Genomic DNA, 55,967 nt, shown 5'->3' on the forward strand with positions numbered 1-55,967 from the left:
GCTGGTCAACGACACCCAGTTCCCGTTCGTGATCAACCTGCCGCAGCAGATCATGGAGCCGATCCTGGCCGAGGCGCTGCCGCAGCCCGTGCTCACCCAGCACCGGCTGACGTCGTTCGAGGTCCGCGACGACCGGGTGGTGCTGCAGCTGGAGACCCCGGACGGCCCGCGGGAGCTCGAGGCGTCGTACCTACTGGCCTGCGACGGCGGGCGGAGCAAGATCCGCGACGCGCTCGGAGTGAAGGTGGTGGGGGAGACCCTGCCCGAGCGGTACATGCTGATCGACGTGGCGGTGGACCTGGACGTCGACAACGCCCGCGACTACCCGTACCTGGCGTACTTCGCGGACAAGACCGAGTGGATGGTGCTGATCCGCCAGCCCGACAACTGGCGGTTCCTGTTCCCGCTGGCGGCGGGTGCGGAGGCGCCGGGCACCGAGGACCTGCTGGTGAAGGTGAAGCAGTTCATCGGCGAGGTGGACCGGATCGAGCTGCTCGGCACGGTCATCTACAACGTGCACCACCGGGTCGCCGAGCAGTGGACCAAGGACCGCAAGGTGTTCCTGATGGGTGACGCCGCCCACCTGATCACCCCGATGTGGGCACTCGGTCTGAACACTGGTGCCCTGGACGCGTCCAACCTGCCCTGGCGGCTGGCTTGGGTGCTGCGCGGCTGGGCCGACCCGTCGTTGCTGGACGGCTACGAGCAGGAGCAGCGGCCGGTGGCGATCGAGGGCTCCGGTGAGATGGCCGAGGCCGCCCGCAAGTACATGGCGCAGCAGCGGGGTGCGGTCACCGAGGACACAGGTGCCTGGGCGACGGCGTACAACCGCACGCTGCTCAGCGTCCGGCTCGACGTCGAGGGTGTGGGCGACTGGTCGATGGTGGCAACCAGTGCGGCGCCGCCGGCCGTGCGCGCGGGGGACCGGGCGCCGGACCTGGCGCTGCAGAGCCCTGCCGGCCGGACCACGATCCACGACCTGTGCCGGGACTCCTTCGTCGCGCTGTACTTCACCGACGTACGGCGGCGTCCGGAGATCCCGGCCAACGACTCACCGGCGCTGGCGCACTACGCCGTCTCGCGCTGGGACGCGCCGCACGACTCCGGCCTGCGGGACCGCTCGCTGTTCGACCCCGGCAGCATCACGACCAACCGGTACGGCGTACCGGCGAACAGCGTCGTACTGATCCGGCCCGACGGCCACATCGCCGCCGTGGCCCCGATGGCACCCGGCGTCGCCGAGGAGCTCTACACCCGGGTCACCGGACGGCCCGTCCCTCGGGAGGCGTCATGACGTTCGACGAGCCGCTGCGGGAGATCCTGCTGCAGACCGACGACCTGGACTGGGTGGAGAAGTCCCTGGACGGGCTGTCGCACAAGATGCTGTGGCGCGACCCGGAGACCGAGGCCTCGATCGCCCTGGTGCGGTTCGAGCAGGGGTCGGGGATCCCGTCGGAGCACAAGCACGCGTCGAACCAGTTCATGTTCTGCCTGTCCGGCCGGTACGTGTACCTGCCGACCGGGACGACGCTGACCAAGGGCAGCTTCTACTGGAACCCGAAGGGCGTCGTGCACGGCCCGACGCGGGCCGAGGAGACCTCTGTGCTGCTGGAGGTGTACGACGGCCCGCACTACCCGGAGCGGCCGTCCTTCTACGACAACGACGAGGACGCACGCTGACATGGCCGGCTGGGACGTCCACACGCACCTGATACCTCCCACTGTGCTGGCTGCTGCCCGCAGCGGCTCGTTCGGCTTGTCGATCGAGGGCAAGTCGCTGGTGATCGACGGTGAGCACCGGCTGCCGCTGGGCAAGCTCGCTGACCCGGCCGCGCTGCTGCAGTGGGTCAGCGAGCAGGACCTGGACGGTGCAGTCGTCTCGGTACCGCCTGCGCTGTTCCGATACGACCAGGGCGTGGAGTGGACCGCACTGCTCAACCAGGGGCTCCGCGAGCTGGCCGGACCGCAACTGCGGGTGCTGGCCCACGTCCCGCTCCTGCACGCCAGCGCCCCGGCCGTCGCTTCCGCGCTGGGGGAAGAGGGCGTGTTCGGCGGCTTCGCACTCGGTACGCCGGGGTTCGCCGGGCTGGACGCGGTCTGGAAGGTGCTGGACGAGCTGAACGCGTTCACACTGGTCCACCCGGGGCACAGCACGGACCGGCGGCTCGACGCGTTCTACCTGTCGAACCTGCTCGGAAACCCTTACGAGACAGGGCTCGCGGCCGCCGAGCTGGTCTTCACCGACGTACCGGCTCGGTTCCCGGGGATCAAGTTCTGCCTGTGCCACGGCGGGGGCGTGACGGCCGCGCTGGCCGGGCGCTGGCAGCGCGGGATCGACACCGACCGGCCGGGCATCGACGCGCCGTCGCTGTCGGTGGCCGAGGCGATGCAGCGGTTCGTGGCCGACGACCTGGTGCACGATCCCGCCGTACTGCCGCTGCTGGAGTCGACGTTCGGGGACGTGCTGGCCGGTAGCGACTGGCCGTTCCCGATGGGTAGCGACCGGGTGGATCCGCGCCGTGCGGCAGCGGCCGGCGAGCTCACCCGTCCGCTCGGTCAAGGGGGCCGGTCAGCGTGAGGCCGACTGTCCCTGAGCGGCAAGATGTGATCAGATATCAAATGCAGGTGGGGTTCACAGGCACGAGTGGGGTGGGTGGATGAGCGCGCGACAAGGCATCGTGCTGCGCTGCTACGGGCCTGGGGAGCAGCTGAAGGCCGAGGAGACCGAACTGGTCGCCGGGCCGGGGGAGACGCTGGTCGAGATGGACGTCGCCTCGGTGACGCAGCTCGATCGGACCGTGCTGGCGGGCAAGATCGCGCAGCAGATGCAGCCGCCGTTCGTCCCGGGGTCCGAGGGCGCCGGTGTGGTGGTCGACTCGGCCGTGTACCCGTCCGGGACGCGCGTGGTGATCCGCGGCGGTGGTGTCGGGGTGGCCCGGCCGGGCACGTGGGGCTCGATGGCCGTGGTGCCGGACTCGTCAGTGCACGCGCTGCCGATCGGACTCGACACGGCCGAGGCGCTGGCCCTGCTGGCTCCTGCGCTGACGGCGCACACCGCCGTACGGCGGGTGGCTGGTGTCGTGCACGGTGAGACCGTCGTGATCACCGGTGCGACCGGTCTGGTCGGTCGGCTGTGCGCCGCTGTCGCCCGGGCTGCCGGAGCCGGCAAGGTGATCGGTCTGGTCCGGTCGAACGAGTCCGTCGAGCTGCTGAGCCGGCTGGTCGACCAGGTGCACCGCGTGGACGAGCTCGGCCAGGTTGGCCGGGAGCTGCCCTGGTGCAACGCGGTCATCGACACGGTGGGTGGCCCGGTGACCAGTGGGGTGATGAGCCACATCACCCCGGGCGGCCGGATCGCCATCCTGGGCTACACGGCCGGGGAGTTCGCCACGGTCGACCTGCACCAGCTGATCGGGCGGGACCTGCGGGTGCTCCCGGTCAACATGCAGCGGACGACGATCGAGGCCGGAACGGTCGCCCAGGTGCTGGCCGACATCGCGCCCGCCCCGATCACTCCGGAGCTGGACATGGTCCCGGCGGCCCGTGTGGGCGACGCACTCGACCGCCTGGTGGGCGGTACGGCGGAGCGGCGAGTACTGCTCGACCTGACTCGGCTGCGCTGAGTAGTGGACGGGCGGCGGCTCCGGTGTCAGGCTGGACCGCTGGCCGTCCGGCCGGTGCGGTGCGTGGGGGCGCGGTGGGCAATCCGTCGTAGGAATCCCCGTGGAGCCTGTGGCACCGCTACGGTTACCTCCGAGATGTGTGTGTAGTGGACGAGAGAGGCAGCCCACACCCAATGACCCGACGACTCGAGCTCACGCCCGGGGGGCCCAGCGGCCGGCGTACTCTCGCCGAGGAGGCTGCTGCCGAGCTGCACGAGCTCATCCTGTCCGGCGAGCTGCCGAGCGGCACCGCGCTGCGGCTGGAGGAGCTGGCCAAGCGGCTGGACATGAGCCAGATGCCGATCCGGGAAGGACTGCGCCGGATGCAGGCGCTCGGCCTGGTCGAGATCGTGCCGCACAAGGGCGCCTGGGTCCGCGAGCTGTCGATGGAGGACCTGCGCGACACCCACGAGACCCGGCTGGCGCTGGAGACCCTGGCGGTCCGGGCCGCGGCGACCCGGTTCGCCGAGTCCGACGGCGTAATCGCCAAGGCCGCACTGGCCGAGCACGTGCGGCTGTCCAAGGTGGGCGACATCATCGCCTCCCGGCAGGCGCACACCGAGTTCCACTTCGCGATCTACCGGGCCGGCGGCTCCCGCTGGCTGCCGCGCGCGATCGAGCCGGTCTGGCAGAACAGCGAGCGCTACCGGTTCGGTTCGCGGCAGACCAAGGCGCGGATCGAGCAGACCCGCCGGGAGCACCAGGCGATCCTGGACGCCTGCCTGGCGCACGACGAGCAGGGCGCCGGCGAGGCGCTGCGCGAGCACCTGGAGGGTGCTTTCCGGCGGATCAGCGAGACGATGGCGCGGCGGTACACCAAGGAGTGAGCCGCTGGGGTCAGTCAGCCAGGCGGGCCGGGAAGCCGCCGGTGGCGATCGGGGACCAGCGGGTCGGGGTGATCCGGATCAGGCACTTGCCCTGCTTGCGCATCGCCTCGCGGTACTCGTCCCAGTCCGGGTGCTCGCCGGAGATCGCGCGGTAGTAGTCGACCAGCGGCTCGACGGCGTCCGGCAGCTCGATGACCTCACCGGTGCCGTCCACCTGGACCCAGGCGCCGTTCCAGTCGTCGGAGATCACCATGACGCTGGTCTGCGGGTTGCGCTGCACGTTGGTGCTCTTGACGCGCTCGGGGTAGGAGGAGATGACGATCCGGCCCTCGGCGTCGACACCGCCCGACACCGGCGAGGCCTGCGGCGTCCCGTCCTGGCGGGTGGTGATCAGCAGCATGTGGTGACGCGGGCGGACGAACTCCAGCAGCCCGTCGAGGTCGACCTTGGTGTTGGTGGCAATGGTTCGTGGCATGCCACTCACCCTAGCCCGGCCGCTGTCTCGTGCACGCTCAGCCAGCGTACGCCGTACCGGGCGGACTCGTCAGGGGTGAGTACGGCGGTGACGCGACGCGGTGCGCCGACCGAGTGGCGCTCCAGGAAGCGGCAGACGACCACCTGGTCGGTCCGGATCACCAGCTCGTACTGCTCGATGCCGATCGTCAGTCCGGGTACTGCGTTGCGCGCACCGGCCAGTGCGGTGGTCAGTGCCGGTAGGTCGAGTCGTACGCCGTCGGTGGTGACCAGACTGAAGTCCGGGCGGTGCATCTGCCGGAAGGTGTCGAGCAGACCGTCCTCCGCCTCGGTCCCCAGCCAGCGGGCGAGGTCCTGGTGGTGCTGGACGACCTCGTCCTCGATCTGCCTCATCGTGTTCTCGAAGAGCGGTGGTGGACTCGGAGCATGCTGGGGAGTTTAGGCTTTTCGATGAGGCGCGTCGGCACCGGCGTGTGGACAGCCCGATTGACATGAGTCGAACAGGTGTTCGAACATGGGGGTGTGACGGGGACAGCTGCAGCCGACGAGGCACCGCCGATTCCGGCCGAGGACACGACGGTCCAGGCCGGGCGGATCACCGCGCTCGACCAGGCTCGCCAGTTGCTCGCCCGGGCTCAGGCGCAGAAGGCCGCTCGGACTGCTGAGAAGGAGGCTTCGGCCCTCGCGCGACCGGCGACGGTTGCGGAGGCAGCTGGTCTGACGGCGCTCCCCACGCTCGACACCGCGCGTTCCCGGACGGTGGCTGCTCCTCGGACCACGGAGACGCGGGTCCAGCAGGCGCTCGACACGGCCAGTACGGAGCGGTCGCTGCCGACCCTGCCGGCGGTTTCCGAGCTGCTGTCCGGCGCCTTGCGCGGCGGCGCGGTGTACTCCGTGCGCGGCTCCAGCGCTTTGGTGATGGCGATGATGGCCGGGCCGTCCGCCGAGGGGGCCTGGTGCGGGGTGGTCGGGATGCCGTCGTTCGGTGCGGAGGCGGCGCGAGGGCTCGGGGTCGATCTCGAGCGGCTGGTGCTCGTTCCCGATCCTCAGCACGACTGGCTGAGCGTGGTTGCCGCGCTGGTCGACGCGCTGACCGTGGTGGTGGTGCGTCCGCCGGGCGAGGTCACTTCGGGCGAGGCCTCTCGGCTGTCGGCCCGGCTGCGGACTCGGGGCGCGATGCTGATCGCGGTCGGGTCCTGGCCTGGGAGTGAGGCCCGGCTGGAGGTCCAGGCCAACGCGTGGAGCGGATTGGGTGCCGGCGAAGGGCATCTCACCGCCCGTCAGGCGACCGTCGCGGTCACCGGCCGCGGTGCCGCCGTACGGCCTCAGCGGCATCAGCTGTGGTTGCCGGCGCTCGACGGGACGATTCGTCCGGTGGAGGAGAGCGCGGCTGACAAGAGCCGGCCGGTGGGCGACCGGACTGCTGGGTGGTTGCAGGAGGCAGTCGGCTGATGGCGGGTTCTCAGCAGCCGGTGCGGGGTGGGCAGGCCGCGAGTGGTGAGCAGAGTCCGGGCGGCCGCCTCGGCGACGGGCAGATTCCGAGCGGTGGCCGTGTCGATCGGCAGCTTCCGGGCGGTCGGCGGACCCGGGGTGGCGGCTCGACTCGGGGTGGTGGCTCGACTCGGCAGGTGGGGGTGCGGACGATGGTGGTGTGGGTGCCGGACTGGCCGGTGCTCGCGGCGGCTTCGGTGGAAGGCGTCTCACCGGACGCTCCGCTGGCCGTCCTGCTGAAGGGACGCGTGCTGGCCAGCTCAGCCACGGCCCGCGCCGAGGGAGTGCGCCGTGGGCTGCGGGCCCGGGACGCCCAGTCCCGTTGCCCGGAGCTGCTCGTGCTCAAGTACGACCCGGTCATCGACGCGCGGGCGTTCGATCCGGTGATCGCCTGCCTGGAGGCGTTGACGCCAGGCATCCAGGTGATCCGCCCAGGCATGTGCGCGCTGAAGGCCCGCGGCCCGAGCCGGTTCTACGGCAGCGAGCCGGCCGCCGCGGAGAAGCTGCTCGACCGGCTGGAGACGTACGACGTACCGGGTGGCCGGGTCGGAATCGCCGACGGCCCGTTCGCCGCGGAGCAGGCCGCGCGAGCCGCGTCGGCGCAGACCCGGGTGCAGGTCATCCCGTCCGGCGGGTCGGCTGAGTTCCTGGCGCCGCTCACGGTCGACACGCTGGAGCGACCGGAGCTCACCGACCTGCTGCGACGGCTCGGCCTGCGCTCGCTCGGCGCCTTCGCGCGACTCCCGGCGACCGAGGTGCTGACCCGGTTCGGGCCGGACGGCGCGTTCGCCCACCGGCTGGCCCGCGACGACGACCGCGCGGTAGTGGCCCGGCAGGTCCCGCCCGAGCTGACCCGGACCCTCGACTTCGAACCATCGGTGGACCGGGTCGACCAGGTCGCGTTCGCGGTCCGGGCGGTCGCGGACGAACTGATCGACCGGCTGACCGCGCTCGGTCTGGTCTGCACCACCCTCCGCGTCGAGGTCGGGACGGAGTCCGGCCGGGTGCACGAGCGGGAGTGGTTGCACCCCCGCTGGTTCGCTCCTGGTGACGTGGTCGACCGAGTCCGCTGGCAGCTCCAGGGCAGCGGTACGGCGACCAGCGAACTGACCTCCCCGGTGGTGCGGCTCCGCCTGATCCCCGAACGGGTCGACCCGGTCGGCGCCCACGTCGACACGCTGTGGGGCAGCGGCCCCGACGAACGCATCCACCGCGCGCTGTCCCGAGTCCAGAGCATGCTCGGCCACGGCGCCGTGGTCATCCCGGTCATCAGCGGCGGCCGCGGCTACGCCGACCGCCAAACCCTCATCCCCTGGGGCGATCCACCCACCCCCACCAGATCCCCCGAAAGCCCCTGGCCCGGCTCCCTCCCTGGCCCTGCGGAGCTCTCCACCACCGCGCCGGTGTCGGCTGAGCCCACGCCCGCTGTCGCGCCCGTCGCGGCCGCGGCGCCCGTGCCGATCGCGTCCGCGCCCGTCGCGTCCGCGCCCACGCTCGCTGTTCCCAAGCCCCGCTTGGCCTCCACCGTTGCTGTTCTCCACTCATCTCCAACTCCGACCCCCACGCCCCCTCCCGTACCCGACATGCCTGCAGCTGCCCCCAGGCGCAAGCCCTCCGACCTGGCCACCCATCGCCCTCTACCCACCACAACCCCACTCCCTCTGCCATCCACCTCCGGCTGGCCGGTGCCAGTGCCGACGCTGGTCTACCCCTCACCACGCCCCGCCGAAGTCCTGTCGGCCGACGGACGCCAAGTCACGGTCAGCGCCCGCGGCGCCCTCTCCGGCGCCCCCTCGGCCTTCCGCCTGCTCCCCGCCCCACAAGTTGCCGACAGCAACAAGCTGCACCCGATCACCGCCTGGGCCGGCCCCTGGCCCGTGGAGGAACGCTGGTGGGACTCCGACGCCGAGAACCGCCTCGCCCGCTTCCAACTGGTCACCGCCGACGGCCGCGCCTGGCTGGCCGCCGTGCAAAACACCCACTGGTGGATCGAGGCCAGCTATGACTGACCCCACCACCGGCACCGTTGCACCCGCCGCTGCCTCCGTCACGGGCCTCACCACTGCACCCGCCGACGGCCCCACCACGGACCGGCACCAGGTCGAAGGGCACCTGCTCTGCGCCCGGCGCCACCTCCTGGCCGCCCACCGGCAGCGCCACCGCCTCACCGCCCACCGCCACCTGCGCTACGCCCGCCGCCACCTCCTGGCGGCACACCCCGGCGCCCTGCAGTACGCCGACCTCCACGTCCCAGCCACTCCCGGTCCGACCCGAGCAACCAGACGCCACCTCACGCCGTACCGGATCTCCTGCCCTGCAAGGCATTCCCTGCCCGGCGCCCGGCACCTCCGCCTGCCCTGTCACCGCAGCCTGTCCGCTTGCCGGCGCCTCCAGCGAGCCCACCGCCAGCTCCGCCAGCTGCAGAGGGGAGCCACCCGTGGGCTGGAATAACCCGGCGGTCCCCTGGTCGGAGCTGGAGCGCAAGCTGTCCGGCCGGTCGCGCCCGCCCGAGCCCGTCGACGAGCTGCTGGAGGCCGACGGCGGCGACGGCCCGGCCTGGTCACGCCACCGCCCGCCGTACGACCCGGATCCCGCGCTGCGCCCACGCCGTCCCGATGGACCGGTCGTGCCGTACGCCGAGCTGCACTGTCACTCTTACTACAGCTTCCTCGACGGCGCCTCCGCCCCGGAGCAGCTGGTCGAGGAGTCCGTCCGCCTCGGCCTGCACGCGCTCGCGCTGACCGATCACGACGGGTTCTACGGCGTGGTCCGGATGGCCGAGGCCGCGGAGGAGTACACCGACCTCCGCACGGTGTTCGGCGCCGAACTGTCGCTCGACCTGACCAAACCGCAGAACGGCGCGGCCGACCCCGAAGGCAGCCACCTGCTGGTCCTGGCCGAACGCCAGGAGGGGTACCACCGGCTCGCCGGAGCGATCACCGAGGCCCAGCTCGCCGGCCAGGAGAAGGGCCGCCCGGTCTACGACCTGGAGGAGCTCGCCGACCACGGCAAGGACGACTGGCTGATCCTGACCGGCTGCCGCAAAGGCCTGGTACGGCGTGCGCTCGAGCTCGGCGGCCAGGCGTACGGCCCGGCGGCCGCGGCCCGCGAGCTCGACCGGCTGACCGCGCTGTTCGGCAAGGACCGGGTCGTCGTCGAGCTGATCGACCACGGCCTGCCGACCGACAGCAGCCGCAACGCCGTACTGGCTCGCCTCGCCGCCGAGCAAGGCCTCCCGGTCGTTGCCACGAACAACGTTCACTACGCCCAGCCGCGCGGCCACCGGCTGGCCGCCGCGGTCGCCGCGGTCCGGGCCCGCCGGTCGCTGGACGCGATGGACGGCTGGCTGCCTCCGGCCGGGACGGCGCACCTGCGGTCGGGGGAGGAGATGCTGGCCAGGTTCCACCGGTACGACGGCGCCGTCGCGCGCTCGGTCGAGCTGGCCGACCAGCTCGCGTTCAGCCTGCGCGCCGCCAAGCCGAACCTGCCGCTCCAGGAGGTCCCGCCGGGCTACGACGCGATGGGCTGGCTGTGGAAGCTGTGCCGCGACGGCGTGAAGAAACGGTACGCCGACAAGCCGAAGCTGCGGCCCGAGGCGGAGGCCCGGGTCGAGCGGGAGCTGCAGGTGATCCAGGACCTGGAGTTCCCCGGCTACTTCCTGATCGTGCGCGACATCGTGATGTACGCCAAGCGCCAGGGCATCCTCTACCAGGGCCGTGGCTCGGCGGCGAACTCCGTGGTCTGCTACGCGCTCGAGATCACCGCGATCGACCCGGTGAAGTTCAACCTGCCGTTCGAGCGGTTCCTGTCCGCGGCCCGCGACGAGGAACCCGACATCGACGTGGACTTCGACTCCGACCGGCGCGAGGAGGTGATCCAGTACGTCTACCGCAAGTACGGCCGGCGCAACGCGGCCCAGGTCGCGAACGTGATCACCTACCGCCCGAAGCTCGCCGTCCGCGACATGGCCAAGGCGCTCGGCTTCAGCACCGGGCAGCAGGACGCCTGGTCGAAACAGGTCGACGCGTGGGGCGCGGTCCGCAGCAGCGTCGACCACGACATCCCCGAGCCGGTGGTGAAGCTGGCCGAGGACCTGCTGAAGTTCCCGCGGCACCTGGGGATCCACTCCGGCGGCATGGTGCTGACCGACATCCCGGTCGGCCACGTCGTACCGGTCGAGCATGCCCGCAAGGAGAACCGGACCGTCCTGCAGTGGGACAAGGACGACTGCGCGTGGATGGGGCTGGTCAAGTTCGACCTGCTCGGGCTCGGCATGCTCGCCGCCCTGCAGTACTGCATGGATCTGGTCCGCAAGCACCTCGGCGAGGACTGGACGCTGGACAGCATCCCGAAGGAGGAACGCGGCGTCTACGACCAGCTCGGCCACGCGGACTCGGTCGGGGTGTTCCAGGTGGAGAGCAGAGCGCAGATGAGCACGCTGCCGCGGTTGCGGCCGCGCAGCTTCTACGACCTGGCGATCGAGGTGGCGCTGATCCGGCCCGGCCCGATCCAGGGCGGTGCGGTGCACCCGTTCATCCGCCGCAAGCTGCGGGAGGAGCCGATCACCTACCTGCACCCGAAGCTGGAGCCGGTGCTCGAACGCACGCTCGGGGTGCCGCTGTTCCAGGAGCAGCTGATGCAGATCGCGATGACGGTCGGCGGCTGCAGCGGCGAGGACGCCGACCTGCTCCGCCGCGCGATGGGTTCCAAACGCGGCGTCGAGAAGATCTCGTCACTCCGCGCCAAGCTGTACGAGGGCATGGCCGAGCACGACATCACCGGCGACCTGGCCGACCAGATCTACGAAAAGATCGAAGCCTTCGCCAACTTCGGCTTCGCCGAGTCCCACTCGATCAGCTTCGCCCTCCTCGTCTACGCCAGCACCTGGCTCCGCCTGCACTACCCCGCTGCCTTCCTGGCCGCCCTCCTCCGCGCCCAGCCCATGGGCTTCTACTCCCCCCAATCCCTGACCGCCGACGCCCGCCGCCACGGAGTCCAGGTCAACCGCCCCGACCTCCACCTCTCCCACATCCACCCAACCCTCGAACCAGCCGAGACCACCGCCCCCCACCCCACGAAGCCCGGCCTTGCTGGAGCCCATCTCACTGCCCCCCGGCCCGCTGAGCCCGAGACCTCCGGGCCCCACCCCACAGACCCCCCACCCGCCGAGCCCGGCAACCCGCTCGAGCCAACCCCATCAACTGCCGCCGCCACCCCCTCAGCCGCCACTCCCGCGCTCCCTGCGCTCACCGCCCCCGCAGAGCCCCCGCTCACTTCCTCCGCGCCCGCGCTCTCCGCCACCTCCGCGCCCGCGCCCGAGCCCGCCACGCTCGCCGCCGAGTCCGCGCCCGCCTCCTCCGCGTCGGCACTCTCCTTCGTCGCGGAGCTCTCAGCGCCTGAGCTCACCGGCCCCGCGCCCGCGCTCGACGGCGAGGCCACGTTCAACGGGTCCGCACGCGACGCCGGGTCTGCACTTGGGTCCGTCGCCTCTGCGCCCGACCCCGCCGCGCCCGCGTTCAACGGCGAGGCCGTGCTCAGCGGGTCCACGCGCGACGCCGGGTCTGCACCTGAGCCCGCCGCGTCCACGTTCGTACCCGCCGCCTCCGCGCCCACTGGCGCCGCGCCCCTGCCCGACGGCGAGGCCGCGTTCGCCGGGTCCGCGCGCGACGCCGGGTCTGCACTTGCGCCCGTCGCGTCTACGTTCGTGTCCGCCGTCTCCGTGCCCTCTGGTGCGGTGTCGTCAGGCGGCGTGTTGTCCGTGCCGTGGGTGGGGGAGGGCTCGGCTCCTGGCACGGTGGCTGGTGGGTCTTCGGTTGCTGCTGGGGCTGTGAAGGTGGTTGCTGCGACGGGAAACGCAGGGTGTTTGGAGCAGGAGCAGCCGGAGGTGGGGGAGTTCGATCCGAAGGTGCGCTTCGACTCCGACGCGCATCGGCGGGACGGGCGGCTGACGGTGCGGCTCGGGCTGGCGGGGGTGAAGTCGATCGGCGAGGGCACCGCGACGGTCATCGTCGAGGAGCGCGAGAAGAACGGCCGGTACGCCGACATGGCCGATCTGGTACGCCGTACCGGCCTGACCGCAGTCCAGTTGGAAGCGCTGGCGACGGCGGGGGCGTTCGACGGGTTCGGTCTCTCCCGGAGGCAGGCGCTCTGGGATGCAGGGCGGGCCGCGGAGGAACGCCCCGGCCACCTGTCCGGCGTGAGCAGCGCCGGCCCACCGCCGACGCTCCCCGGGATGAGCGAGATGGAGACCACCATGGCCGACCTCTGGGCCACCGGGATCTCACCCGACGATCACCCGATCCGTCATGTCCGCGCCGCCCTCGACACCCGCGGAATCCTCCGCGCCGACCAGCTCTCCACCGCCCCCGACGGCACCCGCGTCCTGGTCGGCGGCGTGGTCACCCACCGCCAACGCCCCGCCACCGCCTCCGGCGTCACCTTCCTCAACCTCGAGGACGAGACCGGCATGATCAACATCATCTGCTCCGGCGGCGTCTGGAACCGCTACCGCCGCATCGCCCGAGAATCCAGCGCCCTCATCATCCGGGGCCGCCTCGAACGCTCCCAAGGAGTCACCAACCTGGTCGCCGACAAACTGGAACGCCTCCCCTTGGCCGCCCGAACCACCTCCCGGGACTTCCGTTAGCCCGACAGCAGGTGAGCTGCTCTGACGGAGCAGCCGCGGGGAGGGGCTCAGTCTGGTGCTGACTGCTGACTGCTGACTGCTGACTGCTGACGTCCGGCTCAAGGCGGGCGTAGCGATCCGTGGAGGTGAGGCGGCGTACGTCGTACTGGTGGTTGGTGGCTCAGGGATCCGGGGTGGGGATCAGCCGAGGGCTGCGAAGAAGATCATCAGCGCGCTGGCGGCGAGGATCGCGGTGATGAGGACCAGCAGGAAGCCGAGGCCTTTGCGTTTGACCTTGGTGTGGCCGATGCTGCCGGCGGAGGCGAACTGGTGGTACGGGGACGCGTAGAACACCGGGACCGCCTGGTTCGGGTGGACCGTGAAGTCGAGTGCGGCCCTGCCGAAGGAGCGCATCCACTGGGAGTGGATGTCGACGTGCAGCGGGCCGGCGAAGACGGGGATGTCGTTTCGGCCGTGCTTCACCCGGACCGGGTAGCCGTTCAGGTGCACCGTCGGCGGGACCATGGTGCTGGTCATCACGCTGCCCTGGATGGTGAGGTGCAGCATGCCCATCGGCGCCTGCGGCTGGTACTGGTGCGGCTGGAACTGCGGAGGCGGCGGCTGCTGCTGCGGGTAGCTCATGGCGCCTAACGATAGAGCGCTGAGGGAGCCCGGTCAGATCATGAGTCCGAGGGTCTGAAACGACGAGCTGGCGCTGGGGCGTGGTGGGTGTCGGCGGGGGCTGCTTGAGTGGGGGCATCGACGAATGGGGATGAGGCGCGGATGGGGAACATCGTGGGGCGCCCTCGGGTGGTGGTTTCGGTGACGGCGTCGGTGGACGGGCGGGTGGCTCTGCGGCGGGGGGAGCCGTTGATGGGGGAGGCCGCTTCGCAGGTGTGGCAGGGGATGTTGCCGGGGAGTGCGGCGGGGCTGGAGGACGTGCGGACCGCCGAGTTGGCTGAGCGGTGGGGGCCGCAGGCGGTGCTGGAGGGGAGCGGCTCGTTCGTTGCGGACTCGGCGGAGGCTGTGGCCGGGCATCCGGAGGAGTACGACGAATCGATCGACGAGCTGCGCAGCAACTTCCTGCCGGTCGAGATCGTGGGCCGGGCCTCGCGCGAGAAGTGGTTCACGGTGGTGGACAGCCGGGGGCGGATCGCCTGGGACATCAAGAGCCAGGGCGAGTACGACGTACTGGTGCTCGTCTCGCGGACGACGCCGCCGGCCCATCTCGCCTACCTACGGCGGGAGCGGATCGCCTACCTCGTCGCCGGTGAGGACAAGGTCGATCTCGCGGCCGCGTTGCGGACCATGTACGAGGTGCTCGGGGTGACCTGCGTGGTGTCGACGGCGGGCGGTGGGCTCAACGGGGAGTTGCTCCGGGCCGATCTGGTCGACGAGATCCACCTGGTGATCAGTCCGGCGATCATCGGCGGGCTCGGGACACCGACCGCGTTCGACGGGCCTGAGCTGCCGCTCGACCAGCTGCCGACCCGCCTCCGGTTGTTGTCCACGCAGACCGAGACCGACGGGATGATCTGGCTCGGGTACGAGGTGGTGCGCGAGGAAACCGAAGGCGCGTGAGGGCGAAGCCGCCTACGATCGGGTCGCATGCACAAGAGCCGGGTTTCGACGCTGCTGATCGACGTACCGCAGGCGGAAGCGCCGCGGGCCAAGGACTTCTGGTCCGCCGCGCTGGGGGTGCGGACGGGCAGTCCGCCGGGGGAGCCGCAGTACATCAGCCTGTACGACGCGGTGCCGGGTCTGGTCACCGCGATCCAGGCGCTCGAAGAGGGTGAGTCGCGCTACCACCTGGACATCGAGACCGACGACGTCGACGCCGAGACGGCGCGGTTGATCGCGCTCGGCGCGGTCGAGGTGTCGAGCTGGCAGGGCTGCAACACCTTGCGCGTCCCGGGTGGGCAGCTGGTGTGCGTCATCCCGGTCCACTCCGACCCCGAGGAGTTCGCCGCCGCGGCGACCCCCTGGCCGTAAGCACCGCCACTGACTACGGTCGAACCGCAGCCTGGGGGCTCGAGGTGGGGGTAGTGATGAGAGCCGTCGTCCAGGACCGGTACGGCGCGCCGCAGACCGTGCTCGCCCACAAGCCCGCCGCCCTCACCTTGGATCAGGCGGCCGCGTCCCGCTCGCCGCGAACACGGCGCTGATGGCCCTGCGAGACCTGGAAGCCGGTCAGCACCTGCTCGTGAACGGCGCGTCCGGCGGTGTCGGCACCCTCGTCATCTCCGGCGGCGGCGTCTCGCGCGGCGGCAGCCTGATCGGCTTGCACCTGACCAACCCGAGAAACACCACCCTGCGCAGCGCTCCGCCCGCATAGAGTGCTCGGGTGAACGAGTTGCCGGACCCGGACGGGGTCACCGATCTCGACGACCTGGTCGGGCAGTTGCGGCTGCTGAAGGTCTGGGCCGGCAGTCCGTCGTACGACGTGATCGCGCGGCAGATCGCCGAGCGGCGCGGCCAGCCCGCCCGGAAGTCGACGGTGGCGGACTGCTTCCGGCTCGGGCGGCGGCGGATGGACGCGGAGCTGCTGCTGGACATCGTGGCGACCCTGCACGCCGACTCCGGCTACGTGGCGCGCTGGCAGCACGCGCTGCGCGTGGTGACCGGCGAGAGCGCGGCGTCGGCGCACGTGAGTGTCGAGGAGGTGCTGCCGGAGGACCTGGCCGGGTTCACCGGGCGGACTGCCGAGCTGGACCGGCTGCGGGACGTGCTGGTCGCCAGCCAGAGCGAGGGGAACGCGGTGGTCATCTCGGCCATCGAGGGGATGGCAGGGGTCGGCAAGACCCGGTTCGCTGTCCACGCCGGGCACCTGCTGGCTGCGGCCGAGCCGTTCGAGCAGGTGCTGTTCGTGAACCTGCGTGGCTTCCACCAGGATCCCCAGCAGCCTCCGGCTGACCCGGCGGCGGTGCTCGACGGGTTCTTGCGCCGGCTGAACGTGCCGGCCAGCAGGATCCCCCACGGACTAGCAGCCCGTACGGCGGTCTACCGCGAACGCCTCGCCGGCACCCGGACCCTCGTCGTACTCGACAACGCGGCGACCGAGGAGCAGGTCCGCCCGCTCCTGCCACAGACCGCCGGCTGCCTCACCATGATCACCAGCCGGCGCGGTCTGACCGGTCTGCCCCACACGACCCGCTTCGAGATCGACGTGTTCACCCGCGACGAAGCAGTCGGGTACCTGACCCGCAACCTCCCGGACCTGCCACCAGGTGAAGACCCGACAGCCGCCGACCGCATCGCGGCGCGCTGCGGCTTCCTGCCGCTCGCACTCAGCCTCGTCACCGCCTACATCGGTACGACGACCGGCTGGACGCTGACCGACCACGCCGACCGCCTGGACGAGCGGCACGACAACCACCGCATCGACGACGCCGTAGAGGTTGCGCTCGCCCTGTCGTACGAAGGCCTGCCGGACCGGCATCGCCGCATCCTGCGCATGCTGGCCCTGCACCCCGGCGCCGACTTCGACGGGTACGCCGCTGCCGCGCTCGCGGACACCAGCCTGCCGGTCGCCGAGCTGACCCTGGAGGAGCTGGCCCGCGACCACCTGCTCCAGCAGACCACCCCTGACCGCTACACCTTCCACGACCTGGTCCGGGCCTTCGCGACGGTCAAGGGGATGGATGAGGACCGGCCGGGTGATCGCCGCGGCGCTCTGACCCGCCTGTTCGACTACTACCTGGCGACGTGCTCGGTCTGCATGGACGTCCTGCACCCGGCGTACCGCGACCGCAGGCCGAAGGTGGCGACGCCGTCCACCGAGCTGCCGGGGCTCAGCGACCGGTCCGACGCGGTGGGCTGGCTGGCGACCGAGCGCTCGAACCTGATGGCCGTTGTCGAGCACACCAGCCAGAACGGCTGGCTCATGCACGCCAGCCATCTCTCGATGACGCTGGGCCGGTACCTGATGGGCGTGCACGCGTCCGACGCGATGACGATCTCCAGCCACGCCCTGCGCGCTGCCGTCGCGGCCGGCGACCTGATCGGTGAGGCGTACGCGCTGAACAACCTCGGCATCGCCTGGGCGCGGACGTTCGAGTTCCACCGGGCGATCGAGCTGCACGAGCAGGCGCGGGACAAGTTCGCGGCCGCCGGGGACGCCATCGGCGAGGCCGGTGCCTACAACGCCCTCGGCACCCACTACACCCAGCTGAGCGACTGGGACCGCAGCCGCGAGAACTTCGAGCGCGGACTGGCCGTGTTCGGTTCGGTCGGTGACCGGCTCGGCGAGGCGCTGATCCTGTCGAACCTCGCCAACAACCACAAGCGGACCGCCCGCTACGGCAAGGCGCTCGAAGTGCTCGACCGAGCGCTGTCGATCTACACCGAGGTCGACGTCATCGACGGTCGGGCGGCGGTCCTGACCAACCTGTGCGTGGTCGCGGAGCGGCAGGGCAGGTACGCGGACGCGCTCACCCACAGCCGGCAGGCGCTGGAGCTGTACCGTCGGATCGGCAACCGCACCGGCGAGGCGCGTGCATTGCAGGGACTCGGGGTCGCCGAGGTCCGCACTCGCGCGTACGACGACGCCCGCGAGCATCTGATCGAGGGGCTGGAGATCTACCGTCACACCGGCATCCGCGGCGGCGAAGGAGGCGCACTCGACACCTTGGGCGAGCTCTGCACCGCTACCGGTGACACCGCCCGAGCGGTGCAGCACCACCAGGACGCCCTGCTCATCTACCGCGAGACCGCTGCCTACGACCACGAGAGCTACGCACTGAACGGGATCGGCGAGGCCGTGCACACCGCGGGCGACAGCGAGCAGGCGGTGACTCACCACACCGAGGCCCTGGCCATCGCCAGCAAGTACGACATCTCGATGGAGCAGGCCCGCGCCCACGCAGGCCTGGCGCGGGCGCACCGGTCCCTCGGGTCGATCGCCGCGGCGGACGAGCAGGACCGGCTGGCCACCTCCATCTACACCACGCTGGACGTGCCGCCGCCTGCCTACAACGCGCCTAGCTGACGATCGCTGCCGCGCGCGCCGCCAGGTAGTGGCGCTCCGGGGACGACTGGGTCAGCCGAGCGGCCTCCTGGTACGCCGTACGGGCTGCTTCGAGGTCGCCGGCCAGTTCGAGCAGATGAGCCCGTACGGCGGTAGCGCGGTAATGGTTCGCGAGCGCCGGGTCCTCAGCGGCCTGGTCGAGTCGGTCGAGGCCGGTGCGTGGGCCGTGGACCATCGCGACGGCGACGATCCGGTTCAGCGTGACGATCGGGCCGGGGGACAGCGTCTCCAGGAGCTCGTAGAGCACGAGGATCTGGCGCCAGTCGGTGTCGGCGGCGTCCAGCGCCTCGGCGTGCACGGCGGCGATCGCGGCCTGCAGCTGGTACGGGCCGATGGGAGCGGTGCGCAACGTCGTACTGATCAGGTCGGTGCCTTCGGCAATGAAGTCGTGGTGCCAGCGGGTGCGGTCCTGGTCGGGGAGGGGGACGAGCGCGCCGGTCTCCGAGGTGCGAGCAGGCCGGCGGGCGTCGGTGAGCAGCATGAGGGCGAGCAGCCCGCTGACCTCGCCCTCGGCCGGGAGCTGCGCGTGCAGCTGACGGGTCAGGCGGATCGCCTCGGTGCTCAGCTCGACGCGGTGCAGGGCCTCGCCGGAGCTGGCCGTGTAGCCCTCGTTGAAGATCAGGTAGAGCACGTGCAGGACGGCGGCCAGCCGCGGACCCAGCTCCTCGGCGGGCGGCATCCGGAAGGTCGCGCCGCCGGCCTTGATCGTCGCCTTCGCGCGGCTGATCCGCTGACCGATGGTTGCCTCGGGCACCAGGAAGGCGCGGGCGATCTCGGCCGTGGTCAGCCCGCCGACGGCGCGCAGGGTGAGCGCGATCTGCGACGGGGGAGTGAGCGCGGGGTGGCAGCAGAGGAAGAGCAGCGTGAGCGAGTCGTCGATCGCGGGGACCGGCGCTGGGTCAGCCGGCGCGCCGGAACCATCCGGGGTCTCGAACGCGCGACGAGGATCGGCGGTGGCGACGGCCTCCTCGCGCTTCCGGCGCGCCGCCTCGCTCCGCAGCAGCTCGATCCGGCGGCGGGACGCGACGGTGATCAGCCAGTTCAGCGGTTGATCGGGCACGCCGTCGGCCGGCCACTGGGTGGCTGCCGCGAGCAAGGCCTCCTGCACGGCGTCCTCGCACAGGTCGAAGCCGCCGTACCGCCGAACCAGCGGGCCGACCACGCGTGGGGCCAGTTCGCGGAGCAGATTCTCGATCTGCCCCGGCCTGCCCCGCCCTGGATCTGCGTGCCCCGGAATTCCCCGCTGCCCCGAAACACCAGGCCCTGGCTGCCCCGCGGTGCTCACCGCAGGGAACTCAGGTCCCGGACCGGGCGGATCTCGACGATGCTGTACGCCGCCTCCGGGATCCGCGTGACGATCTCGGTGGCGCGCTCGACGGTGTCGCAGTCGACCAGGTAGAAGCCGGCCAGCTGCTCCTTGATCTCGGCGAACGGGCCGTCGGTGGTGACCGCCTTGCCGTCCCGGACCCGGACCTGCCGCGTCAGCGCGGGATCGTCGAGCGACTCGCTCGCGATCAGCTCACCTTCGGCGGTCAGGGCGTTCTCGAGCTCGGCGTAGCCGCTCATCGACTCGCGCCGCTGCTCCTCCGACAGTTGGTTCCACAGCGCGCGGCCCTCGGGGTTGCCGTAGATCAGGATCAGGAACTTCATCGCACCACAGTAGGACTTGATAGGTAGGAATAAACCTACGTATAGTACGAGGCATGCCACCGCGCCCGAGTGTTGTTGCCGAGAGCATCGAGGATCGCGTGTTCGCCGCGCTGTCGAGCCCGGTCCGCCGGGAGGTGCTGCGGCTGCTGCGCGACGGCGGGCCGCAGCCGGTCGGTGTGCTGGCCGGGCGGTTCGCGATGGCCCGGCCGAGCTTGTCCGAGCACCTCCGGGTGCTCCGCGACGCCGGCCTGGTCAGCGAGCGGAAGGAAGGCCGCCAGCGGCTCTACCGGTTGGAGCCGGTGCCGCTCGCCGAGGTGCAGGAGTGGTTGACGCCGTACGAACGGTTCTGGCGCGAGCGGATGGCCGCGCTGGGCGACGTACTGGACCGGATGGAGGACGCGTGACCGACCAACTGACCACGATCGAGGTCGACCAGTTCTCCCCACACCCAGCGGCCAAGGTCTGGCGGGCGCTGACCGAGGCGGAGGTGCTGGCGTTCGAGACCGAGAAGCTGCTCCGGATCGGCTGGCGTACCGGCGTACCGAAGGCCCTTGCCAAGCTGCTCGACACCCTTTGAGGCCCTGGAGGCGTCTCCCTTGGGTCTCGATCAGGTTGCTGGTCGGTGACGTGCGTAGCCGAACCGGTTCGGTGACGTTCGAGTAGTCAGGGGCATCTCAGGGCTTCCCCGGTGTGGCCCGAGCGAAACCTGGTCGCCTGCCCCAGTAGAGTTACCGGCGGAAGTGGGCTGAGAGACAAAGGGGGAGGGTCGCGTGCCGGACGTGGAGGTCTCCGACCGGGTACTGACGATCCCGAACGCACTGAGCTTCGTGCGGCTGCTCGGGGTGCCGTTGTTCCTGTGGCTGATTCTCGGCCCGGAGGAGGACGGCTGGGCCTTGCTGGTGCTGGCGATCTCCGGCTTCACTGACTGGGCCGACGGCCAGATCGCCCGCCGGATGAACCAGACCACCCGGTTGGGGCAGATGCTCGACCCGGTCGCCGACCGGCTCTACATCTTCGCCACCGTGCTCGGCCTGGCGCTGCGCGACATCATCCCGTGGTGGCTGGCGATCGCGCTGCCGCTGCGCGACCTGCTGCTGACCTTCACCTTGCCGGCTCTGCACCGCCGCGGCTTCAACGCGCTGCCTGTGCACTTCCTCGGCAAGTCGGCGACCTTCTGCCTGCTGTACGCCTTCCCGCTGCTGCTGCTCGGTGACGGCGACAGCACGCTCAACCTGCTGGCCCGCGTCTTCGGCTGGGCCTTCGCGATCTGGGGCACGGCGCTGTACTACTGGGCCGGCGCCCTGTACTTCGTGCAGCTGCGGCACCTGGTCCAGACCGTCAAACCGATCAGCGGGCAACCGGGTCGATCGTGACTCAGCAAGCTCCGCCCGGGCAGCGGCGCGTGGACGCGTCCATGTCGCTGCTGAACAACCTGATGGCGCACCCGCTCGACGAGGGGTACGCGATCAGCGCGCGGGCCCGGCCGCTGACCGGTGGGCCGAAGAAGGCCCGGCACAGGATCATGCTGGTCGTCGCGTTCGTCGTACTGGGGTTCCTGCTGGCGATCGCCGCGTCGCAGAACTACCGCGCCGCGCCGGCCGCGGAGAAGCAGCGCAACGAGCTGGTCGAACGCGTCGAGCAGGCCGACGGCCGGCTGAACGACCTGCGCAACCGCCAGACCGCCCTGGCCGGTGAAGTGCGCGGGCTGCAGGCCGGTGCGCTGAGCGAGTCCGACGCGGCGCTGCAGCAGAAGGTCGACGACCTCGAGCTGCAGGTCGGTTCGGTCGCGGTGACCGGACCCGGCGTCAAGGTGGTCGTCGACGATGCCAAGAACGCCGACGACAAGGAGGGCCGGCTGCTCGACGTCGACCTCCAGCAGCTGGTCAACGGCCTGTGGACCGCGGGCGCCGAGGCGATCGCGGTGAACGGCCACCGGCTGACCAGCCTGACCGCGATCCGCGGCGCCGGCAGCGCGATCACTGTCGACTACAGCTCGCTCAACCCGCCGTACACGGTGCTCGCGATCGGCGACACCAACACCTTGCCGGCCCGGTTCGCCCAGAGCTCGGGCGGTCAGTGGGTGCAGTACCTGGTGAGCAACTTCGATGTCCGGATGACGACCACGACGGAGGACTCCTTGCTGGTGCCAGCCGATGCCACCATCGCGCTGCGGTACGCGAAGGTGGGACCGAAATGATCGCCGTGCTCGGTCTGGTGATCGGCGTCGTGATCGGCCTGCTGGTCGCACCCGACGTGCCCGACTGGGCCCAGCCCTACCTGCCGATCGCCGTCGTCGCCGCGCTCGACGCGGTCTTCGGCGCCCTGCGCGCGTTCCTGGACGGGATCTTCGACGACAAGGTGTTCGTCGTGTCGTTCGTGTCGAACGTGCTGATCGCGGCCCTGATCGTCTACCTCGGCGACCAGCTCGGCGTCGGCTCGCAGCTGTCCACCGGTGTGGTCGTCGTGCTCGGCATCCGCATCTTCACCAACATGGCCGCGATCCGCCGGCACGTCTTCCGGGCCTGAGCATGAGCGACGACCAGCGACCGCCCGAGGAGCCCAAGCGCCCGCCGCAGCACCGCGGCGAGGCGCACCACCGGGCGTCCGAGCCGAAGCGCGACGACCGTACGCCGCCGCCCGAGTCCGACGGACCGGCAGCGGAACCGGCTCCGGCCTCGGAATCGGCCTCGGAATCGGCCTCGGCCTCGGCGCAGGCTCCGCCTTCGGACAGTCCGCCGGCGGAGCCCGCGCACCCGGTCGCTCCGACCCCGATGCCGCGCGCCAAAGGCCCCAACCTGGCCCTGCGCCGGTTGAAGGCCGGCTTCAAGCCGTCCCGCGGACAGGCGATCGTGGCCGTCGTCCTGGCCCTGGTGGCCTGTACGGCGGTCGTCCAGGTCCGCGTGAACCGCGCCGACGACGGCTACCAGAACGCCCGCCGCGAGGACCTGATCGCGATCCTCGACGGCCTGAACCAGAACAACCGCCGCCTGGAGAGCGAGATCACCGAGCTGGAGGAGCGCAAGAACACGCTGTCCTCCAGCGCCGACAAGGCCCAGACCGCGCGCGAGCAGGCCGAGCAGCAGGTCCGCACCCTCAGCATCCTGGCCGGGACGTTGCCGGCCCAGGGACCGGGGGTCCGGATCACGCTGAACGACCCGGAGGGCAAGATGACGTCCGGCAACCTGCTGGACGCGATCGAGGAACTGCGCGACGCCGGCGCCGAGGCGATCCAGATCAACGGCTCGGTCCGGGTGGTGGCCAGCACCGACCTGACCGACGAGGCGCCCGGTGTCCGGGTGGACGGGGAGAAGGTCGTCTCGCCGTACGTGATCGAGGCGATCGGCGAGTCGCACAACCTGGCCGAGGCGGCGAACTTCCCCGGCGGCCTGATCAGTGAGGTGACCGGCCCGCAGATCGGCGGCACCGCCGAGGTGACCGAGCTGCGGCAGCTGACCATCAGCGCCTTGCACGCGCCGGAGGAGCATCGCTACGCTCGCCCGGCCCCCAGCCCGACCAAGTAGATCCTGAGCGAAAGAGGACCCGAGGTGTACCCCGAAGACCTGAAGTACACGGCCGAGCACGAGTGGCTGAAGGCCGGCGAAGAAGGCCCGGTGCGGGTCGGCATCACCGACTTCGCCCAGGACGCGCTCGGCGACATCGTCTACGTGCAGCTGCCCGAGGTGGGCGCCGTCGTGCGCGCCGGCGACGCCTGCGGCGAGCTGGAGTCGACCAAGTCCGTCAGCGACCTGTTCGCGCCGGTCAACGGCACCGTCACGGCCGTCAACGAGGCCCTGGCCGACCAGCCCGACCTGGTCAACACCGACCCGTACGGCGAGGGCTGGCTGCTCGACATCCGCGTCGACGACGACGAGGAGGTGGCGGCCCTGATGGACGCCGACACCTACAAGGGCCAGCTCGAGCAGAGCTGATAGGTTTGCGCCCTCAACCGCCGGTCGAGGGTTGAGGGCGCAGTCACACTGTCATCACGGGGATCTACGACAACGTCGCCGGACCGCCGGCGATCGGGAGGATCACAGCATGCCGTTCTGCAACCAGTGCGGGCACGAGAACTCCGAGGGCAGCAAGTTCTGCTCGCAGTGCGGAACGATGCTCCCTGGCGCGGACCGTCCGGTGCCCGCCCCCGGCGTCACCGACACCGCGATGCTGACCCCGATCAGCGCCGAGCCCGACACCGAGCGGATCGACCTGGCCGGTGAGGGCCTGACCGCCGAGGACGAGGCCGCCGTCGGCGCGCTGCCGGCCGGGTCCGCCCTGCTGATCGTCCAGCGTGGCCCGAACGCGGGCAGCCGCTTCCTGCTCGACGTCGACGTGGTCACCGCCGGCCGGCACCCGGACAGCGACATCTTCCTCGACGACGTCACGGTCTCGCGCCGGCACGCGGAGTTCCGCCGCGACCCGGCCGGGGTGAAGGTGCGCGACGTCGGCAGCCTGAACGGCACCTACGTCAACCGCGACCGGATCGACGAGGTCGCGCTGACCAACGGTGACGAGGTCCAGATCGGCAAGTACCGGCTCGTCTACTACGCCAGCAGTGGCCAGGCCTGAGGCTGACGCCGGAGGAAGCAGCATCGGAGCGGTGCTGCAGGTCCTGCAGGCCGAGTTCGCCGACGTCACCATCTCCAAGCTCCGCTTCCTCGAGGCCGAGGGACTGGTGACGCCGGCCCGGACCGCGTCCGGGTACCGCAAGTTCAGCGCGGCCGACATCGAGCGGCTGCGCTACGTGCTGACCGCGCAACGCGACCAGTACCTGCCGCTGAAGGTGATCAAGGAACACCTCGGCGCGATGGACCGCGGCCTGCGACCGACACCGGGCGGCCGTCCGGCGGCGCCCGAGGCGGCCGAGCCCGCCGGGTTGCCGGTCGCCGAGGACTTCGGTGCCGACCGCACCGAGTTGAAGCTGACGCGCGAGGAGCTGCGGGTCGCGGCGGGGATCACTGCTGAGCTGTTGGAGCAGTTGGAGAGCCACCAGCTGGTGGTGGCTCGGGGCAACCACTACGACGGCGACGCGATCCTGGTCGCGAAGGCGGCCGCCGAGTTCGGCCGGTACGGCGTGGAGCCGCGGCACCTGCGCCCGTTCCGTACGGCGGCCGACCGCGAGGTCGGCCTGATCGAGCAGGTCGCCGGTCCGCGCCGCGACGACAAGACCCAGGAACTGGCGGCCCTCGCCGTACGGTTGCACGCGGCCCTGGTCCGGTCCCGGCTGAGCCGCTGACGTCGTACGCCGACCCGGACGCCAGCTTGTGCGGGCTTGCCGGAGTAGGCTGAGGGTGTGCGCGAAGTCGACGTAATCGGAGTCCGGGTCGAGATGCCCTCGAGTCAGCCGATCGTGCTGCTCCGGGAGGTCGGCGGTGAGCGGTACCTGCCGATCTGGATCGGCGCGGCCGAGGCCAGCGCGATCGCGTTCGCGCAGCAGGGGATGGAACCACCGCGGCCCCTGACCCACGACATCTTCGCCGAGGTGATCCGGGTGCTGGGGCACACGCTGACCCAGGTCCGGATCGTGAACCTGACCGACGGCGTGTTCGAGGCGATCCTGGTGTTCGACGACAAGACCGAGATCTCGGCCCGCCCGTCGGACTCGATCGCGCTCGCGCTGCGCACCGGGACGCCGGTGTTCTGCACCGAGGAGATTCTCGCCGAGGCCGGGGTGCCGGTTCCGGAGAGTGAGACCGACGAGGTCGACGAGGTGGAGGAGGAAGAGGAAGTGGAGCGCTTCCGCGAGTTCCTCGACCAGATCTCGCCGGAGGACTTCGACAAGTCCTGACCGTGCGTTACGGCAAGATTTTGGATGTCTCTGGTACAAGGCCGGGTTGGTAACGATTCGGCCTGGGAGCGCGACACGCTTTCGGCTCGGTGCGGTTGTCGTTGACCGGGTCAAGTCGGCGGCTTACCTTGAAGGAGTTGTGAGGAGTTGTAACTCCACGGATGTAGTCCGTTCCAGTCAGTACCCAGGGAGGCTCAGGCGTGACACGCACCGGCGACACCGATCTGACGGCGCAGTCGGCGTCGGAAGCACACGCCGACGCGGCTGCCGCAGCGGGGGTGCAGGGCCTGCTCTTCGACGACGACCTGCGCCCGATGCCGGAAGACGTCGGTTTCCGCGGCCCGACCGCCTGCTCGGCCGCCGGCATCACCTACCGTCAGCTCGACTACTGGGCCCGTACCGGCCTGGTGTCGCCGTCGGTCCGCCCGGCCACCGGCTCGGGCACGCAGCGGCTCTACGGCTTCCGCGACGTTCTCCTGCTCAAGGTGATCAAGCGGCTGCTCGACGCCGGGATCTCGCTGCAGCAGATCCGCACCGCGATCGCCCACCTGAGCGAGCGCGGCATCGACGACCTGACCCAGATCACGCTGATGAGTGACGGCGCCTCGGTCTACATGTGCACCTCGCCCGACGAGGTCATCGACCTGCTGGCCGGCGGCCAGGGCGTCTTCGGGATCGCGCTCGGCGGGGTCTGGCGCGAGGTCGAGGGTTCGCTGTCCGAGCTGCCGACCGAACGCGCCGACGGCAACGACGAGGAGTCCGGCCCGCACGCGAACGACGAGCTCGCCGCTCGCCGCCGCGCCCGGATGACCGGCTGACCCCGAACCACCTCCAGCAACCGGTGCGCCCACTCACCGCGGAAACCCTGCGTGGTGTGTGGGCGACGTTGTTGCTGCCCCTCGACGCCGACGACACGATCGACTTCGTCCGCCTCGAGGCCCAGCTCGACCACCTGACCAAGGCCGGTGTCGACGGTCTGTACGTGCACGGTACGGCGGGGGAGTTCCAGACCCTGACCGAGGGCGAGTACGACCGGATCAACGACCTGCTCGCCGCGCGGACCGACCTGCCGTTCCAGATCGGTGCCAGTCACCCTTCGGCGCAGCTCCAGCTCGACCGCGTACGCCGGGCGGCCGCGTTGCGTCCCTCGGCGATCCAGGTGATCCTGCCCGACTGGCTCCCGCTGAGCGCCGGCGAGGCGCTGGCCTTCCTCGACCGTGTCGCCCAGGCGGCCGGCGGCGTACCGCTGGTCCTCTACAACCCGCCGCACGCGAAGACGCAGGTCTGGCCCGAGCAGCTCACCGACCTCGCGCGCGCCGTACCGGCTTTGATCGGCTTGAAGAGTGCGGGTGGGGACGCGGAGTGGTTCGCCCGGGCGCGCGAGTCCGGGCTGTCGCTGTTCGTGCCCGGGCACTTCCTGGCGAGCATGACCCCGCTCGGCGCGGACGGCAGCTACTCCAACGTCGCCGCGCTCTCGCCGGCCGGTTCCGTGAGGTGGTACGAGCTGATCGAGGCCGACCATCGGGCGGCGCTCGATGTCGAACGGCGGATCGCCGAGTTCTTCGCCGGGCACATCGCGCCGCTGCAGGCCCGAGGCCTGTCCAACCCCGCGCTCGACAAGTTCCTCGCCGCGGTCGGTGGCTGGGCCGACGCCGGGACGCGGGTGCGCTGGCCGATGGCCTTCGCCGATCCGGAACTGGTCGGACCCGCCCGAGTGACCGCGCAACGGCTGCTGCCGGAACTCGACGAGGGCAACTGGTAACCTCGGGGTTGCCGTACACAGCACTCGGGAGAGTCCCAGGGCGCGTTTGCCTGGGCGCCGAAGGGGCAATTCCTCCCCGGAACCTCTCAGGCCCATGGACCGAGTGCCGCAGGCGACTCTGAAGCGTGTCAGTGCGTGACAGAGGGGGAGGCCACCGGCAGACCTGTCAGCATCGGAGCCTCCAGCTATGACTGTGCAAGATTCATTTCCCACCCCACCGCCCCAGTCGCCCGACATCTCCCCACAGATCTCGGCCACCTTCGCCGACCGTCACATCGGCCCGCGGGCCGACGAGGTCGCCCGGATGGTGCAGACCCTCGGGTACGCCGACGTCGACGCGCTCGTCGACGCCGCGGTCCCGGCCTCGATCCGCTCGGCCGAGCCGCTCCGGCTGCCCGAGCCGGCCTCCGAGGTCGACGCGCTGACCGAGCTCCGCCAGCTGGCCGCGCGCAACAACGTCGCCACCTCGATGATCGGCCAGGGTTACTACGGCACCTTCACCCCGTCGGTGATCGTCCGCCGCCTGGTCGAGAACCCGGCCTGGTACACGGCGTACACGCCGTACCAGCCGGAGATCTCCCAGGGCCGGCTCGAGGCGCTGCTGAACTTCCAGACCGTCGTGTCGGACCTGACCGGCCTGCCGACCGCGAACGCGTCGCTGCTCGACGAGGGCACCGCGGCCGCCGAGGCGATGACGCTGGCGCACCGGTCGAACCGCAAGTCGAAGAGCAACCGTTTCCTCGTCGACGCCGACTGCTTCGCGCAGACGATCGCCGTCGTCGAGACCCGCGCCGAGGCGCTCGGCATCGAGGTCGTCGTCGCCGACACCACCGACGGTCTGCCCGAAGGCGACTTCTTCGGCTTCCTGGTCCAGTACCCGGGCTCCGGCGGTGTCGTCCGCGACCTGAAGCCGCTGGTCACCGCCGCGCACGAGCGCGAGACGTTGGTTGCCGTGGCCTCCGACCTGCTCGCGCTGACGTTGCTCGAGGCACCGGGTGAGGCCGGCGCCGACATCGTGATCGGCTCGTCGCAGCGCTTCGGCGTCCCGCTGTTCTACGGCGGACCGCACGCGGGCTTCATGTCCGTGCGCGCCGGGCTCGAGCGGTCGTTGCCCGGTCGCCTCGTCGGCGTCTCGGTCGACGCCGACGGCGCCCCGGCGTACCGGCTGGCTCTGCAGACGCGGGAGCAGCACATCCGTCGTGAGAAGGCGACCTCCAACATCTGTACGGCGCAGGTCCTGCTCGCCGTTGTCGCCTCCATGTACGCCGTCTACCACGGCCCCGACGGCCTGAAGGCGATCGCCGAACGCGTCCACGGAGGAGCCGACAGCCTGGCCGCGTCGCTGCGCGCCGGTGGCGTCGAGGTCGTGCACGAGCAGTTCTTCGACACCGTGCTGGCGCGCGTCCCCGGTCGTGCGGCCGACGTCGTCGACACCGCCCGGCAGAACGGGATCTGGCTGCGCCTCGTCGACGCCGACCACGTCGGCATCTCCTGCGACGAGAAGACCGACGCGGTCGCGCTCGGCCAGGTCTGCGGCTCGTTCGGCATCCGGTACGACGCTTCGCTTGCCGGTGGCAACCTGTCCGACGCCGTCACTCGTACGTCGGACTACCTGACCCACCCGGTCTTCAACACGCACCGGTCCGAGACGGCGATGCTGCGCTACCTGCGCAAGCTGTCCGACTACGACTACGCGCTCGACCGCGGCATGATCCCGCTCGGCTCCTGCACGATGAAGCTGAACGCGACCACCGAGATGGAAGCGGTCACCTGGCCCGAGTTCGCCGACATGCACCCGCTGGCGCCGATCGAGGACGCGGCCGGGTACGTGAAGCTGATCGGCCAGCTGGAGCGCTGGCTGGCCGAGGTGACCGGCTACGCCAAGGTCTCGATCCAGCCGAACGCCGGTTCGCAGGGCGAGCTCGCGGGCCTGCTGGCGATCCGCGGTTACCACCGGGCCCAGGGCAACGAGGACCGCAACGTCTGCCTCATCCCCGCCTCGGCGCACGGCACCAACGCCGCGTCCGCGGTGATGGCGGGCATGAAGGTTGTTGTTGTCAAGGGCAACGACGACGGAACCATCGACCTGGACGACCTGCGGGCCAAGGCGTCCGAGCACGCGGAGAAGCTGGCCGCGATCATGATCACCTACCCGTCCACGCACGGCGTGTACGAGGAGAGCGTGACCGAGGTCTGCCAGATCGTGCACGACCACGGCGGCCAGGTGTACGTCGACGGCGCGAACCTGAACGCCCTGCTCGGCCTGGCCAAGCCGGGCGAGTTCGGCGGCGACGTCTCGCACCTGAACCTGCACAAGACGTTCTGCATCCCGCACGGCGGCGGTGGCCCGGGCGTCGGCCCGGTCGCGGTCGCCGCGCACCTGGCGCCGTACCTGCCGAACCACCCGCTGCTCGACCAGGCCGGCCCGGACTCCGGTGTCGGCCCGATCTCGGCGGCGCCGTTCGGCTCGGCCGGCGTCCTGGCGATCTCCTGGGCCTACATCCGGATGATGGGCGCGGAGGGTCTGACCTCGGCGACCAAGGCCGCCGTACTGACCGCGAACTACGTCGCCAAGCGGCTCGAGAACGCGTTCCCGGTGCTCTACACCGGCGAGAACGGCCTGGTCGCGCACGAGTGCATCCTGGATCTCCGCCCGATGACCAAGGAGACCGGCGTCACCGTCGACGACGTCGCGAAGCGGCTGGTCGACTACGGTTTCCACGCGCCGACGATGTCGTTCCCGGTGCCCGGCACGCTGATGGTCGAGCCGACCGAGTCCGAGGACCTGGGCGAGCTGGACCGCTTCATCGACGCGATGATCGCGATCAAGCACGAGATCGACCGGGTCGCGGCAGGCGAGTGGCCGGCCGACGACAACCCGCTGGTCAACGCGCCGCACACGGCGTCCGCGGTGATCAACGACAAGTGGGAGCACGCCTACACCCGCGAGGAGGCCGCGTTCCCGCAGTCGGTCGACCGGACCACGAAGTACTGGCCGCCGGTGCGCCGCATCGACGGCGCGTACGGCGACCGCAACCTGATCTGCTCCTGCCCTTCCCCGGAGGCTTTTGAGTGACCCTGCGCCCTGACACTGCCGCGGCTCTCTTCGCAGAAGTCGCGGCAGCCCAGAGTGAGTGGAAGCTGCCGTCGATCACGGCCGGTGTGGTGCGTGACGGTGCACTGGTGTGGACCGGGTCGCGGGGGCAGTTCGCCACGGCCGACGGTGGGTTGCCCGGTCCGGAGCGGCAGTACCGGATCGGGTCGATCACCAAGACGCTGACCGCCGTCCTGGTGATGCAGTGCCGCGACGACGGGCTGCTCGCGCTGAACGATGCCGTCGGCAAGCATCTGCCGGGCGTCGCGTTCGGCGACCTGACGCTGCGGCACCTGCTGTCGCACTCGGGCGGGATGAACGCCGAGCCCGAAGGGCCGTGGTGGGAACGCAATCCGGGCGTGTCGTTCGAGGCGCTGACGGCCGCGATGGACGAGTCGCAGGCGGCCGGCGTACCGGATCGGCGGTACCACTACTCGAACCTGGGCTACGCGTTGCTGGGGGAGATCGTCGCGCGGTTGCGGGGTGGGTCCTGGTTCGACCTGGTGCGTGAGCGGATCCTGCGGCCGTTGGAGATGCGGCGTACGTCGTACTTCCCGGAGGACCCCGCGGCTGAAGGCTTTTCGGTGCATCCGTTCAGCGGTCGGCTGGCCGCGGAGCCGGCGTACGACGCGGGCGCGATGGCGCCGGCCGGGCAGCTGTGGAGCACGATCGAGGACCTGGCCCGGTACACGTGTTTCTGGATCGACCCGGTGCCGGAGGTGCTGAGCCGGGAGAGCGTCGAGGAGATGTCGACGCCCGCGTCGGCCGATCCGCGCGAGGCGCTGAACGCGGCGTACGGGCTGGGGCTGCGGCTGCAGGCCGACGATCCAGACCTGTTCGCCGGGCACACCGGCTCGATGCCTGGTTTCATCGCCGGGTTGTTCTTCGACCGGGACCGCCGGATCGGCGCGGTCGCGCTCGCCAACGCGACGTACGGCAAGTGCGCGTCGGTCCCGCTCGACCTGATGCGGGTCACGATGACGCACGAGCCGTGGCTTCCGCAGGAATGGGTGCCCGAGCCGGAGCTCCCGCAGGGCGAGGAGCTGCTGGGGCACTGGTACTGGGGAAACACGCCGGTGACGATGTCGGTCAGCGGGTGCATCCTTCAGCTGAGTGGCGCTCTCACCTGCCGCTTCTCACCACTGGGCCCTGATCTGTACCGGGGGCGCGACGGGTACTTCGCGGGGGAGAAGCTCCGGGTGGTCCGGGCTGAGGACGGCAGCATCAAGGAGCTGAACGTCGCGACCTTCACCCTCACGCGGTCGCCGTACGGGCGCTGATCGCTTCCGCTTCGGCGAAGAGACGGTCCACGTGGTCCTCCTCACAGGTGGTGAGGAGGCAGACGCGACGGGAGCCTCGAAGGTTGCGTTTGGCCTGGTGGGGCAGGGGTGGTGCGGTGTGTCGTCACGGAGGGTACCCCGGTTGACACCGGCGGCTGGGAAAGAAGTAGGTTAGGAATACCTAAGTAAGGGTCGCCTTACTCAACAACTTCTTCTGGAGACGCTGGATGTCGCAGCAAGTGGGGCTCGCCCCGTTGAGCTCATCGTCGTACAGCCCGAGCGTGACGCAGTGGCCGTTGGCGTCGACGGTAGTAAATCGGCAGCGCGGGCCGTTGCCGGCCGGGCTGCCGGCCGACGTGTTGCGGCGTACGGCGCAGATGCTGGGGGAGCCGCGCGTGCCGTCGACCGGTGTCGGCGAGTCGGCGGCACTGGATCTGATCGCCGGTCTGCTGGATCGGGACGGGATCGACCTCAGTCACCCGCACGCGGCGGCGCACCTGCAGCCGCCGGTGCTGCAGGTCGCGGTGGACGCCGACCGGCTCGCGTCGGCGAGCAACGCGTCGATGGACACCTACGACTCGGGCCCGGCGACGCTGGCGATCGAGCAGTGGGTGGTTCGCGCGCTGGCCGGGATGGCCGGGTTCGGGCCGGCGGCGGACGGCGTACTGACTCCTGGCGGCTCGATCTCCAACCTGCTCGCGATGCTGATCGCGCGGGACAGCGCGGCCGCGGCGGCCGGTCTCGACGTACGGCGTGACGGTGTCTACGGGATGCGTCGACCGGTTGTGCTGTGCTCCGAGCTGGCGCACTTCTCGATCCAGCGGGCCTGCGCCGCGCTGGGCCTCGGCGAGGACGCGGTGATCGCGATCCCGGCCGACGGCGACTTCCGGATGCGCCTGGATGTACTTGCCGACGAGCTGGCCCGCCCGGGCCGGACGCCGATCGCCGTGGTCGCGACCGCCGGTACGACGGACTACGGCTCGATCGACCCGATCGAAGGGATCGCCGAGCTCGCCCGCCCGTACGGCGTCTGGGTGCACGCCGACGCGGCGTACGGGTTCGGTGCGTTGTTCTCCGACCGGCTCGCGCCGTTGCTGGCGGAGCTGCCGGCGGCGGACTCGGTGACGCTCGACCTGCACAAGATCGGCTGGCAGCCGGCCGCGACGAGCATGCTGCTGGTCGCCGACAAGGTGCGCTTCTCGGCGCTCGGGCGGTCGGTCGACTACCTCAACCCCGCCGACGACATCGACTCCGGCCTGGACGGGCTGCTCGGGCGGAGTTTACAGACCACTCGCCGCCCCGACGCTGTGAAAGTCGCCACGACTTTGACCGCTTACGGCCGGGCCGGACTGGGCAGGATGCTCGACACCTGCCACGAGCTCACGCACGCCGCCGCGGCCAGGGTCGTTGCCGACAGCAACCTCGAGCTGCTGGCGCCGGTGACCTTGACCACGGTGCTGTTCCGGGTCGCCGGGCGGGGACTGGACGCGGCCGGCGTGGACGCGCTCCAGGGTGAGGTCCGGCGCCGGTTGCTGACGTCGGGACGGGTGCTGATCGGCCGGACCACGATCCCCGGCGGTGGCGACCGCCCGGCGGTGGTCGCGTTGAAGCTGACGCTGCTGAACCCGAACGCCACCGCGTCGGACATCGAGGAACTGCTCGACCTGGTCGTGGCCACCGGCCACGACGTCCGGTCGGCCGGCGGCGAAGGAGCAGCGTGACCCCGACGACGACAGCAGCTGTCACCACCCACCTGAACGCGATCCTGAGGTGCTACACGCGGGAGGCGGGGGTGCCGGTTGCTCCTGGGAGGCTCAGCTTCTTGGTGGGTGATGTGGAGATCACTGCTCAGGTTCTGCACGCCTCTCCCACCGGACTGCACCTGTTCACCGACGTTCTGGTGGACGGCCTTCCCTCAGAGCCGGAGGAACTGGTTCGTTTGCTGGCCGTCGATGCCGATCCCACCGAGGTCGACGACCTGGCCGCCCGCACCGCCGAGTCCGTCCGCAACGTGGCGACCTTCTTCGCCGGGGGACCGGCCGAGCTTGGCCCAGGCCGCTTCCTCACCCACGAGCAGGCCCTGACGGTCGGGCACCAGAACCACCCGGCCCCCAAGAGCCGCGACGGACTGAGCGGCGCCGAGCTGGCGGCGTACTCGCCGGAGCTCGGCGGCCGCTTCGCAGTGCACTGGTTCGAGGTCGACCAGGATCTGGTCTCCTCCGACCAGGTGGCCGGCGCGCCATCGCTCCAGGGACTGGACGCCCTGCAGCTGATGGCCGCGCTGGCCGGTACGACGCCTGCCGCGGGTGCGGCGCTGCTACCGGCGCACCCGTGGCAGGCCGAGTCGCTGCTGCACAGGCCGCGCGTAGCCGAGCTGATCAGCGCCGGCCGGGTCCGGCCGCTCGGACCGCTCGGCGCGCAGTGGTACCCGAGCTCCAGCCTCCGCACGGTCTACCACCCAGACCTGCCGGTCATGCTCAAGCTGTCCCTCGGCCTGCGGATCACCAACTCCCGCCGTGAGTCCACCCCGACGGAGCTCCGCCGCGGCCTCGAGATCAACCGCCTGCTCGACGCGGCCTACAACGCCGGTACGGCGACCGCCCACCCCGGCTTCAGCATCGTTCGCGACCCGGCGTGGGTAGCGCTCGACGAGGGCGGCCCGACGCTCACCGGTCTCGACGTAGCCGTCCGTGAGGTCCCCACCGACGTCGACAGCTACGCCTGCCTCGCCGGACTCGTCGCACCCCGTCTCGGTGGCGTCAGCCGACTCAGCGCGCTGCCCGCCGTACAGGAGGACCCTGGTGCTTGGGTGGCCTCGTACGTCGACCAGGTGCTCGTCCCCATGCTCGGCCTGTACGCCGAGACGGGCATCGGCCTGGAGGCGCATCAGCAGAACACTCTGGTCCGGCTAGACGACGCCGGCCGGGTCATCGGCGGCGCCTACCGCGACAACCAGGGGTACTACCTGGCGTCGTCGTACCTGAAGGGCCTGCTCGCGGTGACCGGCCTGCGCGACTCCACGCTGGCAGTGGTCGAGGACGCCATCGTGGACGACCGGCTGACCTACTACCTGCTGCACAACCAGGCGCTCGCTGTGGTCGGCGCACTGGGAGTCGACGGGGTAGCGGATGAGCTGGACCTGCTGGACGTCGTACGGGATCGCCTGGCCGACGCACTGCCGTCGCTGAAGGCTGCTGGCCCCGACGGCGACCGGCTGGCCCAGCGCTGGCTCACTGCCGACCAGCTGCCCTGCAAGGCGAACATGCTGACCCGGCTGAAGGGCATCGACGAGGTGGTAGCACCGCTGGACAACCAGTCGGTCTACCTGGAGATCCCGAACCCCCTGCGGCTGGGCGCGGCTCGATGAGGTGCGAGGTCGCGCCTGTGCTGCACCTGGACGACGGCTTCGACCTCCGCCCGGCCGTAACGTCTGACGCGCCTCTCGTCGCCCAGTGGATGGCTCAGCCGCACGTCGTGCCCTGGTGGGAGTCGGACTGGCCGGTGGAGCGCTGGGCCCGGTCGCTGGAGGAGCAGGCGGCAGGGGAGCACTCGGTCCCGTGCCTGGTGGCTGCTGAGGGCGGGACGTTCGCGTACGTCGAGCTGTACCGCGTCCGGCTCGACCGGCTCGCGGAGTACTACGCCTGGCGCGAGCACGACTGGGGACTGCACGTCGCCATCGGTGACCTCGACCAGGTGGGCCGAGGGATCGGGCGGCGGCTGCTGCGCGCCCTGGCTGACGCCGTACTGCGGGCAGACCCCCGCTGCGACCGCGTAGTGGCCGAGCCCGATGTCCGCAACGCTCCGTCGCTGCGAGCGTTCGCCGCGGCCGGGTTCGAGCCGTCCGGGGAGCTACAGCTGCCCGAGAAGACCGCACTACTGATGGTCCGCACCAGGACCGTGGAGGCATCATGACAACCGCCCCGTACGACGTCATCGCGATCGGCGCCGGACCGTTCAACCTCGGGCTGGCCGCGCTGGCGGACGGGCTGGACCTCCGGGTCGCCGTACTGGACAGCCGGCCGGAGTTCACCTGGCACCGGGGGCTCATGTTCGACGACGCGATGCTGCAGGTCTCGTTCCTGGCCGACCTGGTCAGCCTGGTCGAGCCGGCCCACCGGCTGTCGTTCCTGTCCTACCTGCGCGACACCGACCGGCTGTACCAGTTCTACGTGCGGGAGCAGTTCCACCCGACCCGGCGTGAGTACGAGTCCTACCTGCGGTGGTGCGCGGCGCAGCTGGACTCGTTGCACTTCGGCCGGGAGGTGACCTCGGTGTCGTGGGACGGGTCGGTCTTCCGGGTCGTTGCTGGTGATGAGGTCTTCGAGGCCCGGCACCTGGTGCTCGGCGTGGGCACTGAGCCCGCCGTACCGGCTGCGCTGGCTGACCTGCCCGCCTCGCGTCTGCTGCACTCTGCTGACTACCTGTACCGGCGGGACGAGCTGCTGCGCGCTGGGCGGGTCACTGTCGTCGGGTCCGGGCAGTCCGGTGCGGAGTGCGCGCTGGACCTGCTGCGGGCCGACGGGCCTGCTGTCAGCTGGCTGACCCGTACGGCGTCGTTCGCACCGCTGGACTACTCGAAGCTCGTGCTGGAGATGACCACACCGTCGTACGTGGATTACTTCCACTCGCTGGACGAGCCGGTGCGGGACAGGTTGGTCAAGGAGCAGTGGCGGCACTACAAGGGGATCTCCTCCGAGACGCTGGACCAGATCCACGACCTGCTGTACTCACGAGACCTGTCGCCTGAGCTGCAGTGTGGCGTGGCGGTCACTGCTGCTGTGGTGGGCGCTGAAGGGGTTGAGCTGACGTTGAAGCACGCTGACACCGGGCGGACCTTCCAGCACGTGTGTGACGTGGTTGTCGCCGCTACTGGTTACCGGAACCGGGCCCTGGGGTTCCTGGACGCGTCTGTCGAGTCACTGGTGCAGCGGGATGCCGCCGGGCGGTGGGTGATCAACCGGGACCACAGCGTTGGTGGGTTGTCCAGGATGTTCGTGTCGAACGCCGACCTGCACAGCCACGGCGTCGCCGCGCCGGACCTCGGCATCGGGGCGGTCCGCAACGCGACCATCCTGAACGCCGTCGCCGCGCGTGAGGTGTTCCGGCTGCAGAAGTCCACCGCCTTCACCAGCTTCGCCCAGCCCGCATGAGCTGGGAGCGGTGCTCGTCGGAGCTGCTGGCCAAGCTGATCTCGCAGTTCTGCAGCGAGGCCCTGCTGACGCCCGTGGACGGCCGGCTGGAGCTGGGGTCGGTGGCCTACACCTTCGAGTACGCCGAGGGCGCCTTCGCGACGTACCGGGTGACGCCGGGCTCGGTGCACCGCACCACCGCCGGCATCCTGGGCAACGACGAGAGCGAACCGGCCATCGACCCGCTGCAGTTCCTGCTGGACGCGGCCGGCGTACTGGGCCTGGACGGGCCGACGCTGGCGGGCTACACGGCTGAGCTGTCGAGCACGCTCGCTGCCGACGTACGGATGGCTTCTAGTGCTGTCAGCTCTGAGGAACTGCTGCTGCTCCACCACACTCATCTGGAAGGCCACCTGACCGGGCACCCCATCCTGGTCGCCAACAAGGGCCGCCTGGGCTTCTCAGCCTCCGACAGCGCCTTGTACACACCAGAAGCCCGTACGCCGCTCCGCCTGGTCTGGCTGGCCGTACGCCGAGGCCTGGCCGAGTTCCGAGGGACTCCCGACCTGTCCGAGCACGCCGTGGTCGGCCGTGAGCTGGGCCCCGAGGTGCTGGACGCCTTCCGCTCGCAGCTCGTCGACCCCGACTCGTACGTCTGGCTCCCGGTCCACCCCTGGCAGCTCGACCACGTCGTCCGCACCCAGTGGTCCCGTGAACTGGCCACCGGCGAGATCGTCGTACTGGGGGAGGGGCCTGACGAGTACCTGCCGACGCAGTCGATCCGCACGATGGTCAATGTCTCGTCGCCCCTGCGCTACCAGGTCAAGCTTCCCCTGAAGATCCTCAACACGTCGGTCTACCGAGGCATCCCGATCCACTGCACGCTCGCCGCCCCGATGGTCACCCAGTGGCTCCGCGGCCTCTGGTACCGCGACGAGGTCCTGCAGTCCCTGGGCGCCGAGCTCCTCGGCGAGGTCGCATCGGTCACCGTCCGCCACCCGCAACTCTCGGTCGCCCCCGGAATCCCTTACCAGTGGACCGAAACCCTGGGCTGCATCTGGCGAGACCCCCTGGACCCCCGCCTACGCCCCGGCGAAACCGCCTGGCCCTTGGCCGCCGTGCTCCACGTGGACGCCGCCGGCGAACCTCTCGTCGCGTCGTACATCAAACGCTCCGGCGTCTCCCCTGAGGTGTGGATCAGCCACCTCCTCTCCACCATCGTCCGCCCTCTCCTCCACCTGCTCCACCACTACGGCATCACCGTCAACCCCCACGGCGAAAACCTCGCCATCATCTGCGACCCCTCCGGCCTGCCGTCGCGCTTGGTCGTGAAGGACCTGGTCGACGACGTCAACCTCTCCACAGCCCCCATCCCAGCCCGAGGCATGGAACCCGACTCCCACGACCGAGTCCTGCCCCGCAAACCCTGGAGTGTCCTCAGGCAGTACTTGGTCGACGCCCTCTTCCTGGGCGTCCTCAACCCCCTCGCCCACCTCGTCCCCGAGGTCGACCTCTGGGGCTTGCTCCGAGGCGAGCTGGACCTCTACACGACCCAGAACCCCCACCTGACCCCCCGCCTGGAGGCCACCGCCCTCACCGGCGAATCCTTCACCCGCTACCCCTTGAACGGCTACCGCCTCACCCTCGGCTACACCGACCTCGACACCAGACCACCCATTCCAAAGACAGGCTCGTTGCCCAGTCCGCTGAACACAGCAAAGCCGATTGCTCCTCGTCGACCCTGAGCTGCCTGAGGTTGGCTAGCGCCGCGCTGACGCGGCGGCAAGCCCTGCGCTGCCGGCGGCGACCATGACGAAGCGCAACCAGAGCGGAGTCTCCGCCGGGAGGACACCGGCGGAGGCGGCGACAGCCGCCGCGGAACCGGGGACACCGAACGCCAACGCCCGTCGACTGGCCGGCTCGCGCAGGTCGACCAGCAGGCGAACCTCGGGTCCACGCGTTCCAGGCTCCGGCAGGATGTAGATGTAGGTCAGCGCTCGCTGGGCCTTGTCAGGAGTCTGGAGCAACAGTCGTTCGGTACTGAAGCGGTGTCCGAAATGCAGCTGAGCCGGTTGGGCGCTGCGCAGCAGCGACGTGTCGGTCAGGACGCTGTAGGTGTGCAACGGAGCTCGGTCGCGCGGCATCAGCACGTGCAGGGACAGCTCGATGAGGGACTTGGGCTGCAGATCGAAGTGGCTCTCGGAGTTGACCGCGATCGGCTTGCCATCGGCCGCCCGGCCGAGTTGCTCGACGAAGATGAAGGACGAGTCCCGGTAGGTGTCCATCCGCCCGAGGGCGGACACGGTGGCCTGCCAGGCCGCGACGTCACGTGCCTCTTCAGGATCGCCCACCTCGTGCTCGACGACGAAACGGCCGTTCCGTGGTTGGTCGATGCTCATCACCCCGGCCTCGGAGTCTGCGCGGAGCTCGGGCGGGATCACGGCTTTGGTGAAATCTTCGAGGGCAACGTCAAGTACACCGAAGCTGCCTTTGACCTCGGACCTGATGACTCGGCCGTACCGGACCGGGAACGCCCGCGCATTCTCCAAGTTGCCGGTGTTTCCTTCCAGGTAGCTGACCAGGACGCGATCACCGACCAGTCCGTCCCGGTCCCACCGTTGCCACAGCTGGGAGTCGATCCACCGCCTGTCGTAGCGGTACCTGTTGTGCGAGCCCATCGGCATCGCCGATGTGGTCAGCACGTTCCGGATGTGCTGGTCGCGCGCGTCGGTGATGTACATGACGATCACGAACCTCGTCGCTCCTTTCTGGAAATGCCGAAGACCAACTGACCGTCCAAGGTGCACCTGCTGGTTTCGAAGCGGCGCCCGAGCTGCTTGGACAGCACGGAGCGGTCCGTGGTTCCGAACCGCCGAGCGAGCTGGCCAGGCGTGACGAAGTTCGCGTCGAGGTAGTCGTAGCGCTGAGAGGTGTACTGGTGCAGAACCTTCCAGCCTGCCGACGTGTACGAACTGCCGCTGAAGCCGAGATTCGGATCGACGGTCGTGATCACCCAGTCGGCCTCGCGGGCCATACGCGAAGTGCGCAGCAGCCGGGCGATCAGGTAGGAGATCGCGTTGCGCGGCCGGGACGGGAACGCGTAGACGCGCGACAGCGAAACGATCCTTGTCATCGGGCTGCCCAGCACCTGGTCGATGGCCTGCCGCTTTCCCTCGAATCCGACTTGCGAGACGCAACCGTAGCAATGGACGGCTCCCGACTCCGGGCTGCGCAGCGCCCAGTGCTCGGCGTCCGACCGCGCTACGCCCAGATAATGGAGGTTTTCGGAGATGAGGCGTCCCCACCGCTCGGGAATCGGCTGCAGTGAGAGTTCCCGGACGGGACGCAGTCGCTGCTCCTGAGGTACCTCGGTGAAACGCTCAGGGGATCTTGTGCCCAGCAGTGAATGGAGTCGGTGGGCTTCGGCAAGCGCAGGGCCCAGGTCGACGTAGCCGCTTTCGTCAGCGAACCGTGGCAGGTGGAGCCGCAACGAGGTCTCCAGCTCCCGTGTCATCGCCGAGTCGGCGAACAGTGGGGCGGCGCAGACGCGCGTTGCGATCTCCGCCATCGTGTCGCGCTCACGGAAATGCTGACGACGATCCTCTGGTGCTGTGGAGCGGGAGAGCCGTTCACGGACCCGGCAGGTGCCCTGAGGTGGCATCGGCATCCTTCAGATCTCCAGTGCTGAAGCGAGCTGGAAGATGCCGAACCCGAAGACGGTGATCATGGATACCAGGAAGGCGAACAGGATCTGCCGCCAGAAACGAACGAGAATCACGGCTCCTGCTGCTGACAGCAGCAGTGCCAAAGCATGAGAGGTTTCCATGGCATTCCCTCGTTCCGGATCGGATCTGGTGTCTTGGCACCAGTGAACAATCCGGAAGATTGCTGTCAAGGGGGCCTCGATCTGGCGATCTCCGCCGGTTTTGGCGCCAAACAACGGAGCCGCGCGCCCATCGGCCCGCCGACGGGCGCGCGGGGGCTGGATCAGGACGCCAATGTCCAGCGCGTGAGGCTCAGCCGGCGACCGCGGTTGACAGTGGCCGCTCTGCGCCCCTGATATCGACCGCGGGCAACCGGGAGTTGACGAGATCACGATTTGGTAATGAATCGATCGACAGGTTCTGACCCTGGTTGTGCGTGCCAACGCTCTGGTTGTCGGCCGGGTCCGGCGCGGGTTCCACCAGATCGGCATACTGCTGCGCCGTGCGGGCCATCGCCGCAGTCGCCCATTCCACAGCTTCCCGCCAACCGACGTCGCGATCCGAGCCCAGGCAGACTGCCAGCGCGGCACAGAAGGCGTCCCTGGCCACCGCGGAGTTCCTCGGGATCTGGGGTGAGATGACGGCTTGGAAGATGCTGCGGTCGTCCGCGCAGTGCACCGTGCATCCCTGCCGATCCATCAGGCACACGACTTTGACGCCGGCTTGCAGGAAGTAGTCGACCAATTGGTCGTCGCCGAGATCCCGCTGCTTGAAGAGGCGCGCCAGCTCCCAGGGCCGGGCAACGATGCAGTCGACGTTCCTGAGGATGCGCCGATCAAGGCCCACGGTCGACGGGTACGGCTGCCCTGGGGTGAGCACGACCACCGGCCGGCGTACTTGCTGGAGCTCGGCGAGACCGAGAAGGCACTTCAGCGTCGTAGCTGGCATCTCGAAGGTCACCAGAAGGGCGTCTTGCCGGCCCAGCAGGTCGGCAACTCGGAGGATGTCTGCGGGCTCCAGGGTCGCTTCGCCTCGTGAACTGACCGCAAGACTCGCTCCTTCCTGGTCCTCGATCACGCAGGTGATCGCAGCGTCTGCTCCGGGCACCAACTTCACACCGGCGGTGTCGACCTTCTCCTTCTCGAGGGCGTCTATGATCCGCCGCCCGTGCAAATCGTCGGCAACGGCCGCGATCAGGGTGCTGGAGGCGTCGAGCCGGGCGGCCGCGACGGCTTGCAAGAGCCCCTTGCCACCGGGGGAGTAGCGGGTGCGCGTTGCTTGGGACGAGGTTTCCTCGGCTGGGATGCTCTCGACCGACAAGGTGAGGTCGGTGGTGGCGCCGCCCACGACCGCGATGCGTGGTCTTCGTGAACCGGAGTTGCGGACGGCAGAGCCCTCGGCCTCCTGCCGCACGGCTGCGGCCAGTCGGTCGGCGAGATCAGCAAGAATCGCCTTCTCGAGAGACTTCCTCAGCGTGCCCACGGTAGGAACCTTGGGTGGAGAGACGCCGTCGACCGCGAGGTGCCAGGTTCGCCAGTGCCGAACCAGGAATCCACGACGGTCGCCGAGATCTCCGTCGTAGAGCTGCCGCACCAGGTCACCGTCGATGCCGTTTCCCCGGTAGGTTTCGGCAAACAGTCCGAGGGCGAACACTGTATCTGCCACGATCGACGCTGTACTGGCAGTGCCGTACGGCGTCAGGTCGGTCGAGAGCTCACCCGCTGTCTCGCGGAAGACCTCCAGCGTCTTCGACGGGCGGCCCTCCGGTGGCGCATGGCTGTCTGGCTGGGAGAAGAGCGCCTTGTCGAGACGCATGACCTTCACGGCATGGTTGCTCGACGACGGTGCCAATCCTCCACGTCCGCCGAGCGTCGCCAGCTGCGCGATGATCGCGGCTGCCTCAGAGGCGGGATCGTTGGCCATCTTGACTCCGGGTGTGGCGTCGGCAGATGGCCAGTATGCGGAACCCGCCGCTTCCACGACAGAGCTCGCTTACTCGCAACTTGGAGGCACGCGTTTGCCAGCGAGGCTGACGCTCGACGAGCTGGCGCAGGATCTGGTCGGAGCCAGCTGCGGGTCCTCGACGTGAGGCTCGAAGAGTTTCGCTGAAGGGGTGTATCCCGCCGTCCGGGAAACCGTTCAGCCGCGAGCTGTCCTACATCCCGAAACGAGGCTTTCAAACGGCGCTGATGCCATGTCGTACCATCAGTTCCAGCGTGCCTTCGGGGGCACCGTGCACGACAGGAGGCGGCCGCATGAGCGCCCTTGCCACTGGGCCGGAGGTTTCCGCCCGACCGGCTTCGCGCCGCAAACTCACGCTCGAGGACTGCCGTGCCGGTGACGGGCTGTTCTCGGAGTTGGTGAGCAGCTGTGCGCGGCGGCACGGCGTGGAACCGCGCGCGCTCGCCGTACGGACGCTCTTGCAGTTGCCGCGCGTCGCCGCGCACAGCGGAAGGATTCTGCGGCGCGACCTCGATGCCGAGCTCCGGAACAGTGCCGTGCAGTTGCAGGCCGATCAAGCGAAGGTTCTCGACCTGGTGCCGACCTACCGGCATCCGTTGAAAGATCTACGGTTCGTCGAGTGCGAGACCGCGGACGCCGAGGCGATCTTCGGCAACCTGCACTACCTGCGGAGTGCTCGGCCCGGCTCGCGAAACTTTGCCTTGGTGGATCCGCCGCACCGGCGACCGGTGACGGTGTGCAGCGTGTCGCCGCTGGACTGGGCGCTGGTGGGCAAGCAGCTGAGCCGGCAGTTCGGCGTACCGGTGGAGCGGATGTGGGACGTGTCCCGGGTCTACGCGTTCGACGTCGCGCCGGCGAACGCCATTTCCACCCTGCTGGCCGGCGTGCGGAAGGAAATGCAGAAGTCGGAACCCGCGGCCGAGTTGCTGACCACAGTTGTCGATCAGAATCTCGGATTCACCGGGTCGAGTTACCGCGCGGCGAACTGGCAGTACTGGATGTCGGTCCGGCCACGGCCTTACCTGTACGTCGACGGAGTCGCGATCAGTCCACGGCAACTGCGGCTTCGGTACCAGACGCAGAGCCTCGCCGAGGCGCGGGCACGGTACGGCGTGCTGGCCGAGCAGAGCCGGGCCGAACTGGCGGACTCGATGATCTACTGCTGCCGCCTGCGAGGCCCGACCGAGGCGGTCGAACCAGGCGAGCGCCGGCGGGTGCGCCGGCGCTCCTGACCTTGCTGGGAAGGGGAACCGGGCATCCAGCATCGTTGGTGGATGCCGCGGTCCGCCGTGATCGTGGCCTGCTGGGGTCAGGTGGTCATCGCGACGGCGACGGAGTAGACGCCGAACCCGAAGACGATCACCAGGACCATCAGCAGAACGCCGAGGATGGGCCGCCAGAACCTGTACAGGACTCCGGCCACGGCCATCATCAGGATGAATGCCAAGGCGCTGTTCTTCGTCATCTCGGGCCGCTCGTTCTCGGGTTGCGCTTCAATGAAACACATGGCAGCTGCGGGCTGCGGCAGGTCAGAAGGTCTGGGCCTCGCGGAGTTTGCGGTTGATGCGGTCGCGGTCGGGCATCGTGGTGGACAGCGGGAAGTCCTCGGCGGCGCAGGCCGTCGCGGCGGTGACCCAGCGGGCGATGGTGGGGGTGAGGGTTGGGCCGTCGTCGATGAGTTTGGCGGCCAGGGCGGCGCAGAAGGCGTCGCGGGTGATGGAGACCTCTTTGAAGGGGGAACGGGAGACCGTCGGGAGGCGGTCGACGGTGGGGGCGGTGCGGGAGTAGATCAGGCCGCCGCCGTTGCCGAGCAGGCAGAGGGTGTCGACGCCGCCTTCGAGCAGGTGCTCGCCGAGGCGGTCGGCGTCGAAGCGGTCCTGGTCGGTGGGGCGGTAGCGCTCGAGCTCCCAGGCGTGGGCGACGAGGTAGTCGATCTGACCGAGGGCCGGGCGGGAGATGCGGCCGTCGGAGTGTGGCTGGCCGGGGGTGACGATGACGATCGGGCGGGTGGTCTCGTTCGAGTGGGCCAGGCTCAGGGTGCGCTGGACGGTTTCGCGGGGGACCTCGAAGGTGAGCAGGAGCGCGTCGCAGTCGGCGATCTGGCGACCCAGCAGGTCGACGTCGCGGACGGTGAGGCTGATCTCCTTCTCGTTGCGCCAGACCGCCGCGATGCTGTCGCCGAGGGACAGCTCGAAGACGCCGGCCATCGGCGTACGGGCACCGCGGACGATCTTCAGCAGTGAGGTGTCGACCTTCTCGGCGCGCAGGTGCTGGACGATCTCGTGGCCGAACTGGTCGTCGGCGACGGCCGCGACCAGCGAGACCTTCAGGCCGAGGCGGGCCGCGGCGATCGCCTGGGTGACGCCTTTGCCGCCGGGGCTGAGGGTGAAGTCGTGCGCGGGCACGGACGTTTCGTGCTGCGGGATCATCCGGGTCCGGAAGATCGCGTCCATCACCGCGCCGCCGACCACGATGACGCGGCCTGCGGGGGCGTTTGGTGGCGGATCGGGATCGTTCGCGCTCGACAGCGGGCCGGCGGTCGGTGACACCGGTCCGGGCTGGATCAGCCGGCGGGCCAGCTGGCGCAGGACCTCGGGCTCGGTGCTGCCGCGGAGGGTGCGGTCGCTCGGCGGTTCGGTCGCGGTCTCGCCCATCGCTTCGTGCAGGCGGCGCCAGTTCGCGAGCAGGGTCGCGCGCCGGCGGCCGACGTTGCTGGCCCGCAGCGACTGGATCACCTTGTCGTCGAGGCCGAGCTGCGCGTAGACGTCGGCGAGCACTCCAAGGCCGAGTACGGCGTCCGCCACGATCCGGTGCGTCGCGTTCGCGGTGTCCCGGACGGCCTGGGCGATGATCTGCAGCGCGGCGTCCGGCCGGCCGATCTCCTGGCGTTCCGCGTGCGCGCGGACGACGGGCAGGTTGAGCAGGGAGGCGACGTCCTCGTTCTTGGTGTCCTCGAGCCTGGCCAGAACCACGCCGGCGCGCATCCGGAGCGCTCTCAGCGCATGCGTCAGTACGACGGCTTCGGATGAGTCCGGATCATCGCGGTTGGCCATTCGCCCCCCGGCTTCATCGTGGTTCACCTCCAGTATGGGAGCCGGGGGTGCGGGCTCGCACCGCGCGCCGGAGTGTCCGCTGCCGGGGGAGAGCTGGGCCTTTCGGTGAGGCGGCCGCGCGGTGAGGGCTCAGTTGGATACCAACCGGCCACAGGTCTGATGACGGCCTGTAACCGCCGGGGTCGGTATGTCCGGGCCTGCTCTGCTGGTCTGCGTCGCGCTGGTGCCGGCGTTCTGCTTGGCCTGGACGGTGTCCGCCCGGGATTACTTGCTAATGGCAACGAATTGGAGCCGGGGTCGTTGCGATCGGCAAAGGAGAGGTGGCGGGAAGACGGGGTGTGAGTTGTCGCGTAGGCTGCTGCGGGTCTGCCGGTTTCTCCGACCGGCACGGCGACCACGGGGAGCAGGATTGAAGACTGAGCAGGAGCTCGCGAGGGCTCAGCAGGACAGGTGGCAGCGCGCGTACGACGAGAGTCCGCGGCTGCACGGGCCGGAGCCGTCGGCGCTGGCGCGGTGGACGGTGCGGCTGTTCGGTGCCGCGGGCATCGACGACGTGCTGGAGCTGGGCGCCGGGCACGGGCGGGACGCGTTGTACCTGGCGCGGCAGGGTTTCAGCGTGCACGCGACCGACTTCAGCGAGTCCGCGCTGCACCAGCTGCGGCTCGACGCTCAGCGCGACGGGCTGGACGACCGGGTCACGGCGGCGTTGCACGACGTACGCGATCCGTTACCGCCTGCTGACGCGACGGTGAACGCGGTGTACGCGAACCTGCTGCTGAACATGGCGTTCTCGCGAACCGAGCTGCGGTCGCTGATGAACGAGGTCCGGCGGGTCCTGCGGCCGGGCGGGTTGTTCGTGTACTCGGTGTGGTCGACCGAGGACCCGCACTTCGGCAAGTGTCCCGAGGTCGGCGACGGCCTGTACGCCAAGGACGGCTTCGCCGGACGCTTCTTCGACCACTCCCTCATCGCCGACCTCGCTGACCAGTGGGAACTCGGCGGTGTCGACCCGTACGACGAGAGCGCCCGCAAACTCTGGCGAGTCACCCAGGCCAAGCCCGCCTGACCCGCCGTACCGGGCTGATCCCAGCAGTCGACAGGCTCGACGGTGGGGACGAGGGCCTGCTTGATGGCAGGTGTTGGGTGGGGAGCCGTCGTACAGGGGCCGAATCCAACCCGCTTCGAGCTGGTCGCCACCGCTTCGAGGTGGTCGCCGCTGCTGTCTGCTGGGCGCCGCGGTTTTGCCGGATGACGTTGCCGGTCCCGGGGCTGCCGGCGGGTGGTGTTCTCGACGGGTTGCCGACGCGACGGGCAGATGATGCGGGAGGCGTCCTCTGGTGCGGCTGCTCTCTTGTTCGACGACCGGTTTCTTATTTGGCGACTGATGCGCTGTGCGGCGGCTGTTTCCTTGTTTGACGGCTGGTGCGGTGTACGGGGGCAGTCGTCGAAAGAGGGAACAGCCGGGGGCGATGGGTCTGTGCGACGGGGCGGTTGGTGGGGTCCCCCGCCGTGCGGGAGACCCCCGTCCTGGGAGCCCCCGGGAGGGGACGGGTCAGTTCGCCTGGCTTTGGGTGGACATGTTGAAGTCGGGGATCAGCAACGGTGGCGTGGCGGTGCGGGAGAACTCGTCGCCCCACTCGCGGGAGAAGGACGGGACCGTCGCGCCGGCGGTGGTGAAGCGGTTGAGGAGGTCGATGGGGCTTTCGTTGAAGCGGAAGTTGTTGACCGCCGCGGTGACCTCGCCGTTCTCGACCTGGTAGACGCCGTCGCGGGTCAGGCCGGTCACCAGAAGCGTCTGGGGGTCGACGACTCGGATGTACCACAGGCAGGTCAGGAGCAGGCCGTGGTCCATGCCGGCGACCAGGTCGTCCACCGAGCCGGTGGCGCCGTCGACCGACAGGACGTAGTTGTCGATGGTGGGGGTGACCGCGGGGGCGCTGGTGAGGTCGGCGGTGAAGCGGCTCTGCATCAGGTGCTCGAGCTTGCCGCCGCGGATCCAGTCGGTCGCGGTGAGCGTGAGGCCGTTGTCGAAGACGCTGGAGGAGCCGCCGGACGACCGCGCGACCGCGAACGGGAAGGTCTCCAGGCCCGGCAGGTGCGGGTCGGAACGCAGGTTGACCGGCTGCTGGGAGAGCACCTCGCCGACGCGGGAACCGCCGCCGGGCTTGGAGAACGGGCTGTTGCCGTCGGCGGCGTCGCGGCCGTCGAGCGTCCAGAACAGGTACGTCGTCAGGTCGGCCACGGCGGCCGGCGGCAGGATCGTGGGCTGCCGGCCCGCGTCCACCGACACCGTCCGCGAGGCCCAGCCGAGCCGGCGGGTCAGCTCGGCGTCGAGCGTGTGCGGGTCGATGTCGCTGAAGTCCCGGGTCGCGGCGCCCGCCCAGGCGGACTGCGAGAGGTCGCCGGACTTGCCGGTCGCGCTGACGAAACCGCGGGGGAGTGAGTGCCGCAGGCGCATGCCCGCCGACGATCCGGCGTACAGCGTGACGACCTCGTGGTCGGCGAAGCCGTAGAGCCAGCGGCCTTCGCTGCCGGCCCGGCCGAGCACCTCGCCGAGCGCCGGCGCGAACTTCTCGTACACGCTGAGGGAGGTCTCGTCGGCCTCCTCGTCCCACCCCGGTCCCACGGTCCCGTCGACCAGGGGACGTGCGTCCTCGGCCGGCTCGGCGTCGCCGGCGGTGGAGACCGCGGCCGCGACGACCTCGCGCAGCGTCTCCGTGGTGACCGACGAGCGGCTGACGATCCCGACCGCCGTGCCCTCGCCGGCGCCGACGGTCGCGATCACCGTGACGCTGGTGCCGCGCATCGCGCCGTTCGTGGTGAGCGTGTTGTTGGCCCAGCGCAGGTTCGCGCTGGAGGTCTCGGCGACGAGGACGACGCAGCCCTCGGCTCCCTGCGCGGCCGCGAGCTCCAGAGCCTGCTCGACGGTGTCCTGCGGGGTGAGCTGAATGGCGGTCGTCACCGGCCGGCCTCCTGCGTGGTGTTGAGAATGTTGACGTCGCGGAACAGGGCGGACGGGCAGCCGTGGGTGACCGCGCCGGACTGGGACGGCTGCGCCTTGCCGCAGTTCAGCGCGCCGCCGAGCAGGTAGGTCTGCGGGCCGCCGACCGCCGCCATCGAGCCCCAGAACTCGGTGGTGGTCGCCTGGTACGCGACGTCGCGCAGCTGGCCGTCGAGCTTGCCGTCGGTGATCTTGAAGAACCGCTGCCCGGTGAACTGGAAGTTGTAGCGCTGCATGTCGATCGACCAGGACTTGTCGCCGACGATGTAGATCCCGTTCTCCACCTGGCTGATCAGCTCCTCGGTCGAGGGGCCGTCGGGCGCCGGTTGCAGGGAGACGTTGGCCATCCGCTGGATCGGGATGTGGCCGGACGAGTCGGCGTACGCGCAGCCGTTGGAGCGTTCGGTGCCGAGCACGTCCTCGTTGACCTTCGCCATCCGGCGGTCCACCTGGTACCCGACCAGGATGCCGTCCTTGACCAGGTCCCACTGCTGGCCGGCGACGCCCTCGTCGTCGTACCCGACGGTGGACAGGCCGTGCTCGGCGGTGCGGTCGCCGGTGACGTGCATGATCGGCGAGCCGTACTTCAGCGTGCCGAGCTGATCGAGCGTCGCGAAGCTCGTGCCGGCGTAGTTGGCCTCGTACCCCAGGGCGCGGTCGAGCTCGGTGGCGTGGCCGATCGACTCGTGGATGGTCAGCCAGAGGTTCGTCGGGTCGACGACCACGTCGTACCGGCCCGGTTCGACGCTCGGGGCGACCATCTTGTCGGCGAGCCAGCCGGGGATCTGGGCGAGCTCGGTGGCCCAGTCCCAGCCGGTGCCGGTCATGTACTCCCAGCCGCGGCCGGCCGGGGGCGCGCAGGTGGTCATCGTGTCGAAGCGGCCCGATTCGGGGTCGACCGAGACGGCCTGGATCGAGGGGCCGATGCGGACGCGTTGCTGCGTGTACGACGTGCCTTCGGAGTTCGCGTAGAACTTGCACTCGTGCACGGACGCGACGTGCGCGTTGACGTGCGTGACGCCGTCGGCCTCCAGCAGGCGGCGGCTGTAGTCGGCGAGCAGCGCGACCTTCTCCGCGCGCGGCACGGCGAACGGGTCCACGGCGTACGACGAGACCCAGGTGACGTCGTCGTACACCGGCTCGTCGGCCAGCTCGATCGGCTCGGTGTTGATCGGGCGGGAGACCTGCGCCAGGTTGACCGCCTGCTCGGCGACCTGGACCGCGCTGTCCGTCGTCAGCGCGACGGCCGCGGCGAATCCCCAGGTGCCGTCGTGGACGACCCGCACGGCCAGGCCGAGGTCCTCGTCGTCGCGGGCGTTCTCCAGCGCGCCGTCGCGCAGGGAGATCGACTCCGACCGGATGCGCTCCAGCCGGAACTCCGCGAAACTCGCGCCGAGATCCTTGGCACGTTGCAGGGCGGCGCCGGCCAGCTCGTGGCGCGGAAGGGCGAGGAAGGACTCGTCGAGGTCAGGCACGGGGACGACCTTAGTACGTCGTACGGACGGTTTTCGCGCGGATTGATTGCCTTGTGGACAACGCCGTCTTGTGGACAACGCCGCCGGTCAGTCCGCGATCCGGCGGGCCGTCTCGGTGAGGCGGGCGATCCACCGCTGCGCGGCGGGACTGGACTCAGGCTCGTCGGAGAACGAGAACAAGCCCTGGACCGCCATCGCGGGAAGCGTGTCGCGGAGGTCGGCGGTGCCGCCGTACGCGGTGATCGTCTCGGCCCACCGCGGTGGCTCGACCGAGGAGACGAGGAACCAGGCGAGGTCGTCGAGGCCTGAGCCGATACGGAGGTCCTCCCAGTCGAGCAGAGCGATCTCGCCGGTGGGCGAGGTCCGCATGTTGCGGGCGGAGGCGTCGCCGTGCACGAGGGTGGGCGGCCCGGCGGCCGTGGCGCGTTGCTCGAGCGCGGGGACCTGACCGACGAGGTCGTCGCCGAGGGTGCGGACCTGCGCGGTCAGGTCCGCACGGGTGCGGGTGGTGGCCCAGGCGTCCCTGAAGAGCTGATCCACAAGGTCGGACGCCTCGGCCTGGGCCAGCCACGGCCACTCGGTGAGGGCCTTGCCTTCCCAGCGCTGGTGCAGCGCGGCCAGCAGGCGTGCGGCGTCGGCGGGATCCGCGCCCAGCTGCCAGTCGGAAAGGTCTTCGAGCTCGAGGTGGGTCGCACCGTCGACCTCCTCGGCGTGAAAGCAGGCCGGGACGCGGACACCGACGGCCGGACCGATCTCGCGGTAGAAGCGGACCTCGCGGGTGAACGTCTGCAGGCGGTCGGGGATGGAGCCGGGCGCGGCAGCCTCGCGGCGCTTCGTGAAGGTCTTCGGCACCTGGGCATCGTCGCAGAGCAGCGCACTCACGCACACCGGGTTTCACGCGCCGTGGACGTCGATGTGTTGGGCTTCGTCGACGGTGGTGCGGGAGGGCCAGGAGTCGATCGGGCGGAGAAGGCCGGAGGCGAACCAGGCTTCGACGGAGCGGTGCTCGTGGGGGTTGGGGACGTAGACGACGCGGGCGGCCCAGTCGCCGGAGTTGGTGCGGCGCCACTCGAGGATGAGGCCGGGCCAGGGGCCTCGCTCGTGGGCTGTGGCCAGGACCCAGCAGTGACGGCGGTGGCGGCCTGGTGGCTGTTCGCGTGGATAGCGGCGGTTCGTCCCCATGAGGACCAGAATAGAACAGGTGTTCCCTTGTTCTCAGCGGTTCTCGGTGCCGAGACTCTCCGTGGGGACCGGTGGACCCCGGATCCGGAAGGATGGTTGCGTAGGTCAACGAATGTTCGGTGCCTGGAGGCGTGCGGCGATGGCCGGTTCAGTGGTGAGGCAGAGGCGGAAGGACGCGCTCTGGTTGGCGGCCGGAGGGCTGTTGATCGGGCTCGTCGGGCTGCTGGTCGGCTTGCTCGGGCAGACAGGGGAGCAGGTCGCGCGGATGTGGGTCGGGGCGGAGGTCCGCGCGGACGGGAGTGCGCGGATCACCGAGGTCGTCGACTACGACTTCGGCGGTGCGGACAAGCACGGGATCTTCCGGACCGTGCCGCTGGACGCGCCGGGTGATCTGACGGACGTCTCGATCACGATGGACGGCGCGCCGGTGCCGTTCCGGGTCAGCGGCACCTTGCGCACCGAGATGGTGATCGGTGATCCGGCGTCGACAGTGACGGGGGCACACCGGTACCGGATCGAGTACACCCTGCGGACCCTGGGCAACCTGGAGCGCCTGGCCTGGGACGCGGTCGGAACCGAGTGGGAGGTGCCGATCCGGAAGGTGGAGATTCATGTCGCGACGCCCTACGCGCTGAAGGCGGTTCTGTGCACGGCGGGGTCGTACGGTTCCACGGACCCCTGCGCGCGGACGGAGCAGGCTCGGCCGGGACAGCTCGATGTCAGCCACGGCGGCCTGGGCAAGGGGCAGGGCATGACCGTGTACGCGACGTTCACCGACACGGGAGGCGGCGGCGCGACGCTGCCCACGGCGCCGACCGGTCCGGCGCCTGCCGAGGCCGAAGGACACCTCGTGGCGGGCTGGTTGTGGATCACGGGCATCGCCCTCGGGGCAGCTGTGGTGATCGCGGGACTGCTGCAGCTGACGGGGCGGCCTCTCGTCCGGGGCGCTGACGGCAGCATCCGCCGGATGGACCTCGGTCGGCTGGCCCGGACCGTCCGGCCGTCGGGCGTTCCACCGACCGAGCTCGGGCCGGCCCAGGCCGGGATCCTGCTGACCGGGCAGGTCCGCAAGAACCATCTGGTGGCGTGGCTGCTCGGCGCCGCGCTGGACGGACACCTGCGGATCACGGGGGCGACCCGACCGGTTCTGCGCAAAGCCGAGGAGGCGCCCGGCAACGCTGATGAGCTGACCAAGCACGTGATCAGCACCTTGTTCGCCAGGAATCCAGACGTGGCCCTGCGCAAGTACAACCGGACGTTCGCCGAGGCCTGGCGGGAGCTGGAGAGCGGGCTGAAGGACTGGCGGCGGTCCGACGACCTGGGGCTGTGGGTGCTAGGTGCCGAGCGCTCACGCCAGGTGGCGCTGATCGTCGGCGTGCTGGCCGCGGTCGCCGGTGTGGTCGTGTTGATCTTCACCGCCGGCGGTGTGCTGGACACGGGCACGGCCTGGCGTACGCCGACCGCAGTCGGCGCGGCCCTCGCCGGCGGTGGCCTCGCGGCGGCCGTCCGGTCCTGGGAACTGAGGGCCCGTACGGCGCGCGGCTCCGAGCTGTGGTGTCAGGTCGAGGCGTATCGCCTCCATCTCCTCGGTCTTGACGGCTGGGACGGTCGCGACGAGGACCTGCTCACCGCCTGGGCCGCCGGACTCGGCGAAACCACCTCCTGGGTGCTCGCCGCCGAGCGCGCCACCAAGACGGGCGGTTCTGCCCGGCAAGCCCAGCCCGAGTACGACCACGTCCGCTGGCAGCTCGGTCTCTACCTGCCTGTCGCAGTCGACAGCGCCAGGTCGGTCACTGGCGGCTCGGGAAGCTCGAGCTCTTCCAGCAGCTCCAGCGAAAGCTCCAGCAGCGGCGTTGGCGGAGGCTCGGGCGGCGGAGGCGGCGGCTCGTGGTGATGCTCGGATCCTGAGCGGAGCCGAACCGTACGACTGCCTCGGTGTTTCATGACTGCCGCGATGTATCGCGGCAGTCATCGCACTGGGCATCAGTCGCACGGCGATTCGAGGGTCGTCAGGTCGCGGGTGGCGTAGATGTGGTGGTCGATTTCCTCTTGCATGAGGACGTAGAGGCACTCGGCGACCGGGCGATCGCCTTCGGGGTAGCCGGGAGCGGGCGTGCGGACGCACGAGCGGTTCAGGTCGGCGGTGGCGAGGATCTCGCGGACCACAGCCTGGCGGGAGTGGCGGGCCGCCAGGACTTCGCCGTACGGCGGGGTGGCGGCGAGCGTCATGCCCAGGGCGGCGGCATCGGTGGGCGAGTAGGCCGACTGGGGGAGCGCCAGCGGGTGGAAGGGGTTCTCCTGGTCGAGGATCGTGCGGCTCGCCCACGAATCGGTGATGAAGACGAGGTGGCGGAGGGTCTCGGTGAACGACCACTCCTCGTCGACGCGTTGGGAGAGCAACGCCTCGGGGAGTTGTGCGGCACGGTGGGTGGTCGCGGCCCAGAGGGTCTCGATCGTGGTCCACAGGGCACGGAAGTCGTCCAGGCTGCCGACCGAGCGGAGCTGGACGCGTTCGGGGTGGCGACGGTCGAGCTCGGACTCGACGTACGCCGTGACGTCGACGCCGTTGACGACCAGGTTCTCCACGTACCCGGAGACGGTGACGTCGACCAGCGTGGCGTCGACGATGCGCGCGCCGGTCAGGTCGCAGTCGACGAAGCGGGTGTCCCGCAGGTCGGCGACGTGGAAGCGCGCGCCGCGGAAGCGGTCGGTCTCGGGCGTGCGGTCGTGGCCGGCCGACCAGCGGTGGGGTCCGAACTGTGCGGTCATGGTCAGCATTCTGGCCGGGATCCAGGACGATTTCGGGGAGTGGGAACCGCGCGGACGGCCGTGGTGTAGTTCAGGCAGAGGGAGAGGAGGCGGCATCAGCGACGAGGCCGCGATCGTGCACCGGGTCCGGGGCGGTGATTCCGCCGCCTACGCGGAGCTGGTGAACCGTCATGCCCCGGTGGCGCAGCGGATGGCGGTGCTGCTCGGGGCCGGTGCGGACGCGGACGACGTGGTGCAGGAGTCGTTCGTGAAGGCCTACCGGGCGCTCGGCAGCTTCCGGACCGACTCTGCGTTCCGCCCCTGGCTGCTGCGGATCGTGGCCAACGAGACACGCAACCTGGTCCGCTCCAGACAGCGCCGCGTACGGCGTGAGGAGCTGGTGGCGCTCCCCGACGAGATGCTCGACGACCCGGCGACCGCCGCGCTGTCGGCTGAGCGCAGACGCGAGTTGCTGGACGCGCTGAGGGCTCTGCCCGAGCAGTACCGGCTGGTGGTCACCTGTCGCTACCTGCTGGAGCTGGACGAGCAGGAGACCGCCACAGTGCTCCGCTGGCCGAGGGGCACGGTCAAGTCGCGGCTGCACCGAGCACTGCGGAAGCTACGGAGCCAACTGCCGGACAAGGAGGTGCAGCGATGACGGACGAGCAGCTGACTGACGAACTGCGAGCGCTTGGCCGCAGCTACACACCTCCTGTCGCTCCCGACCTGGCGACGGCTGTGCTGGAACGAGTCGCAGTACGACGTACTGCGGGTGAAGTGATCCGGAGCAAGTGGCGCGCGCTGCTGGCGTTGCTGGCTGTTGTGATCGCGGGTGCTGCTGTGGCTCCGCCGGTCCGGGCTGCCGTGGCGGAATGGTTGGATATCGGGGGAGTGGAGGCCCGGCCGGTGCCGAGCGGGCCGACCAGTGCGCCTGGTCCGCCTGTTGCCAGCGGGCAGCTGTCGCTGCAGGAGGCGGGTCGGCTCGCTGGACTCACACCGCTCGTGCCCAAGCGGCTCGGTACGCCGAACGGCGTCGAGGCCTCGGACGGCAAGGTCGCGATGAGCTGGAACACGGCGGAGGGCGTCGTGCGGCTGGAGCAGTTCAAGGACCGGTTGTCGCCGTACTACGTGAAGAAGTACTACGACTCGCTCGTGCCCGTCCCGTCGGTGAACGGCTACTGGTTCAGCACGCCGCACGACCTCGTGCTGGAGGACGAGAACGGCGCCGAGGTGTTCGAGCGGGTCGCCGGACCGACGCTCGTGTGGGTGTACGGCGGGCTGACGTTCCGCCTCGAAGGTGCCGTGGGCAAGGACCGTGCCACGGAGATCGCTCAGTCGGTACGACGCCCGTAGACGGAGACGTGCAGGCCCTCGCCGGTGTAGCGCTCCTTCTCCCAGCCGCCCCAGCGGTCGACCAGCCGGAGCCCGGCCAGGCGGGCCATCAGGTCGAGCTCCGACGGCCAGGCGAGCCGGCAGGAGATCGGGCCGAGGTGGACGCCGGCCGCGTCGAGGCGGACGTGGTTCTCGTCGAGGATCTGGGTCGCCGGGTCGTAGCGGCAGACGTCGAGCACGACGTACGACGGTTCGACCTCTTCGGCGTTGACGTACTGGTTGGCCGGCAGCCAGGCGCTCGGCACTGCGGCCTCGACCAGGAAGACGCCGTCGTCGTCGAGGTGCCGGGCGGCGTTCTCGAAGCAGCGGACCTGGGCGTCCTGGGTGAGCAGGTTGAAGATCGTGTTGAAGACCAGGTAGACCAGCGGGTACTTGCGGTTGGTGGTCGTCGTGGTCATGTCGCCGACCAGGACGTCGAGGTCGGCGCCGCCGGGTCTGGTGCGGAGCTGGTCGACCATGTCGCTGGACAGCTCGATGCCGTCGACGCGGACGCCGCGGGCGGCCAGCGGGAGCGCGATCCGGCCGGTGCCGATGGCGAACTCGAGCGCCGAGTCGCCGCCGGCCAGTGAGGCGAGCAGGTCGACGGCCACCTGCTCGTCGCCGCGCGAGGACTCGGCGTCCCGGGCGGCGACGGCGGGACCGAAA

General features: G+C 70.1%; 53 protein-coding genes, 1 pseudogene and 1 riboswitch (2 of these 55 only partly in view). Of the genes and pseudogenes, 38 read left to right on the forward strand and 16 right to left on the reverse strand.

All coding sequences use genetic code 11. From position 1 onward, the window contains the following. From ACLQ2O_RS33755 to ACLQ2O_RS33775, 5 genes are all read left to right on the forward strand, one after another. On the forward strand, window positions 1-1,294 hold the 3' portion of the coding sequence (locus ACLQ2O_RS33755; RefSeq protein ID WP_425839973.1) for an FAD-dependent monooxygenase. The gene continues 287 nt to the left of window position 1, outside the view; the window shows 1,294 of its 1,581 coding nt (coding positions 288-1,581); the start codon falls outside the window, past its left edge; it ends in the stop codon at window positions 1,292-1,294. Beyond that, window positions 1,291-1,680 carry a cupin domain-containing protein gene (locus tag ACLQ2O_RS33760; protein ID WP_344170386.1) on the forward strand — a complete coding sequence of 130 codons (390 nt, stop codon included), beginning with the start codon at window positions 1,291-1,293 and terminating at the stop codon, window positions 1,678-1,680. Before ACLQ2O_RS33755 ends, ACLQ2O_RS33760 begins: the two co-directional genes overlap by 4 nt. 1 nt (window position 1,681) lies before the next feature. After that, the gene (locus tag ACLQ2O_RS33765; protein WP_425839977.1) at window positions 1,682-2,578 is read left to right on the forward strand and encodes an amidohydrolase family protein; all 897 of its coding nucleotides are present in this window, start codon (window positions 1,682-1,684) and stop codon (window positions 2,576-2,578) included. Between the two features lie 79 nt (window positions 2,579-2,657). Beyond that, window positions 2,658-3,623 carry an alcohol dehydrogenase catalytic domain-containing protein gene (locus ACLQ2O_RS33770; protein ID WP_425839980.1) on the forward strand — a complete coding sequence of 322 codons (966 nt, stop codon included), beginning with the start codon at window positions 2,658-2,660 and terminating at the stop codon, window positions 3,621-3,623. A gap of 173 nt (window positions 3,624-3,796) precedes the next feature. Beyond that, window positions 3,797-4,489, forward strand: coding sequence for a GntR family transcriptional regulator (locus tag ACLQ2O_RS33775; RefSeq protein WP_425839983.1), 693 nt, complete (start codon window positions 3,797-3,799; stop codon window positions 4,487-4,489). A gap of 10 nt (window positions 4,490-4,499) precedes the next feature. On the opposite strand, the gene ACLQ2O_RS33780 is transcribed toward ACLQ2O_RS33775, so the two are convergent. Together ACLQ2O_RS33780 and ACLQ2O_RS33785 are read right to left on the reverse strand one after the other, a co-directional pair. Beyond that, window positions 4,500-4,964: a PPOX class F420-dependent oxidoreductase gene (locus ACLQ2O_RS33780; RefSeq protein WP_425839986.1), complete on the reverse strand. Its 465-nt coding sequence runs from the start codon at window positions 4,962-4,964 to the stop codon at window positions 4,500-4,502. 5 nt (window positions 4,965-4,969) lie between these two features. Further along, window positions 4,970-5,356 (reverse strand): hypothetical protein, encoded by a 387-nt coding sequence (locus ACLQ2O_RS33785; protein WP_425839989.1) that lies wholly within the window; start codon window positions 5,354-5,356, stop codon window positions 4,970-4,972. Window positions 5,357-5,485: 129 nt separating this feature from the next. On the opposite strand from ACLQ2O_RS33785, the gene ACLQ2O_RS33790 reads away from it, so the two are divergent. The 5 genes and pseudogenes from ACLQ2O_RS33790 (at window position 5,486) to ACLQ2O_RS33810 (ending at window position 13,100) form a co-directional block, all read left to right on the forward strand. Beyond that, a complete protein-coding gene (locus ACLQ2O_RS33790; RefSeq protein ID WP_425839991.1) occupies window positions 5,486-6,415 on the forward strand; it encodes a hypothetical protein in 930 nt (309 codons plus the stop codon). Between the two features lie 176 nt (window positions 6,416-6,591). Continuing rightward, entirely contained in the window at window positions 6,592-8,463 is a 1,872-nt protein-coding gene (locus ACLQ2O_RS33795; protein ID WP_425839994.1) for a DNA polymerase Y family protein, read from the forward strand. Next, on the forward strand, window positions 8,456-8,905 hold the full coding sequence (locus tag ACLQ2O_RS33800) for a hypothetical protein (RefSeq protein WP_425839997.1): 450 nt from the start codon (window positions 8,456-8,458) through the stop codon (window positions 8,903-8,905). The genes ACLQ2O_RS33795 and ACLQ2O_RS33800 overlap by 8 nt, the downstream gene beginning before the upstream one ends. Further along, window positions 8,892-11,504, forward strand: a pseudogene (locus ACLQ2O_RS33805) (error-prone DNA polymerase); the annotation flags it as partial. The gene ACLQ2O_RS33800 and the pseudogene ACLQ2O_RS33805, both read left to right, overlap by 14 nt. Before the next feature lie 921 nt (window positions 11,505-12,425). Next, on the forward strand, window positions 12,426-13,100 hold the full coding sequence (locus tag ACLQ2O_RS33810) for an OB-fold nucleic acid binding domain-containing protein (protein WP_425840173.1): 675 nt from the start codon (window positions 12,426-12,428) through the stop codon (window positions 13,098-13,100). A 180-nt stretch (window positions 13,101-13,280) separates the two neighbouring features. On the opposite strand, the gene ACLQ2O_RS33815 is transcribed toward ACLQ2O_RS33810, so the two are convergent. Beyond that, window positions 13,281-13,721 carry a hypothetical protein gene (locus tag ACLQ2O_RS33815; RefSeq protein ID WP_425840000.1) on the reverse strand — a complete coding sequence of 147 codons (441 nt, stop codon included), beginning with the start codon at window positions 13,719-13,721 and terminating at the stop codon, window positions 13,281-13,283. Between the two features lie 141 nt (window positions 13,722-13,862). On the opposite strand from ACLQ2O_RS33815, the gene ACLQ2O_RS33820 reads away from it, so the two are divergent. The 4 genes from ACLQ2O_RS33820 to ACLQ2O_RS33835 all read left to right on the forward strand — a co-directional run bounded on the left by ACLQ2O_RS33820 (window position 13,863) and on the right by ACLQ2O_RS33835 (window position 18,066). Continuing rightward, a complete protein-coding gene (locus tag ACLQ2O_RS33820; protein ID WP_425840003.1) occupies window positions 13,863-14,660 on the forward strand; it encodes a RibD family protein in 798 nt (265 codons plus the stop codon). A 27-nt stretch (window positions 14,661-14,687) separates the two neighbouring features. After that, on the forward strand, window positions 14,688-15,071 hold the full coding sequence (locus ACLQ2O_RS33825; RefSeq protein WP_425840006.1) for a VOC family protein: 384 nt from the start codon (window positions 14,688-14,690) through the stop codon (window positions 15,069-15,071). Window positions 15,072-15,243: 172 nt separating this feature from the next. After that, a complete protein-coding gene (locus tag ACLQ2O_RS33830; RefSeq protein WP_425840008.1) occupies window positions 15,244-15,414 on the forward strand; it encodes a hypothetical protein in 171 nt (56 codons plus the stop codon). Between the two features lie 9 nt (window positions 15,415-15,423). Further along, complete coding sequence (locus tag ACLQ2O_RS33835; protein ID WP_425840011.1) at window positions 15,424-18,066, forward strand: ATP-binding protein; 2,643 nt, start codon at window positions 15,424-15,426, stop codon at window positions 18,064-18,066. Here ACLQ2O_RS33835 and ACLQ2O_RS33840 read toward each other — a convergent pair. Next, window positions 18,059-19,342, reverse strand: coding sequence for an RNA polymerase sigma factor (locus ACLQ2O_RS33840; protein WP_425840176.1), 1,284 nt, complete (start codon window positions 19,340-19,342; stop codon window positions 18,059-18,061). The two genes, ACLQ2O_RS33835 and ACLQ2O_RS33840, sit on opposite strands and share 8 nt — an antisense overlap. Window positions 19,343-19,386: 44 nt before the next feature. Next, window positions 19,387-19,755, reverse strand: a complete 369-nt coding sequence (locus tag ACLQ2O_RS33845) for a YciI family protein (protein ID WP_425840013.1) — start codon at window positions 19,753-19,755, stop codon at window positions 19,387-19,389. 53 nt (window positions 19,756-19,808) lie between these two features. Between ACLQ2O_RS33845 and ACLQ2O_RS33850 the strand changes: the two genes are divergently transcribed. The 19 genes from ACLQ2O_RS33850 (at window position 19,809) to ACLQ2O_RS33940 (ending at window position 38,550) form a co-directional block, all read left to right on the forward strand. Continuing rightward, complete coding sequence (locus ACLQ2O_RS33850; protein WP_425840016.1) at window positions 19,809-20,159, forward strand: ArsR/SmtB family transcription factor; 351 nt, start codon at window positions 19,809-19,811, stop codon at window positions 20,157-20,159. After that, on the forward strand, window positions 20,156-20,332 hold the full coding sequence (locus ACLQ2O_RS33855) for a hypothetical protein (RefSeq protein WP_425840018.1): 177 nt from the start codon (window positions 20,156-20,158) through the stop codon (window positions 20,330-20,332). Before ACLQ2O_RS33850 ends, ACLQ2O_RS33855 begins: the two co-directional genes overlap by 4 nt. Window positions 20,333-20,525: 193 nt before the next feature. Continuing rightward, on the forward strand, window positions 20,526-21,128 hold the full coding sequence (locus ACLQ2O_RS33860) for a CDP-alcohol phosphatidyltransferase family protein (protein WP_363675251.1): 603 nt from the start codon (window positions 20,526-20,528) through the stop codon (window positions 21,126-21,128). Window positions 21,129-21,169: 41 nt separating this feature from the next. Further along, window positions 21,170-21,952, forward strand: coding sequence for a DUF881 domain-containing protein (locus tag ACLQ2O_RS33865; protein WP_425840021.1), 783 nt, complete (start codon window positions 21,170-21,172; stop codon window positions 21,950-21,952). After that, the gene (locus ACLQ2O_RS33870) at window positions 21,949-22,281 is read left to right on the forward strand and encodes a small basic family protein (protein ID WP_077016542.1); all 333 of its coding nucleotides are present in this window, start codon (window positions 21,949-21,951) and stop codon (window positions 22,279-22,281) included. The genes ACLQ2O_RS33865 and ACLQ2O_RS33870 overlap by 4 nt, the downstream gene beginning before the upstream one ends. A 2-nt stretch (window positions 22,282-22,283) precedes the next feature. Continuing rightward, entirely contained in the window at window positions 22,284-23,276 is a 993-nt protein-coding gene (locus ACLQ2O_RS33875) for a DUF881 domain-containing protein (protein ID WP_425840025.1), read from the forward strand. A gap of 24 nt (window positions 23,277-23,300) precedes the next feature. Continuing rightward, entirely contained in the window at window positions 23,301-23,684 is a 384-nt protein-coding gene (gene gcvH, locus ACLQ2O_RS33880) for a glycine cleavage system protein GcvH (protein WP_425840028.1), read from the forward strand. A 109-nt stretch (window positions 23,685-23,793) separates the two neighbouring features. Further along, window positions 23,794-24,321 (forward strand): FHA domain-containing protein, encoded by a 528-nt coding sequence (locus tag ACLQ2O_RS33885; RefSeq protein WP_425840030.1) that lies wholly within the window; start codon window positions 23,794-23,796, stop codon window positions 24,319-24,321. Between the two features lie 31 nt (window positions 24,322-24,352). Beyond that, entirely contained in the window at window positions 24,353-24,988 is a 636-nt protein-coding gene (locus ACLQ2O_RS33890) for a MerR family transcriptional regulator (protein ID WP_425840033.1), read from the forward strand. 57 nt (window positions 24,989-25,045) lie between these two features. Continuing rightward, window positions 25,046-25,540 (forward strand): bifunctional nuclease family protein, encoded by a 495-nt coding sequence (locus tag ACLQ2O_RS33895; protein ID WP_425840035.1) that lies wholly within the window; start codon window positions 25,046-25,048, stop codon window positions 25,538-25,540. 200 nt (window positions 25,541-25,740) lie between these two features. After that, window positions 25,741-26,358 (forward strand): MerR family transcriptional regulator, encoded by a 618-nt coding sequence (locus ACLQ2O_RS33900; protein ID WP_425840037.1) that lies wholly within the window; start codon window positions 25,741-25,743, stop codon window positions 26,356-26,358. Window positions 26,359-26,414: 56 nt separating this feature from the next. Next, complete coding sequence (locus ACLQ2O_RS33905; RefSeq protein ID WP_425840040.1) at window positions 26,415-27,302, forward strand: dihydrodipicolinate synthase family protein; 888 nt, start codon at window positions 26,415-26,417, stop codon at window positions 27,300-27,302. 15 nt (window positions 27,303-27,317) lie between these two features. Next, window positions 27,318-27,414, forward strand: a riboswitch (glycine riboswitch). Window positions 27,415-27,489: 75 nt separating this feature from the next. Next, window positions 27,490-30,378: an aminomethyl-transferring glycine dehydrogenase gene (gene gcvP, locus ACLQ2O_RS33910; RefSeq protein WP_425840043.1), complete on the forward strand. Its 2,889-nt coding sequence runs from the start codon at window positions 27,490-27,492 to the stop codon at window positions 30,376-30,378. After that, window positions 30,375-31,676 (forward strand): serine hydrolase domain-containing protein, encoded by a 1,302-nt coding sequence (locus tag ACLQ2O_RS33915; protein WP_425840046.1) that lies wholly within the window; start codon window positions 30,375-30,377, stop codon window positions 31,674-31,676. Before gcvP ends, ACLQ2O_RS33915 begins: the two co-directional genes overlap by 4 nt. Window positions 31,677-31,903: 227 nt before the next feature. Next, window positions 31,904-33,397 (forward strand): pyridoxal phosphate-dependent decarboxylase family protein, encoded by a 1,494-nt coding sequence (locus ACLQ2O_RS33920; RefSeq protein ID WP_425840049.1) that lies wholly within the window; start codon window positions 31,904-31,906, stop codon window positions 33,395-33,397. Continuing rightward, a complete protein-coding gene (locus tag ACLQ2O_RS33925; protein ID WP_425840052.1) occupies window positions 33,394-35,043 on the forward strand; it encodes an IucA/IucC family protein in 1,650 nt (549 codons plus the stop codon). Before ACLQ2O_RS33920 ends, ACLQ2O_RS33925 begins: the two co-directional genes overlap by 4 nt. 17 nt (window positions 35,044-35,060) lie before the next feature. Continuing rightward, the gene (locus ACLQ2O_RS33930) at window positions 35,061-35,588 is read left to right on the forward strand and encodes a GNAT family N-acetyltransferase (protein WP_425840055.1); all 528 of its coding nucleotides are present in this window, start codon (window positions 35,061-35,063) and stop codon (window positions 35,586-35,588) included. Beyond that, window positions 35,585-36,826, forward strand: a complete 1,242-nt coding sequence (locus ACLQ2O_RS33935) for a lysine N(6)-hydroxylase/L-ornithine N(5)-oxygenase family protein (RefSeq protein ID WP_425840057.1) — start codon at window positions 35,585-35,587, stop codon at window positions 36,824-36,826. The genes ACLQ2O_RS33930 and ACLQ2O_RS33935 overlap by 4 nt, the downstream gene beginning before the upstream one ends. Beyond that, complete coding sequence (locus tag ACLQ2O_RS33940) at window positions 36,823-38,550, forward strand: IucA/IucC family protein (protein WP_425840060.1); 1,728 nt, start codon at window positions 36,823-36,825, stop codon at window positions 38,548-38,550. The genes ACLQ2O_RS33935 and ACLQ2O_RS33940 overlap by 4 nt, the downstream gene beginning before the upstream one ends. Window positions 38,551-38,565: 15 nt before the next feature. Here ACLQ2O_RS33940 and ACLQ2O_RS33945 read toward each other — a convergent pair whose 3' ends face one another. The 3 genes from ACLQ2O_RS33945 to ACLQ2O_RS33955 all read right to left on the reverse strand — a co-directional run bounded on the left by ACLQ2O_RS33945 (window position 38,566) and on the right by ACLQ2O_RS33955 (window position 42,432). After that, window positions 38,566-39,555 carry a hypothetical protein gene (locus tag ACLQ2O_RS33945; protein WP_425840062.1) on the reverse strand — a complete coding sequence of 330 codons (990 nt, stop codon included), beginning with the start codon at window positions 39,553-39,555 and terminating at the stop codon, window positions 38,566-38,568. Further along, the gene (locus ACLQ2O_RS33950; protein ID WP_425840065.1) at window positions 39,552-40,472 is read right to left on the reverse strand and encodes a hypothetical protein; all 921 of its coding nucleotides are present in this window, start codon (window positions 40,470-40,472) and stop codon (window positions 39,552-39,554) included. Before ACLQ2O_RS33950 ends, ACLQ2O_RS33945 begins: the two co-directional genes overlap by 4 nt. Before the next feature lie 349 nt (window positions 40,473-40,821). Continuing rightward, complete coding sequence (locus tag ACLQ2O_RS33955) at window positions 40,822-42,432, reverse strand: PfkB family carbohydrate kinase (protein WP_425840068.1); 1,611 nt, start codon at window positions 42,430-42,432, stop codon at window positions 40,822-40,824. A 332-nt stretch (window positions 42,433-42,764) separates the two neighbouring features. Here ACLQ2O_RS33955 and ACLQ2O_RS33960 point away from each other — a divergent pair, with 332 nt between their 5' ends. After that, window positions 42,765-43,703, forward strand: a complete 939-nt coding sequence (locus tag ACLQ2O_RS33960) for a hypothetical protein (RefSeq protein ID WP_425840071.1) — start codon at window positions 42,765-42,767, stop codon at window positions 43,701-43,703. A 77-nt stretch (window positions 43,704-43,780) separates the two neighbouring features. Here ACLQ2O_RS33960 and ACLQ2O_RS33965 read toward each other — a convergent pair whose 3' ends face one another. Next, window positions 43,781-43,936 carry a hypothetical protein gene (locus ACLQ2O_RS33965; protein WP_425840073.1) on the reverse strand — a complete coding sequence of 52 codons (156 nt, stop codon included), beginning with the start codon at window positions 43,934-43,936 and terminating at the stop codon, window positions 43,781-43,783. 64 nt (window positions 43,937-44,000) lie between these two features. After that, complete coding sequence (locus ACLQ2O_RS33970) at window positions 44,001-45,524, reverse strand: PfkB family carbohydrate kinase (protein WP_425840075.1); 1,524 nt, start codon at window positions 45,522-45,524, stop codon at window positions 44,001-44,003. A gap of 409 nt (window positions 45,525-45,933) precedes the next feature. Here ACLQ2O_RS33970 and ACLQ2O_RS33975 point away from each other — a divergent pair, with 409 nt between their 5' ends. Continuing rightward, on the forward strand, window positions 45,934-46,590 hold the full coding sequence (locus ACLQ2O_RS33975; RefSeq protein ID WP_425840077.1) for a class I SAM-dependent methyltransferase: 657 nt from the start codon (window positions 45,934-45,936) through the stop codon (window positions 46,588-46,590). A gap of 486 nt (window positions 46,591-47,076) precedes the next feature. Here ACLQ2O_RS33975 and ACLQ2O_RS33980 read toward each other — a convergent pair whose 3' ends face one another. The 4 genes from ACLQ2O_RS33980 to ACLQ2O_RS33995 form a co-directional block, all read right to left on the reverse strand. Then, the gene (locus ACLQ2O_RS33980; protein ID WP_425840080.1) at window positions 47,077-48,486 is read right to left on the reverse strand and encodes a metallopeptidase TldD-related protein; all 1,410 of its coding nucleotides are present in this window, start codon (window positions 48,484-48,486) and stop codon (window positions 47,077-47,079) included. Beyond that, window positions 48,483-50,000, reverse strand: coding sequence for a TldD/PmbA family protein (locus ACLQ2O_RS33985; RefSeq protein WP_425840083.1), 1,518 nt, complete (start codon window positions 49,998-50,000; stop codon window positions 48,483-48,485). Before ACLQ2O_RS33985 ends, ACLQ2O_RS33980 begins: the two co-directional genes overlap by 4 nt. Window positions 50,001-50,087: 87 nt before the next feature. Next, entirely contained in the window at window positions 50,088-50,852 is a 765-nt protein-coding gene (locus ACLQ2O_RS33990) for a phosphotransferase family protein (protein WP_425840086.1), read from the reverse strand. Between the two features lie 42 nt (window positions 50,853-50,894). Then, on the reverse strand, window positions 50,895-51,182 hold the full coding sequence (locus ACLQ2O_RS33995; protein ID WP_425840088.1) for a hypothetical protein: 288 nt from the start codon (window positions 51,180-51,182) through the stop codon (window positions 50,895-50,897). 154 nt (window positions 51,183-51,336) lie between these two features. Between ACLQ2O_RS33995 and ACLQ2O_RS34000 the strand changes: the two genes are divergently transcribed. Further along, window positions 51,337-53,076: a DUF2207 domain-containing protein gene (locus ACLQ2O_RS34000; protein ID WP_425840091.1), complete on the forward strand. Its 1,740-nt coding sequence runs from the start codon at window positions 51,337-51,339 to the stop codon at window positions 53,074-53,076. An 89-nt stretch (window positions 53,077-53,165) separates the two neighbouring features. On the opposite strand, the gene ACLQ2O_RS34005 is transcribed toward ACLQ2O_RS34000, so the two are convergent. Beyond that, the gene (locus tag ACLQ2O_RS34005) at window positions 53,166-53,951 is read right to left on the reverse strand and encodes a DinB family protein (RefSeq protein ID WP_425840094.1); all 786 of its coding nucleotides are present in this window, start codon (window positions 53,949-53,951) and stop codon (window positions 53,166-53,168) included. On the opposite strand from ACLQ2O_RS34005, the gene ACLQ2O_RS34010 reads away from it, so the two are divergent. After that, complete coding sequence (locus ACLQ2O_RS34010) at window positions 53,950-54,588, forward strand: RNA polymerase sigma factor (protein WP_425840097.1); 639 nt, start codon at window positions 53,950-53,952, stop codon at window positions 54,586-54,588. The genes ACLQ2O_RS34005 and ACLQ2O_RS34010 overlap by 2 nt on opposite strands. Beyond that, window positions 54,585-55,283, forward strand: a complete 699-nt coding sequence (locus tag ACLQ2O_RS34015; RefSeq protein WP_425840100.1) for a hypothetical protein — start codon at window positions 54,585-54,587, stop codon at window positions 55,281-55,283. The genes ACLQ2O_RS34010 and ACLQ2O_RS34015 overlap by 4 nt, the downstream gene beginning before the upstream one ends. Here ACLQ2O_RS34015 and ACLQ2O_RS34020 read toward each other — a convergent pair. Beyond that, a protein-coding gene (locus ACLQ2O_RS34020; protein ID WP_425840103.1) for a class I SAM-dependent DNA methyltransferase crosses the window boundary here: on the reverse strand, window positions 55,262-55,967 show its 3' portion. 26 nt of this gene lie beyond the right edge of the window; 706 of the gene's 732 nt are visible here — the last part of the coding sequence; its start codon lies off the right edge, out of view — the gene reads right to left on this strand; the stop codon is at window positions 55,262-55,264. The genes ACLQ2O_RS34015 and ACLQ2O_RS34020 overlap by 22 nt on opposite strands.

This window comes from Kribbella sp. DT2, assembly GCF_049844575.1.
Lineage (GTDB): Bacteria > Actinomycetota > Actinomycetes > Propionibacteriales > Kribbellaceae > Kribbella.

Excerpts from the sequence above, each read along its gene's own strand:
- ACLQ2O_RS33760 (WP_344170386.1), top strand. The coding sequence starts at position 1,291 with ATGACGTTCGACGAGCCGCTGCGGGAGATCCTGCTGCAGACCGACGAC.
- ACLQ2O_RS34005 (WP_425840094.1), bottom strand. The coding sequence starts at position 53,951 with ATGACCGCACAGTTCGGACCCCACCGCTGGTCGGCCGGCCACGACCGC.
- ACLQ2O_RS33875 (WP_425840025.1), top strand. The coding sequence starts at position 22,284 with ATGAGCGACGACCAGCGACCGCCCGAGGAGCCCAAGCGCCCGCCGCAG.
- gcvP (WP_425840043.1), top strand. The coding sequence starts at position 27,490 with ATGACTGTGCAAGATTCATTTCCCACCCCACCGCCCCAGTCGCCCGAC.
- ACLQ2O_RS33940 (WP_425840060.1), top strand. The coding sequence starts at position 36,823 with ATGAGCTGGGAGCGGTGCTCGTCGGAGCTGCTGGCCAAGCTGATCTCG.
- ACLQ2O_RS33845 (WP_425840013.1), bottom strand. The coding sequence starts at position 19,755 with ATGAAGTTCCTGATCCTGATCTACGGCAACCCCGAGGGCCGCGCGCTG.
- ACLQ2O_RS33765 (WP_425839977.1), top strand. The coding sequence starts at position 1,682 with ATGGCCGGCTGGGACGTCCACACGCACCTGATACCTCCCACTGTGCTG.
- ACLQ2O_RS33850 (WP_425840016.1), top strand. The coding sequence starts at position 19,809 with ATGCCACCGCGCCCGAGTGTTGTTGCCGAGAGCATCGAGGATCGCGTG.
- ACLQ2O_RS33995 (WP_425840088.1), bottom strand. The coding sequence starts at position 51,182 with ATGGGGACGAACCGCCGCTATCCACGCGAACAGCCACCAGGCCGCCAC.
- ACLQ2O_RS33950 (WP_425840065.1), bottom strand. The coding sequence starts at position 40,472 with ATGCCGATGCCACCTCAGGGCACCTGCCGGGTCCGTGAACGGCTCTCC.
- ACLQ2O_RS33825 (WP_425840006.1), top strand. The coding sequence starts at position 14,688 with ATGCACAAGAGCCGGGTTTCGACGCTGCTGATCGACGTACCGCAGGCG.
- ACLQ2O_RS33770 (WP_425839980.1), top strand. The coding sequence starts at position 2,658 with ATGAGCGCGCGACAAGGCATCGTGCTGCGCTGCTACGGGCCTGGGGAG.
- ACLQ2O_RS33820 (WP_425840003.1), top strand. The coding sequence starts at position 13,863 with ATGGGGAACATCGTGGGGCGCCCTCGGGTGGTGGTTTCGGTGACGGCG.
- ACLQ2O_RS33780 (WP_425839986.1), bottom strand. The coding sequence starts at position 4,964 with ATGCCACGAACCATTGCCACCAACACCAAGGTCGACCTCGACGGGCTG.
- ACLQ2O_RS33785 (WP_425839989.1), bottom strand. The coding sequence starts at position 5,356 with ATGAGGCAGATCGAGGACGAGGTCGTCCAGCACCACCAGGACCTCGCC.
- ACLQ2O_RS33870 (WP_077016542.1), top strand. The coding sequence starts at position 21,949 with ATGATCGCCGTGCTCGGTCTGGTGATCGGCGTCGTGATCGGCCTGCTG.
- ACLQ2O_RS33920 (WP_425840049.1), top strand. The coding sequence starts at position 31,904 with ATGTCGCAGCAAGTGGGGCTCGCCCCGTTGAGCTCATCGTCGTACAGC.
- ACLQ2O_RS33955 (WP_425840068.1), bottom strand. The coding sequence starts at position 42,432 with ATGGCCAACGATCCCGCCTCTGAGGCAGCCGCGATCATCGCGCAGCTG.
- ACLQ2O_RS33965 (WP_425840073.1), bottom strand. The coding sequence starts at position 43,936 with ATGACGAAGAACAGCGCCTTGGCATTCATCCTGATGATGGCCGTGGCC.
- ACLQ2O_RS33815 (WP_425840000.1), bottom strand. The coding sequence starts at position 13,721 with ATGAGCTACCCGCAGCAGCAGCCGCCGCCTCCGCAGTTCCAGCCGCAC.
- ACLQ2O_RS33775 (WP_425839983.1), top strand. The coding sequence starts at position 3,797 with ATGACCCGACGACTCGAGCTCACGCCCGGGGGGCCCAGCGGCCGGCGT.
- ACLQ2O_RS33935 (WP_425840057.1), top strand. The coding sequence starts at position 35,585 with ATGACAACCGCCCCGTACGACGTCATCGCGATCGGCGCCGGACCGTTC.
- ACLQ2O_RS34015 (WP_425840100.1), top strand. The coding sequence starts at position 54,585 with ATGACGGACGAGCAGCTGACTGACGAACTGCGAGCGCTTGGCCGCAGC.
- ACLQ2O_RS33800 (WP_425839997.1), top strand. The coding sequence starts at position 8,456 with ATGACTGACCCCACCACCGGCACCGTTGCACCCGCCGCTGCCTCCGTC.
- ACLQ2O_RS33865 (WP_425840021.1), top strand. The coding sequence starts at position 21,170 with ATGTCGCTGCTGAACAACCTGATGGCGCACCCGCTCGACGAGGGGTAC.
- ACLQ2O_RS33960 (WP_425840071.1), top strand. The coding sequence starts at position 42,765 with ATGAGCGCCCTTGCCACTGGGCCGGAGGTTTCCGCCCGACCGGCTTCG.
- ACLQ2O_RS33830 (WP_425840008.1), top strand. The coding sequence starts at position 15,244 with ATGGCCCTGCGAGACCTGGAAGCCGGTCAGCACCTGCTCGTGAACGGC.
- ACLQ2O_RS33970 (WP_425840075.1), bottom strand. The coding sequence starts at position 45,524 with ATGGCCAACCGCGATGATCCGGACTCATCCGAAGCCGTCGTACTGACG.
- ACLQ2O_RS34010 (WP_425840097.1), top strand. The coding sequence starts at position 53,950 with ATGGTCAGCATTCTGGCCGGGATCCAGGACGATTTCGGGGAGTGGGAA.
- ACLQ2O_RS33885 (WP_425840030.1), top strand. The coding sequence starts at position 23,794 with ATGCCGTTCTGCAACCAGTGCGGGCACGAGAACTCCGAGGGCAGCAAG.